We start from the raw sequence: 55,096 nt of genomic DNA on the forward strand, positions 1-55,096 counted from the left end.
GCTGAGCGTGGTGGCGCTGACCAACACCCTGTACGAAGGCATGGATGGCGCCTTCGTCGATGAACTGCGTGACGCCGTCTATGCCGATCTGGAGGCTGCACGATGAGCGGCCATGCCATTGATGCGGCCAGCCCGGCCGGTGAAGCCACGCGCCTGCCGTGGGCGGGGCTGCTGGCGCTGGCCGGCGGCGGCTTCATCACCCTGCTGACCGAAACCCTGCCGGCCGGTGTACTGCGGCCGATGGGCGAGAGCCTGGGCGTGAGTGATGCGGCGGTGGGCCAGCTGGTCAGCGTGTACGCGCTGGGATCGGTGATGGCCGCACTGCCGATGACCGCGTTGACCCAGCGCCTGCCGCGACGCCCCTTGTTGCTGGCCGCCATTGCCGGCTTCGTAGTGGTCAACACGCTGACCGCCGTGAGCAGCAGCTATCCGCTGATCCTTGCCGCGCGTTTCCTGGCCGGTGTGAGTGGTGGCCTGCTGTGGTCGCTGGTGGCCGGCTATGCGGCGCGCATGGTGGTGCCGTCGCTGCAGGGCCGGGCAATCGCGGTGGCGATGGTTGGATCGCCGTTGGCGCTGTCGCTGGGTGTACCGGCGGGCACGTTGCTGGGCCAGCAGATCGGCTGGCGCTGGGCGTTCGCGTTGATGAGCGTGCTGGGGGTCGGCCTGCTGGCGTACGCGCGCTGGGCACTGCCGGCGCTACCGGCGGCCGCGGCCGGTCAGCGCATGTCGTTGGATACGGTGTGGCGCATGCCCGGCGTGCGCAGCGCGCTGGCGGTGATGGTGCTGTACGTGCTGGCGCACAACGTGCTGTACACCTACATCGAACCGCTGGCGGTGGAGGCCGGCGCCGGCCGGTGGCTGGACCGCCTGCTGCTGGCCTTCGGCGTGGCTGCAATCGTTGGTATCGGCATTGCCGGTTGGGGCGTGGACCGTCATCTGCGCACGCTGGTGTGGGCGGCCGTGATCGGTTTCATTCTTCCGGTGTTGGCCCTGCTGTTGTTGCCAGGACAGGCCACACCGCTGCTGCTGGCAACGATCCTGTGGGGTGTGGCGTTCGGGTCGGTTGCGACCCTGTTCCAGACCGCGCTCGCACGCCGTGCCGGTGCTGCCGCCGACCTGGCGCAGTCGATGCTGGTGACCGGTTGGAACCTTGCGATTGCCGGCGGTGGCGTAGCAGGCGGCGTGCTGTTGCAGGCCAGCGGCCCGAGCCAGCTGGGCTGGCTGCCGTTGTTGTTGCTGGCGGTGAGCGTGGCGTGGCTGCTGGCACGGCCGAAGGCCTGGGCGTAGGCGCAGACCAGACGTTACCGAGGTGCCGGCCAGCGGCCGGCACTACCGTGGTCCACGCCATCCACGCATGGCGTGGATCCACCGAGCGCAGCGACCCGCGTTTGCTTTTGATTTTCCTGTTGATTCCGTGGTGGGACGCCGCCGCAATGTGTCTGTGGCCGGGTGGGTGGGCTGCGCAGGGGCGTGAGCCGCATGGATGCGGCGACCGAGCTTACATGGACGTACTTGCAGCGCCCCCTGCGCAGCCCACCCACCCGGCCCACCCCGACGGTTCCGCCGAACGCGACCCACCACGAGGGGCTCCGCCGTTGGCCGTCCTACTCGATCCCCTCACGCTCGATCGGCACGCTGCGCGGATTCTGCATGTGCTCCCGCGCCGCGCCATAGCGCTGCTGCCGCTTGTGATGGAACACCACGAACTCATCCCGCGGCAGCGGCCGCGAGAACAGCCAACCCTGCGCGAACTCGACCTTCCGGGTATGCAGATACGCCAGCTGTGCCTCGGTCTCCACGCCCTCGGCCACCACCCATAGGCCCAGCTCCTTGGCCATGTCGATGATGTGCGGGGTTACCGGGCTGGTGGCGCTCTCGGTGTCGATCGCATCGATGAATGATTTGTCGATCTTCAACGCGTCCAGTGGCAGCTGTTCCAGGTACTGCAGGCTGGAGAAGCCGACGCCGAAATCGTCAATGGCCACGCTGTGCCCGGTCCGACGCGCCTGCGCCAGCATCGTGCGGGCGCGGTCCAGATCCAGGAAGCCGCGCTCGGTGGCCTCCATCCAGATCTGCTGCGGCAGGATGCCGCTGCCGGCCATGTGCTTGGAGATCATCTTCAGCGCACGGCCGCTGCTGATATCTTCGGCGGCCAGGTTGATCGCGATGTGCGCGCTGCGGTCGGCCACCAGGAGTTCACGCATGTCGCGCACCACGTTCTCGATCACCAGATCGGTGACCGCGCCGATCATGCCGGCCTCTTCGGCCAGCGGAATGAACAGGTCCGGCCGCACCTGGGTGCCATCCGGGCGCTGCCAGCGCACCAGCGCTTCGGCGCCGACGCAGATGCCGGTATCCAGCTCGATGATTGGCTGGTAGTGCAGGTACAGCTCGCGGCGGCGGATCGCTGTGGCCAGCTCGCCGCGCAGGGACAGGCGGCGACGCGACAGCCAGATCACCAGGCCGGCACCGGCAGCGGCCAGCAGAACGCCGATCGGCACGAACAGCCACGCCTGCTGGCGGAAGGTCGCGGCAAGCGCGGTACGCGGCATGGTCGCGATCGCCAACCACTCTTCGTTGCGGGCGGTGGCATACAGGGTGTGGTGGTCCAGGCCTTCATCGGGGGCGCGCAGCAGGGTCTCCAGCAATGCCGGATCCATGCCGTCCTGCCTGGCCAGGAGACGCCCATCGGGGCTGGCCAGGGCAAGGCGCACGTTCGGGTCGGCGATGACATCGACGAAGCGGCGCGGATCGACCAGCACGTCGTAGTTGCCGTACAGGAACGACAGGACCTGGCGCCGTCCGCTGGCCTCGGGGCGCACATCCACGGCGATGCCGGCGCCATCACTGGTGACGTGGTCGGCCTTGGGCTGGTTGACGTCGGACAGGAACGGCCCCCACGACGTACAGCGCAGCTTGCCACCCTCGAAGTAGCCCATCTGGTCGACCGACGGCGAGGTCATCACCAGTGTCTGCATGCGCCGGATATGCTCGGGCCCGCAGGCGTCGTGGGCGCCGACCTCGGCCGACTGCAGTGCCGCCAGCGCTTCCTGGTAGGACTGGTCGGCGCGGCGCAGCGCGCGACCGGCGATGTCGCGCAGCCGCTGCTGCTCGACGCTGACTGCACGGTCCCAGGTGGCATAGGCCATCACCGCGATCGGCACGGCCGCGGCCAGCAGCGCCAGCGCGGTGCCACCAATGATCACGCGCAGCCGACTCAAGGCCGGAGCTCCAGCGGGGCGGGCAGGGCAGGGCACATGGTCGGGCCGATCCTTGGGCAGGTGCGGCTATCTGAGCATGACGCCGGGCCGGGCGGAATGGGACGAATCCGGTATTCGGTCACAATGTGATGAAAGCGACCATGATTGACGCAATCGGGTCGTCCAGCGCTGGCGCTCCGGGCCGGGGAGGACTAACGTCGAACGCTTCGCCCGCCCCAGTGCACGCCCATGACCGAGCCCGCAACGCCCCCCGAGCACCTGCGCCGCAGCCTGTCCAACCGCCACCTGCAGCTGATCGCCATCGGCGGTGCCATCGGCACCGGCCTGTTCATGGGCTCGGGCAAGACCATCAGCCTGGCCGGCCCGTCCATCGTCTTCGTCTACCTGATCATCGGCGCGATGCTGTTCTTCGTGATGCGCGCGATGGGCGAGCTGCTGCTGTCCAACCTGCAGTACAAATCCTTCATCGATTTCTCCACCGATCTGCTCGGTCCCTGGGCCGGCTTCTTCTGTGGATGGACGTACTGGTTCTGCTGGATCGTCACCGCCATCGCCGACGTGATCGCGATTGCCGCCTACGCGCAGTTCTGGTTCCCTGGGCTGGATGCCTGGATACCGGCACTGGCCTGCGTGCTGCTGTTGCTGGCACTGAACCTGGTGACGGTGAAGCTGTTCGGCGAGATGGAATTCTGGTTCGCGCTGATCAAGATCGTGGCGATCTGTGCGCTGATCATCACCGGCGCCGGGCTGGTGGCGTGGGGCTTCACCTCGCCCAGTGGCCACACCGCGTCGTTGTCGAACCTGTGGAATGACGGCGGCATGTTCCCGATGGGCCTGGTCGGCTTCTTCGCCGGTTTCCAGATCGCGGTGTTCGCTTTCGTCGGCATCGAGCTGGTGGGGACCACCGCCGCTGAAACCGCAGACCCCGAGCGCAACCTGCCCAAGGCGATCAACTCGATCCCGGTGCGCATCATCATCTTCTACGTGCTGGCGCTGATCGCGATCATGGCGGTCACCCCGTGGCGCCAGGTGGTGCCGGACAAGAGCCCGTTCGTGCAGCTGTTCGTGCTGGCCGGCATTCCCGCCGCGGCCAGCCTGATCAACTTCGTGGTGCTGACCTCGGCCACGTCCTCGGCCAACAGCGGCATCTTCTCCACCAGCCGCATGCTGTACGGTCTGGCCGAAGAGGGCCACGCACCGCGCGGGTTGTCGAAGTTGTCACGCGCCGCAGTGCCCGCCCGTGGCCTGCTGTTCTCGTGCCTGTGCCTGCTCGGCGGCACGTTGCTGATCTACCTGATCCCCAACCTGGTGACCGCCTTCACCCTGGTGACGACGCTGGCCACCGTGCTCTTCATCTTCGTCTGGTCGCTGATCCTGGTGGCCTACATGGCCTACCGCCGCCGCTACCCGGAACGCCACGCCGCCTCGATCTTCAAGATGCCCGGCGGCGTCGCCATGTGCTGGGCCTGCCTGGTGTTCTTCGCCGCCGTGCTGGTGCTGCTGAGCCTGCAGGCCGACACCCGCCAGGCGCTGGTCGCCAGCCCGGTGTGGTTCGTGCTGTTGGGCGTGGGGTACTGGGTGCGTCGGAGGACCGCGAAGTAATCCAGCATTTGCGTTCCATCGATTGATCCAGAGATCTCTCTGGAGTGGGGTCAGAGACCGTTGCGCAGCAACGGGATCCGACCCCCCGCAGGAAATCGGCCGTTGCCGTTGCTGTTGAGGTTGCCGGCCAGTGGCCGGCACTACCACGGGTGCAGGGCGCAGCCCTGCTGGCCCCCATTCACCCAGCATTAGCGGGCGCGGCCGGATGATCCGGCCGCCATGTTCCGTCGCCCTCTCCTGCTTGCGCTGTTGCTGCTGCCCAGCCTGTGGCCCGGGCTGGCCGCCGCGCGCACCGTCTATCGCTGCGTGCAGGGCAACACCGTCAGCCTGGCCACCGCGCCGGAACCCGGTTCACGCTGCACCCCGAAGGAAATCGACGACAACGCCATCCAGACCCCGAATCTGTGGGGCAACATGGGCGTGTTCAGCGGCGTGCTGTACGAGCGCGAGCAGGATGGCGCGCTGGTCTACTCCACCCGCAACCTGCCCGGCTCGCGGGTGTTCCTAAAGTTCACCATGGCCACGCCGCCGGGTGAACCTGCCCACGAAGGCCTGGGCAAGGTGGGCAAGCCGCAGCTGGCGCAGCATGCCAAACAGTTCAAGGCCGCCGCCAAGGCCACCGGCGTGGATGACGCGTGGCTGCGCGCGATCGCCCATGCCGAAAGCAACTTCGATGCACTGGCGGTGTCCAGCAAGGGCGCACAGGGCGTGATGCAGTTGATGCCGGACACCGCGCAGGAGTACGGGGTGAATGATCCGTTCTCGCCGCAGCAGTCGATCGATGGCGGCGCCCGCTACATGCGCGCGTTGCTGCGTCGCTACAACGGTGATCGGCCGCTGGCAGCGGCCGCTTACAACGCCGGCATCGGCGCGGTCACCCGCTACAAGGGCGTGCCGCCCTATGCCGAAACCCTGGCCTACGTGGACAAGGTGATGGCCCTGTACGCACGCTACCGCGAGGCGATGGGCATCCGTACCGAGGTGCCGGCGCGCTAGGCGGGTGGTGCTGCACGCACGTGGTTCTACATGGGAGCTTGCTCAGCGCGAGGTGGAGGTGCTGACCAGTTCGTAGCGTTCGATGCGGCCCAGGCGGGCAACCTCGGCCTGCACGTCGGCGCGCTGCTTCAGCGCACGCCACGCCGCATCGATCTTCACGTCGCCGGGCAGCGACGGATAGGTGCGCATGTCCTGCAGGCTGGCCAGCGTTTCACCGCGTTCAACGGGTGAGCGCAACTGTTCGATCAGCACGGCAGCTGCGCCGTCGAGATTGCCCTCGTCCAGCAGCATCTCGCGCTGGAACAGGCGCGCGTCATCGCCCTGGGCCAGGATCGCTGCACGCGCGGCCTGTTCGGCCTTGGCATCGCCACGTTCACGGGCGGCAACGAACTGCAGCAGTGCCTGGGCCGCCTTGCCGTAACCGGCCAGGCCCGGCATGTCATTCACTGCCGTGGCGGCATCCTGCATGCGGCCCAGCGAACTGAACACGAAGCCGACGTTGAACTGGTGCTCGGCACCATCGGGGCCCAGTGCACCGATGCGTGCGGCCAGCTTGGCTGCCGCCAGCGCATCCTCGTTGCGACCCAGCCGGCGCAGCGCCGTAAGCCGGCTGTTGAGTAGCCATGCCACCCATTCGGCTTCCGCCGCCGAAGGCGCCTCGCCTTCGGCGGCCGCAGCGGCCATGCCATCGGTCAGCGCCAGCACTTCCTCGTTGCGGTCCAGCATCAGCAGCGTGCTGCTGAACTCGGCCATGCGCGCGTCCAGCGCCCGGTCGAGCAGGCCGGAAACCCGCAGTTCGTCGAGGTGCTTCTGTGCAGCCTGCACGGGATCAAAGCGCGGGTTGGCGCGGTCGACATAGGGATCGAAGCGCTTGTCACTGCGCAGCCGGATGATTTCGGCGGGCGCGGAGATGCGGGCCAGGGTCGCGGGGATGGCCTCGCCACGGCCGTTGTCGGCCTGCAGCGTGGCCAGTGCCAGCCACAGTCCGGTGGGTTCCAGGCCGCCGCTCTTCCAGCCGTTGTCGAACAGTGCCTGCAGCAGTTCCATGCGCTGCTGCGGCTGGTCCCGCAGGCGGAACTGCAGGTAGTTGATCGCGTGGTGGTCCACCGGCAACGGCGCATCGGCATGCTTCAGCGCCTGCACCAGGTGCTTGGTGGCAGGCGCCGGTTGGTTCTCGGACAGTTCCACCGAGACCAGGGTCAGCAGGATCTGCGCATCGTCCGGCAGTGCCTCCTGCGCGCGCTGCAGATAGCGGCGAGCCTGGTCCGGCTTCTTCTGCACCATCGCGGTCCAGCCGGCCACCTGCGCGGCGCGGCCGCGATGTTCAGCATCGAAGTCATCCAGCATCGGATCTTCCATCAGCCGTTCCATCGCGATGAGTGCGCCCAGCGTGTTGCCACTGCGTGACTGCTGGATCGCCTCATCCCATCGCGTGGCATAGGCCTGGTGCATCGCATCGGCGGTGACTGACGGCTTCTGTGGTGCCACCGAGATCGAGGCGGAGGCCGGCGTGCTGGCCAGTGCGGCCACCAGCAGGGCGGCGAGGGGGAAGATGCGGGGCATGGAGGATCTCCATCCGTGGGAAGAGCATTGAACCCGCTGTAGCCAGGGAGAACAAGCGCGACGCATGGAACTCTGGTATCCGGCAGTACGTTTGGCCTTGGCGGATCCTGCGTTCAGCGTCTATTGTCGGTGCCTCTTCAGACAGCAGGCAGGCAGCGCAGCACGATGGCACGGTGGCAATGGATGGCGGCAGGCGTAGCGTTGGCGACCGTAGTGGCACTGGCCGCGACCTGGTGGGAGACGCCGCTGCATACGCCGGCAGAACCGGCAGGTCCGGTTCCAACGCCGCTGGCGTGGACCGCGCAGATCGAGCCGCTGGCCGGCGATGGCCACCCGGGTGACCGCGATGGCGCGTCCGCGCAGGCGCGTTTCGCCGATCCGTACGCGTTGCTGCGCAGTGCCGATGGCAGCGTCTATTTCACCGATGCCGGTGACAACAACCGGATCCGTCGTCGACTTCCCGATGGCCGCGTTGAAACGGTGGCCGGGCAGGGCGAGGGGCGTATCGATGGCCCGGCACTGCAGGCCAGTTTCAATACGCCCTCGGGCATCGCCGCCGACGCGCAGGGCAACCTGTATGTGGCCGACACCGGCAACCACGCGATCCGCCGTATCGGCACCGATGGCCAGGTGAACACGCTGGCCGGTGGCGAACAGGGCTACGCCGATGGCCCTGCCGCGCAGGCGCGCTTCGATGCACCGATGGGCATCGCGGTGGACGCGCAGGGCCAGGTCTATGTGGCCGATACCTTCAACGACCGCATCCGGGTGATCGGTACCGACGGCAACGTGCGTACCCTGGCCGGCGGCGAGCGCCCGGGGCTGGCCGATGGCCTGGCGGGCGATGCACGCTTCGATACACCAGTGGCGCTGGCCTTCGATGCGCACGGCGCGCTGCTGGTGGCCGACCTGTTCAACAACGCGGTGCGTCGGGTCGGTGCCGACGGCATGGTCAGCACGCTGCTGGGCGATGGCGGCGTGATCAATGGGCCGCTGTCGCTGGCCACCACGCACGACGGCGTGCTGTACGTGGGTGACCTTGATGGCCGCATCGTGCAGGTAACACCGCAGGGCCACCAGATCGCGCTGGTGGGCAACGGCCGCCTGCCACGCCTGGCCCGCCCCAGTGGGTTGGCGATGGATGCCGATGGCAGCGTGCTGGTCGCCGATTCCGCCAGCTATCGCCTGCACCGCCTGCGCCCGCTGCCGGTGGGTGACCTGCCGGCACCGGCGCTGGTCGGGCCCGCTGCCGATGCAGCATTGCCGGACACCGGTGGGCGCTGGCCATTGGCACCCCAGGATGGCTGGCATGAAGTGGTCGGCACGCTGGGCGAGGTGCGCGGCAACTTCAAGGGCGAGAGCCGCCACCACCTGCACGGCGGTTTCGATGTGCGCGGCGATGTCGGCCAGACCGTGCTGGCGATCGCCGATGGCAAGATCAGCAGCCCGGTAGCGGCGTGGAGCCTGGGTGGGCAGGCCGAGGGCCTGGCCGTGGACCGCCTCAAGTACATCCACATGCGGGTCGGCCGCACACCGCGCGACCAGCCGTTCGATGCGCGCTGGCAGGCGCTGTACGACGAACAGGGCAAGCTGGAGCGGATGCGGGTGCGTCGCGGCACGCGCATCCACGTCGGCGATCGCCTGGGCAGTATCAACAACCAGGCGCACGTGCACCTGGCGGTGGGCACCGGCGGCTTCGAAACCAACGCCGTGGCGCTGGGCTTCCACAACTACGCCGACCACTTCGCACCGCGCATCACCGATGTGGCGCTGCTGGACGACAACGACCAACCGCTGGCGGCCGGCAGCGACGGCGTGGTGATGCTGGCGCGGCAGGGCCGCGGCGTGCAGATCGTGGTCGAGGCCTGGGACCAGGTCGACAACAACCTGCCGCGCCGCCGCCTGGGCATGTACCAGGTGGGCTACCAGATCCTTGATGCTGCCGGGCAGCCGCTGCAGGGCTACGAGCAACCGCGCTGGAACATCGTGTTCAACCGCATGCCGCCGCAGAACGAAGCGGTGCGCGTGGCCTACGCGCCGGACAGCGGCATCACCGTGCATGGCAGCGCGGTGACCCGTTTCCGCTACCTGGCCACCAACACCGTGCGTGACGGCCTGATGGAAACCGGGCGCTGGCAGCCGGCGGCATTGCCACCGGGCGAGTACACCGTGCGCGCCAGCGTGCGCGACTACAGCGGCAACGAAGGCGTGGGCCCGCGCGAGATCAGGGTACGGCTGCTGCCATAGCCGCAGCCGGGGCGCCGCAGCGTTCGCGCTCGGCGTCCATGTCTTCCAGCGGCCGCACCTCGATGCTGCCGAAGCGTGCCCACGGGAAATCGCGGGCGATGCGCATGGCTTCGCCGCGGTCGCGGGCGACGATCAGGTTGAAGCCGGCCAGCAGTTCGCGGGTTTCCGCGAACGGGCCATCCAGTACGCGGCTGTGGCCATCGCGCACGCGCAGGGTCTGCGCGGTGTCGACCGGCTGCAGCTTCTGCGCGGCCAGCAGCGTGCCTTCCGCCTGCAGTTTGTCGGCGTGGGCGAGGCAGTCGCGCATCAGCGCGTTGAATTCTTCGGTGGGCAGGGCCTGCAGCAGGGCAGGCTCGATGTAGATCAGAAGCAGGTACTGCTGCATGGCACGATCCTGGCGGGGGGCGGGGTGTCCATGATGGCGCAGGTTTGCCTGCCGGCATGCTGCAGCGCGAAAGGCCGCCTGCGGCGGGCGATCGGCGAACGGCGGAGCCCCTCCGTGGTGGGTGGGTTGGTCGCTGAAAGCTCGGGTTCTTGGATTTGGCCGGGTGGGGAGGCAGGGCAGGGGGCGCTGCAAGTACGTCCATGTAAGCTCGGTCGCCGCATCCATGCGGCTCACGCCCCTGCCCTGCCTCCCCACCCGGCCTTGGACAGATCTCTGCGGCTGACCCACCACGGGAGATCAACAACAAGAGCAAAAGCGGGTCGCTCCGCTCGCAAAGCCGAGGTCGCCAGCCACCCGCTGTTGCTGTTGCCTCTGCCCTTTTTTCTTGATCTTCCCGTGGTGGTTCGGCCACCGGAATCTGTCTGGGGCCGGGCGGGTGGGGTTGGCGGGGTATCCGCGGCATGGATGCCGCGGCTAAGCCCCCATGGACGGGTTTACGGCGTCCCCGCCAATCCCACCCGCCCGGCCCACCCACAGGAAACCAGCTTTCAGCGACCAACCCACCCACCACGGAGGGGCTCCGCCGTTCGCCGACTCCCGCCGAAGGCGCGCTTTCCACGGAAGAAACAATTTTCAGAGAACGTGTCGATTCCCAACCCCCTGGTTCGTTGTACCCAGTGAAGGGCACGCACCACGCGTCCCCACGGGAGACCGCAATGAAAGTGATGGTGATCGTGAAGGCCAACGCCGACTCCGAAGCCGGCCGCATGCCCAGCGAACAGGAATTGTCCGACATGGGCGCCTTCAACGAACAGCTCGTGGCCGCCGGCATCATGCTGGCCGGTGAAGGCCTGCATGCCACCCAGCGCGGACGTCGCATTCATTTCGGCGGCGGCGCGCCGAAGGTCGAGGCCGGTCCGTTTGGCCCCGCCAGCGAACAGATCGCCGGTTTCTGGCTGTGGGACGTGCGCTCGCTGGACGAGGCCGTTGAATGGGCCAGCCGCGCGCCGTTCAACAGTGGCGGCACGCTGGAGCTGCGCCCGCTGATCTCCGCCGAAGACTTCGGTGAAGCCTTCACCCCGGAATTACAGCAGCAGGAACAGCGTCTGCGTGCACAGTTGGAAGGTTGACCCGGTTCATTTCCCCCGCCGGGCATGGACCGGCGCTACCACCCTGAAACCCACGACGGAGTATTGCCATGAAATTGATTCCCTTCCTCGGCTTCAGCGGCCAGGCCCATGAGGCGATGGCGTTCTATGCAAAGGCACTCGGTGGCCAGGTCACCTCGGAAATGAAATACCGCGACATGCCGCCCTCCGATGGCTCGCCGGGCTGCAACGAGATGCCGCCGGAAACCCTGGACCACGTCGCGCACAGCCAGCTGGAAATCGGTAGCGCCATCGTGATGGCGGCCGACGGTCCCGGCGGTGGCGAGGGTGGCTCGACCACCATCAATGTCGACGTCGACAGCATCGAAGAAGCCGAACGCGTGTTCGCCGCGCTGGCCGACGGTGGCCAGGTGCAGATGCCGATCGCCGAAACGTTCTGGGCGCACCGCTGGGGCATGTTGATCGACCGCTACGGCAAGCCGTGGATGGTCAACTGCATGAAGCAGCCCTGATCCCTCTTCTTTTCATCCACAAGGAGCTTCACCGATGAATGCACCGCAACCGCAGATGATCTTCGTCAATCTTCCGGTGAAGGACCTGGAGAAATCCAAGGCCTTCTTCACCGCGCTGGGCTACAGCTTCAATCCAACTTACACCAACGATGACGCGGCAGGCATGGTCATCAGCGAGAGCATCTACGTGATGCTGCTGACCCAGCCTTTTTTCCAGCAGTTCACCAACAAGCCGATTGCCGATGCGCACACCCACACGGAAGTGATCAACGCACTCTCGGCACCCAGTCGCAAGGCAGTTGACGAGTTGGTGGACAAGGCACTGGCCGCCGGCGGCAGCGAACCGCAGCCGCCGCGCGACCTGGGCTTCATGTACCAGCGCGGCTTCCAGGATCTGGATGGCCATCTCTGGGAAATCGCACACATGGACGGCGAGCCGGGCTGACGGCCGCCGCAGGGAGAATCCTCATGGCTTACGTGGATGCTTACGTGCTGCCGTGCCCCCAGGACAAGGTGGCGGCCTACCGCGGCCTTGCCCGCAAGGCCGGTGCGGTGTGGAAGGACCATGGCGCGCTGCAGTACATGGAATGCGTGGCTGACGATGTGGAACCGGGAAAGAGCACGTCGTTTCCGCGTGCGGTCAAGGCAAAACCGGGCGAAACGGTGATCGTCGCCTTCGTGGTGTTCCGTTCGCGCGCGGCGCGCGACCGTATCAACGCGAAAGTGATGGCGGACCCACGGCTGGCGTCGCTGGGCCCGAAGGACATGCCGTTCGACACCAAACGCATGTTCTGGGGCGGCTTCAAGCCGATAGTTGAAGCGTGAGCTGCGGCGCTTGTGCGGGCCGGGCGTGCGTGCTGTGATCGGCGCATGCTCGAGCCCGCACTGACGCAGCGTCTGGAAACCCTCTGGCGGATGGAGTCGCCGGTGTTGATCGCGCGCCTGACGCGGCTGCTCGGGGGCGATGTCGGCCGCGCCGAGGAGCTGGCCCAGGACACCTGGCTGGCCGCGCTGGAGCGCTGGCCGGAGCAGGGCATCCCGGACAACCCCGGAGCCTGGCTGATGACCACTGCGCGCAACCGTGCCATTGATGTGCTGCGCCAGCACCAGCGGGTGGCGCAGCAGCATGCGCAGTGGGGCGAGGAACTGCATCCGGCGCCGCTGCCGGCGCCCGATGACAGTCAAGCGCTGGAAGATGATCTGGGTGACGACCTGCTGCGGCTGATGTTCGTGGCCTGCCATCCGGTGCTGCCGGCCGATGCACGGGTGGCATTGACCCTGCGCCTGCTGGGTGGCCTGACCACTGTCGAGATCGCGCGCGCCTTCCTGCAGCCCGAGCCGACCATCGCCCAGCGCATCGTGCGCGCCAAGCGCACCTTGGCGCAGAAGCAGGTGCCCTACGAGGTCCCGCGTGCTGACGCGATGCCCGAGCGGCTTGGTTCGGTGCTGGAAGCGATCTACCTGGTGTTCAACGAAGGCTATGCGGCCAGTGCCGGTGACGACTGGATGCGCCCGGCACTGTGCGAGGAGGCGCTGCGGCTCGCGCGCATCCTGGCGCACCGGCTGCCGGTGCCGCCGGTGCTGGGCCTGCTGGCGCTGATGGAGCTGCAGGCCTCGCGTGCCGCGGCACGGACCGATGCGCAGGGCGTGCCGGTACTGCTGGACCAGCAGAACCGCGCGCGCTGGGACTGGCTGCAGATTGAACGCGGGCAGCAGGTGCTGGCGCGCGCGCTGGCCGCCGGTGGCGCTGATGATCCCTATGTACTGCAGGCGCGTATCGCAGCGTGCCATGCAGCGGCGCGCCGCCCCGAGGATACCGACTGGCCGCGCATCGCAGCGCTCTATACGCAGCTGCTGCAGGTGCAGCCCTCGCCGGTTGTTGCATTGAACCGGGCCGTGGCGGTGCTGCGCAGTGACGGTGCCTTCGCGGCGTGGGCGCAGCTGCAGCCGTTGCTGGTGGACGCGCGACTGCGCGAGTACGCGCCGCTGCAGGTGGTGCGCGGGGAGTTACTACAGGCGCTGGGGCGCGACCTGGACGCACGTCACGCTTTTGCGGAAGCCGCCAGACTCAGCCAGAACCAGGCAGAGCGGGGCCTGCTGCGGCAACGGGCCGGCCTGCCTCCCACGGAGTGACCTCGACGAAGGCAGCACTTGTCGGCGGGCCCGCGAGCCGTTATGTTTCGCGCCCAGCGGACGCGTCAGCGTCCACTTTCCATGCGTATTGACCGAGGAGCGGTTGGATGTATTCAAGGACGAAGAGCGCATCGCGCGCTTTTGCGCGCCTGCTTGCCTGTGCCCTGTGCCTGGCCGTATGGCCGATGGCCGTGCAGGCGGCAGACAAATCACAGCAGGCCTATTGGGCCGGTTTTGCCTATACCGCTGATGCCGCTGCCGTGCAGGCGACCACGCCGCATGCGCACGCCGTGCTGGAAAAGCGTGGCTTGATCCCGCTCAACCAGACCCTGGGGCAGGGGCTCAAGCGTCGCCCGCCGGCCAATCTGGAACTGATCGACCAGCCGGTGGCGATGCTCGACGGCACCACCAGTGCGACAGTGCTGGCCGCGGCACTGGACCGCGAACTGGTCTCGGTCGAGCCGATCGGTGACCAGTACAAGGTGCTGGTGGAAGTGGCGCTGCAGGCGCTGTTCTTCGATTTCCGCGAGCGCCAGGTGATCGCGTCCTATCCGCTTACCCTGCAGCGCATCGACGTGCAGGATTACCGGCCGGACAACGACGATATCGACGCGATCGTCGCCGATCTCCTGTATGGCAGCGCCGATACCAGCCTGTCGCAGGTGCTGGCTGCCAGCCTCGCCCAGGCCAGGCTGCCCGATGCCGCCGTGCGTCGCCTGCAGGTCGGTGGCGTAACCCTGTCCGACGCGGTCCGCGCCAAGCTGCCCGACCCGAAGTGGGAAGCCCCGCTGCGCGCCACGCTGGCCCATGAGCTGTCCAAGACGCTGTCGTCCAATACCGGCGTCGGCCTGCTGCCGCCGGCCTCGGGCCAGGCGATCGGTGGTGCGATGGCGGCGCGCTTTGCCGACGGCAAGGTCTACCAGCTGAAGATTCCCGAGCCGGACTACGTCATCAACCTGCAGGTGGATGCGCTGAAGAACGGCGTGATCGAAGAAACGCCGGCGATGAAGACGATGCTGTTCGGCGCGTTCTTCACCGCCAAGGTGACCGAGCCGTTCTCCGGCAAGGTCTATTTCGAACAGCCGCTGCGCAAGGGTGCCACCAAGGTGGTGCCGGTCACGCAGTGGCAGGTCGACCAGTGGTCGGCCAGCTACGAAACCCTGCTGGCCGGCTTCGACGCCTTCGCCGGCGCCGCCGCCAAGCGCGCCGATTCGCGCGGCTGGCTGGACGAACAGAAGCCGGGCGGCCGCCCGTTGCAGCAGCAGACCCAAGCCCTCCAGGAGTTGATCAAGTCATGTCGTTGATGCGTACCATCCTGCTCATCCTCATCGCCCTGGTGGTGGCCTCCCCGGTCGCTGCACAGACCGCCAGTTCACGCGGTACCGGTTCGGCCAGCTACGGCCTGCGCCTGAGTGCCGACACCCGCGCCCAGGCCCTGAACAAGGCCAAGGTCAATGCACTGGAGGCGTACATCGCCGAGACCGGTGCGGCCAAGCTGCGCCTGTTCGAAGCACGTCGCTCCGAGTTCATCGGCGAGATCGACCGCTACGTGCTCAGCGCCGTGCAGCTGTCGGACACCGAAGACAAGAAGGCCAAGACCTACACCGTCACCGTCCGCGCCGAGATCAACACCACACTGCTGCAGACCAAGCTGGATGCCGGCTCGGCCGTGGCCGGTGCCACCGCCGCGCAGCGCTCGCTGCTGACCTTCCTGTTCATGGCGCGCTCGCAGGACACCGTGCAGTCGTTCCAGGACAAGGAATACCGCCGCGTCGACGCCAGCAGCAGCTACAGCGAGAACACCCGTGAAGGCGACAGCTTCCGCGGCAACTCGGTCAGCACCAACGGCAGCATCAACCAGAATGGTTCGATGTCGGTCACCAGCGGTGGCAGCACCACCCAGCGCAGCGACAACATCAGCTGGAAGGTGGCCAACGCCGCCGAAGTGAACACCGCGATGACCGGCGCCTTCAGCGCCGCCGGCTACGAAGTGGTTGAAGCCGAATACGTGGAAGGCGAATCGCGCGGCCTGCTCAGCATCGAGCGTATCCGCAAGGACTTCAGCACCGGCAACGACCTGGCCCCGGCCACCCTGCGCGATACCGCCAACGGCATCCGTGCGGCCAACATCCCGTACATCGCCGTCGGCACCCTCGACGTCGGCATGCGCGACCGCGACCCGGCCAGCGGCAACACCCGCGTGTTCGTCACGGTCACCGGCAAGGTGCTGGACGTGACCGGTCGCTTCCCGCGCACCGTGTCGTCGGTGGGCCCGGTGCAGTTCTCCGGTACCGGCCCGAACGAAACCGTCGCCCGTACCAACGCGCTGCAGCTGGCGGCTGAAAAGGCTGCCCAGCAGATGATCAACGAACTGAACGTCAAGGCAGTTCGTTGATCCGCCACCCCGGTGGGTGCCGAGCTCGCTCGGCATCGCCCTGGGGTTACCGATTTCCCACGTGCCGCTTCGCGGCCGTCTCTCCCAAAAGGACACTCACATGATCCGCAATACCGCTCTTGTCGTGGCCATCGCTGCCGCCACCCTGTCGATGCCGGCCCACGCTGGCCTGGGCAAGCTGAAGGACCTGGCTGGCGCCGCTACCGGCACCTCCAGCAGCAGCGCCTCCAGCGCCGCCGCTCCGGACGAAGCCGCGCAGGAAGCGCTGGTGCGTCGTTTCGTCAGCTCGCAGTCGCACTCGCTGCAGGCCCAGACCTCGTTTGCCCGCGCCTTCGGCCTGGCCGAGCAGGTGCAGCTGCTGGAAGCCGAGCGCCAGGCGCTGTCGTCGGGTTCGGTCAGCGTCGATGCGATGAAGAAGTCGGTGTCGGTCAGTGAAGCTGCGCAGGCGGCGATCAACGAGCGCCAGGCCGCACAGCCGGAACTGAACGCTGAATCCAAGCAGCACTACGCCGAAGGCCTGGTCTCGCTGCTGTCCTCGGCGGCCGAAGCACAGAAGCTGGGCGGCGAAGCCAGCAACTTCACCGCCGGCATGAAGAACCTGGGCGCGACCCAGCTGGCCACCGTCGGCCGCAAGCTGGCAGCAGGTGCATGGGTGGCCAAGGAATCGCCGGGCTTCATCCAGGGCCTGTACGGTTCGACCAAGTCGGCCGTGACCTTCGCCAGGAAGAGCAAGGTGAAGGTGCCGTCCAACGCCGATTCGATGCTCGACACGCTCTGATCCGAGGCGAATCTCCATGCGTATGACCTACCGTTTGATCGGCCTGGGCCTGGCTGCCACGCTGCTTGCAGCCTGTGGCAAGCAGGACACCCCGGCCGCCGCGCCCGCCAAGGACAAGGCAACCAGTGCACTGGCCAGCAATGCGCCAGTGGAAGCAGCGCCCCTGCGTGGCACGCCGGATTTCGGCGGCACCACCCAGGTCGCGCGCGAAGCCGACGGCATCGGCAGCACCCCGGAACTGGCGGTGCTGGCGGCATTGCAGTCGGCGGTGGCGCAGGTCAACGGCGTACGCGTGGCCAGCCAGATGCAGAGCCTGCGTGCAGGCCTGCATGTGGATGTGGATGACGAACACGTCGGCGATATCCGCGCCGACGCGTTCACCCAGCAGATGATCGCCGGCTCGCAGGGCGCGGTGCTGGGCTATGAAATCCTGTCGCAGGATGAAGTGCGGCAGCTGGACGAGGAAACCATCGCCCGCGTGCGCGCCAGCGACGAAGGCTGGAGCTTCAAGGGCTCGGCGTCGGCCAGTGCCTCCGGCGAAGCCTCGGCCAAGAGCGGTTCGGCCTCGGCCAGCGTCAGGGAAAGCTACGACGAGAAGGTCAACGTCGATGCCAAGCGTGGCGCCAGTTCGTTCGATTCCGACGTGACCCATCGCAGCATGCGCAGCTACTGGAAGGTGCGCGTGCGCGCACAGATCGCCCAGTACCGCGCGCCGGACGAGCAGGGCAAGCCGAAGATCGTGGTTGCACTGCCGCGCACCAAGGCCGGAAGCTATGCCGTGGGCGACGGCCGCGTGGACGCGGACGAAGTGGCCGACGCGATCCGCGCGCGCCTGTCCGACACGCTGACCCAGACCCAGCGCTTCATCGTGCTGGACCGCGAGTTCGGCGACGAACTGCAGGCCGAGATCGACCACATCAACAGCGGCAACGTGCGCCTGCAGGACACCGCACGCGTGGGCCAGCAGCTGGCTACCGACCTGATCCTGATCCCGACCATCGAACGCTTCGAGTACCCGCGCAGCGTGCGCAACCTGCGCATGTCCGACCGCCAGGTGACCTCGTACTCCGGTGGCGGCCGCATCACCCTGCGCCTGATCAACGCCACCACCGGCCAGGTGGTGATGTCCGACAGCTTCGACCACCAGCTGGCCTCGACTGGCCCGAGCACCCTGCCGCGCGTGGTCAATGGCCGCAACATGGCCGCGGCGATGATGGAATCGCTGTCCGGCCAGATCGGCACCACCATCGTCACCACGCTGTTCCCGGTGTCGGTGGTTTCGGTGGACGGAGACCAGGTGGTGCTGAGCCAGGGCGGTGACACCGTGCAGGCCGGCCAGCGCTGGCAGGCCGTGCGCCTGGGCGAAGAACTGAAGGACCCGCAGACCGGTCGCTCGCTGGGCCGCAGCGAACACCCGTGCTGCACCATCCGCATCGACCGCGTGGCCGCACAGACCTCGTACGGCACCATCGAAGACGGTGTCGACGCCATGCGCGGCGGCTTCCGTCCGGGCCAGATTGAGTTGCGCCAGAAGCTGGGAAGCAAGCCGGCTGCTGCCGCTGCCGCTGCCGCTGCCGGCGCAACGGCCTCGGCTGCACCGGCCGCCGCCGCGCGCCCGGCGGCCAAGCCGAAGCCCAAGCCCGCTGCCGCCCCGGCCGAAGACCCGAACTGGTAACACGCCAAGGCAGCACACAGATGGGGTCAGAGCCCTTTTCCACCGGGAAAGGGAACTGACCCCTTCTTGTTTCCGTCCGTGTCGACCAAGGTCGACACCTACCACAGCGGCGTGTCGACCAAGGTCGACACCTACCACAGCGGCGTGTCGACCAAGGTCGACACCTACCAACAGCGGCGTGCCGACCAAGGTCGACACCCACCAACAGCAGCGGGAACCTGTCGAAGGCGGGGTGGGTCCGGTTGCGGGGGTGTAAGCGCCATGGATGGCGCGCCCAAGCCTCCAGGGACGGATTCACGGCGTCCCCCGCAACCGGACCCACCCCGCCATCCCACGGAATGCCGCTGTTGCTTCAGCTGTTGCTGTTGCCCCGGCTTCGGCAGGTGCAGGGCGCAGCCCTGCCGAACCCCTTACACTCCAGAAGGATTTCCCTGCTGGAGAGAGCAATGAAACGAGTGGTACTGGGCGTGCTGGCCCTGTCGGTGTCGAGCGCACTGATGGCGGCCACCCCGAAATTCGATGGCGCGCGGATCTCCGCCGACGTCAAGGAACTGGCCTCCGACGCCTACGAAGGCCGCTCCCCGGCCACCGCCGGCGAAGAGAAGACCATCGCCTTCCTCAGCAAGCAGTTCGCCGACGCCGGCCTGCAGCCGGGCGGCGACCTCAAGGACGGCAAGCGCCTGTGGACCCAGGCGGTGCCGCTGCGCAAGGGCGACATCGTCGGCGCACCGCAGCTGGCGCTGCACCAGGGCGGCAAGACCGTTGCGCTGGAACAGGGCAAGCAGATCGCCGTGCGCGCGGCCATGAACGGCGCCAGCAACGTCGACATCAGCAAGGCCCCGCTGGTGTTCCTCGGCTACGGCGTGAAGGCCCCGGAGCGCAACTGGGATGACTTCAAGGGCGTGGACCTGAAGGGCAAGATCGCCGTCGTGCTGATCAATGACCCGGACTTCGAGACCGGCCAGGGTGATTTCGACGGCAAGGGCATGACCTACTACGGCCGTTGGACCTACAAGTACGAAGAAGGCGCCCGCCAGGGCGCGCTGGGCGTGCTGATCGTGCACGAGACCGCACCGGCGTCGTACGGCTGGGCCACCGTGGCCGGTTCCAACACCAACACCATGTTCGATGTGGTGCGCGACAATCCGGCCGACAGCCACCCGCTGCTGGAAGGCTGGATCCAGCGCGACCTGGCCGTGGAGCTGTTCCGCTCGGCCGGGCAGGACTTCGAGGCGCTGAAGAAGAAGGCGCAGCAGCGCGACTTCACCCCGGTGCCGCTGACCGGCGCCAGCCTGGACGCGAAGTACGCGGTGAAGACCGAAGTGATCACCTCGCACAACGTGGCCGCGCGCCTGGAAGGCAGCAGCCACCCGGACGAGACCATCGTCTACAGCGCGCACTGGGACCACATCGGCGTGGGCGAGCCCGACGCACGTGGCGACCGGATCTTCAATGGCGCTCTGGACAACGCCAGTGGCACCGCATCGCTGATCGAACTGGCCCGTGGCTTCGCCAAGGCCAAGCGCCCGCAGCGTTCGCTGCTGTTCCTGGCGGTCACCGCCGAGGAAAAGGGCCTTCTGGGTTCGGAGTACTACGCCACCCATCCGCTGTATCCGCTGGAAAAGACCGTGGCGGTGATCAACATGGATGGCATGGCGCCGTTCGGGCCGTCGCGTGATTTCGGCATCTACGGTGCCGCGCGCTTCGAGCTGCTGGACCAGCTGAAGGACGTGGCCAAGGGCTGGGATATCCGCTACACGCCGGACCCGAAGCCGGAAGCGGGCCTGTTCTTCCGCTCCGATCACTTCCCGTTCGCCAAGCGTGGCGTGCCGGCGCTGTCCTGGTCGGCCGGCCAGGACTGGGTGGACGGTGGCGTGGCCGCAGGCAAGAAGGCCTCCGAGGACTACACCGCCAAGCGCTACCACCAGCAGGGCGACGAGTGGCAGCCGGACTGGGTGTTCGCCGGTGCCGCCCGCGACCTGGAGGTGCTGTACACGCTGGGCAACCAGCTGGCCAACTCGCGCAGCTGGCCAAACTGGAGCAAGGACGAATCGTTCCGCGCCGTGCGTGACGCCAGCGCCGACCAGCGCAAATAAGGCAACGCGCCGGGCTTGCCCGGCGCCTCCCGGGTAGTGCCGGCCGCTGGCCGGCAACCCTGTGATGCATGCGGAGATAATGGTGGGCCGGCCAGCGGCCGGCTCTACCAGAATGGCTTCCATCCCCGCTTTCCGGCCCTTCGTCGCAACCCGCTTGTTTGCCCGGCGGGCCGCCCTATGCTCGGCTCACCCCCTTCCTCCAAGGCGCCGCCGTGTTCGCCAGCCTCTCTCTCCTGCTTCGTCACCTGCTGGCCTGGGCTGCGGCGCTGTTCGTCGCCGGCATGGTCTGGAGCGGCATCTTCAGCGGCATGAACGATGGCCCCGGCTGGATCTTCGGCCTGCTGGCGATGTTCCTGATGATTTCCGCGCTGGGCAGCGCGATTACCCATGTACGCCGCGTCTGGCTGGTCGCCGGCCGGCTGGATTCGACCACGCTCTCCGGCCGCCAGCGCCGCCAGGTGGAACTGCCGATGGATGCCGGCCAGGCATTCTCGGTGGTGGAAGCGGCCATCGCTGAACTGCCGCGCGTTGAAGACGTGGAAAGTTCGGCCGGCAGCCTGCAGGTGCGGGCCTACGTGCGCCGCGTGGATGCCTGGAACGGCCGCCAGCCATCGCGCTGGAACCTGCCGGCACGGCTGGCGATCAAGCGCAACAGCGTGCTGGCGACGGTCACGCCGGGGCAGGGCACCAGTACCGTCACCCTGTTGTTTGAGCCGGATGCCGGCTGGTGGGCCGACCTGCTGGCACTGGATGAGGGCAGCAACTTCGAGAACGCCGAAGCGGTCACCCGCGCGATCAGCCGCCGTGTTGCCGACCAGCGTCGCGACGAGCAGGCCGCGGCTGAGCAGACCCAGGTGGAAAAGGAGCTGTCGGTGGCCCGGTTGAACCTGCTGCACGCGCAGGTGGAACCGCACTTCCTCTACAACACGCTGGCCAACGCGCAGGTGCTGACCCGCACCGACCCGGCACGTGCCGACCAGATGCTGGGCCACCTGATCCAGTACCTGCGCAGCTCGTTGCCACAGGTGGACGAATCGCTGTCCACGCTGGGCGTGGAGCTGGAGCGTACCCGTGCCTACCTGGAGATCCTGCGTATCCGCATGGGCGCACGGCTGGGGGTGGAAGTGCAGGTACCGAACGAACTGCACGGCGTGCAGCTGCCGGCGATGGCGCTGCAGACGCTGGTGGAGAACGCGATCAAGCATGGCCTGGAACCGAAGCCCGGCGGTGGCACGATCTGGATCCTGGCGCGTGGCTTCGATGACCATGTAACGGTGACGGTGGCCGACGATGGCCTCGGCTTCGGCCAGGGCACCAGCGGTACCGGCATCGGCCTGAAGAACCTGCGCGAGCGCCTGCGCCTGACCTGCGGCGAACAGGCCGGCGTGGCGATCGTCGCCAACTTCCCCAGCGGCGTGGCCGCGACCATGACCCTGCCGCAGTCGAGCAAGGAGCGCAGCCATGCCGCTTGAGGCGCTCATTGCCGAAGACGAGGAACTGCTGCGGCAGTCGCTGGTCGAGCAGCTGGGCCGGTTGTGGCCGGACCTGAAGCTGGTGGCCGAGTGCGAGGATGGCGCCAGTGCGCTGGAACAGCTGGCCGAGAAACAGCCGGACATCGCCTTCCTCGATATCCGCATGCCCGGCATCAGTGGCATTGAAGTGGCCCGTTCGCTGTCCGAACTGAGCCCGCGCACCCAGGTGGTGTTCGTTACCGCCTACGACCAGTACGCCATCGACGCGTTCGAGCAGGGTGCGATGGACTACCTGCTGAAGCCGGTCAGCGATGAGCGCCTGCTGGCCACGCGCGAACGCATCCTGTCGCGGCTGCCATCAACGCGCCAGGACGATGCCGTACTCGAACGCCTGCTTCAGCGCCTGGGGCCGTCGCAGAGGGCGGCAGAGCGCCCGCCCTTGGCCTGGATCACCGCCAGCAACGGCCGCGAGACGCAGCTGATCATGCTGGAAGACGTGGCCTATTTCCGTGCTGACAACAAGTACACCACCGTGATGACCGCGGCCGGTGAGAGCCTGCTGCGCACACCGTTGCGCGAGCTGCTGGAAGTGCTCGATCCGCAGCACTTCCGCCAGATCCATCGCTCGACCATCGTCAACATGAAGGCGGTGGCAGCGGTCAGCCGCGACGATACCGGGCGCGGGGTGCTGCGCCTGCGTGGGCGTACGGAGACGCTGGTGGTCAGCCAACCGTTCATGAGCCTGTTCCGCGGCATGTAGCCGCACCCTGGAGGCACCATGCGCCTGTTCCTGTTTGCCTGCGTTGCTGCGCTGTCGTTGGCCGGCTGCGAGAAGTCCAGCGAAACCTCGATCACCCGTACCAATGCCAACGGCGTGGACACGCTGTACAGCAAACGCACCGTGGTCGATGGCGAGGCGCGGTTCCAGTGCATCGCCAGCAGCAGTGGCCACTGCCACTACGTGGTGCTGGACCCTGCATGCAGCAGCGGGGCCGCGTGTGCCACGCCGCCGTTGCGTCGGTTCGCGGTGGCGGTGGGAAAGACCGAGGCGATGCGTCACCTGCCCAGGGGCTTCCACCAATGCGTCAGCCAGGACCCGATAGAACAATGCCACCGTGAGTGATCACGGTGGCATTGTGGGCCCCCCCGCTTCCCTGAAGGATCAGTAGGCAGGTTGCAGTGTCAGGTCGTGGTGGTGCTCGTTCTCACCCACATGGTTCAGGCGGCCGACCAGTTCTGAGTGCTGCTTCATGCGCCCGATCTCGGTCATGATGCGGATGTCCTCATGGCGCAGCTCGCGCTTGGCAGTGACGGCCTGCTTGTAGTCCAGCACTTCCGGGTAGTGCTCGGCCAGGTCCAGTGCCTCGGCCACGTTCTCGACGCTGTCGGCCTTGGAGCTGATGCGGGCGCGGCTGTTGAAGGCCTTCATCCAACGCTCGAAACCGGCGGTGCGGTCGAACATGTTGGCCATGAACCAGATCACGAACAGGATCGAGATCCATGAGCCGAACACCACGACCACGCGGGTGAAGGTGATGTGGTAATCGTCGCGCCACAGGTAGTTGGTGATCAGCCCGAGGATCAGCAGCGAGGCCGCCTGCCAGCCGACGATCGAGGCGATCAGCCATTGGCACTTGGCCTGGGCCAGCACAGCCACTTCATCGCGGATCTGCTGCTCGCTGAGGCTGCGCCAGTGCGCGACCTGTTTTTCGAACGGGCTGCTGTAGAGCTCGTTGTCGCGAAGCAGTAGTCCCAAACCCTTGAACAAAGCAATCATGGCTGGCTCCTTGTGGAACGTGCGTCGATCAGCGTTGGACGGTGTGGCGGGTTCAGTTCTAGCACTTCCAGCGAGCCGTGCAATGGGCGCAATGCCTAGCGGCGTAAGGGTTTTGTCTGAATGGGTGAATGTTGCTGCATCGCAACATCATGGTCGCAGCCTGCGACAGGATGTCGCAGGGTGAAACGTGCTGCGGCTGCACATGAAACCGTGGCTGAGCGCGGAGGCTCGCCGTCGGCGTCGTGATCGCCCAGAATCGGGGCCGACCGCGCAACCTGCGGCCGCTCTTCCGCCTTTCCTGGACCTGTGATGCCGGCTCTGCTGCAGCGACTTTCCCGCCCCGTGACCGCGCCTATCCGGCGCTGGGTACTGGAGGCCTTCCCGCGTGGCCAGAGCGGCATCGATTACGACCACCCGCTGGGAGACCCGGGCTGGTTCGGCCCCGACAGCGTCACCTGGCGCCTGCATGCGGAATTCCCCTCGATGCTGGCCGGTGGCCTGTGTGCGCTGATGCTGCAGACCCTGCACCCGCGCGCGCTGGCCGGCGTCTACGACCACTCCAATTTCCGCCAGGACCTGGTGGGACGCCTGCGCCGCACCACCGCCTTCGTTGCCGGCACCAGCTATGCGCCCCGCGGCGAGGTGGAGGCGCTTGTGGCCAAGGTACGCCGCATCCATGCGCAGATCCGCGGCCAGACCGCGCAGGGGGAGCCCTATGCGGCGGACGATCCGCAGCTGCTGACCTGGGTGCACGTGACCGAAGCCTTCGGTTTCCTGCAGGGCTTCCGTCGTTACGGGCGCGAGGTGCCGGCGCACATCGCCGATCGCTATTACGACGAGTACCGCCGCGTGGCCGAAGCGCTGGGTGCGGTGGATGTACCGCGCAGCGAAGCGAAAGTGGCGGCGTACTTCTGCGCGCGGCAGCCGGAACTGCGCGTCGACGGACGTTCGCGCGAAGTGCTGGAGGTGTTGTCCGGCGTGCGCCTGCCGGTACCGGTGCCGGGCCTGTCGCGCGAAGTGTTCCTCGGCGCCGGTGCGGCGCTGCTGCCGGATTGGGCCGAGGGCATGCTGGAACGCAATGCGCGCCAGCGCGCACAGGCTGCAGCGTCGGCGAAGCTGATGCAGGGCATGGCGCCGCTGTTCCGCCGCGCACTGCCCGATGGCCTCGCCAGCCGCGCCTGCACGCGCGTGGGCGTGCCGGTGGATGTACTGCGCGAGTGGCCCGAACTGCTCCGGTAGCTGCCGACCTTGGTCGGCACGCATTTCGCGCGGTGCCGCAGAAGCGCCAACCAAGGTTGGCCTCTACCAGAGCGGATTCCGCAGTAGGTGGATCTACTGACACCTTGGTTCTGGTAGCTGCCGACCTTGGTCGGCACGCATTTCGCGCAGTGCCGCAGAAGCGCCAACCAAGGTTGGCCTCTACCAGAGCGGATTCCGCAGTAAGTCCACGCCATGCGTGGATGGGCGTTACCCGGTCGACTTCAACCCACGCAACAGCATCTCCAGCGCCGCCGTCGCCTGCTGCAGGCGCGCGTCGCCATCCTCGCCCTCGGCGATCCAGAACGCGGCCTCGGCCAGGCTGCCGTAGATCAGCGACGCCATCGCCTGCGCATCCACCGGCGCCACCGCACCCTCGGCAATCAGCTGCTCGATCAGGCGCTGCATCGAGTTCACGCAGTGCCGCTGCGATTCCGGTGAGGCGCCACCGAGTACCGCGCGCGCATCGCGCAGCACGATGCGCTGGATCTCCGGCTCCAGTGCCATCTCCAGATAGGCGCGGCAACGCTGCACGAAGCCGTCCCAGGCATCATCCGCGCCATCGCTGATCGCCTGCAGGCGCAGGTCGGTCTCGGCATCGAGCTGGGCGACGACAGCCGCCAGCAGACCCTTCTTGTCGCCGAAGTGGTGGTACAGCGCGCCGCGGGTCAGCCCGGCCTGGGCGGTCAGGTCGTCCATCGAGGTGGCGGCATAGCCATGCGCGCTGAACACCCGGCGGGCGGTGGTCAGCAGGGTGGCGCGGGTTTCTTCCATCTCGGCGCGGGTGCGACGAACCATCCGGAGCTCCTTACATACACAGTGCATGATTATTTACATACGGCACGTATGAATGTAGCCTCTTATTCATACGCTCTGTATGTATTGTCGTGGCGCTCGGTGCGCCAGGCAAGTCGCTGCCCTGGAGATCCTGATGGCCACCCCCTATCGCGACCTGTTCGCTGCCCCCGGCACCGCCGGCCTCGCCCTGGCCGGGCTGCTGGCACGCCTTCCTCTACCGATGACCGGTATCGGCATCATCACCCTGCTGTCCCAGCTGCGCGGCAGCTATGCACTGGCCGGTGCGGTGTCGGCCACCTTCGTGCTGACCTACGCGTTGCTGTCGCCGCAGGTATCGCGCTGGGTCGACCGGCGCGGGCAGGGCAGGGTGCTGCCGTGGGCCACCGCGGCCAGTGCGGCGGGGTTGCTGTTGCTGCTTGCGTGCACGCTGCTGGCCGCGCCGGACTGGACGCTGTTCATTGCGGCGATGCTGGCCGGTTGCATGCCCAGCGTGTCGGCGATGGTGCGCGCGCGCTGGACCGCGATCCATCACGGGCGCCCGCAGCTGCAGACCGCGTATTCGCTGGAGACCGTGTTCGACGAGGTGACCTTCATCGCCGGGCCACCGTTGTCCGTCGGGTTGTCGGTGGCAGTATGGCCGCAGGCCGGCGTGCTGGCCGCCGCCCTGCTGCTGGTGCTCGGGGTGACCGCACTGGTTCTGCAACGCGGTACCGAACCACCGCTGCAGCGCTGCGAAGGCGCAACACCCTCGCGCTCGCTGCTGCGGCAAGCGGAGATCCGCCTGCTGGCGTTGCTGATGCTGGCGATGGGTGTGATTGTCGGTACCGTCGACATCACCAGCGTGGCCTTCGCCGAACAGCGCGGGCAGCCACTGGCTGCCAGTTGGGTGCTGTCGGCCTATGCGCTGGGCAGCTGCGCGGCGGGCCTGCTGTTTGGTGCGCAGAAGCTGCAGATCCCGTTGCCGCGCCTGTTGCTGACCGGAGCAGCGGCCACTGCATTGGCCACGCTACCGCTGCTGTGGGTCGGCAGCCTGCCTGCCCTGGCCGTTGCCGTGCTGCTGGCCGGGGTGTTCTTCGCGCCGACGATGATCGTTGCGATGTCGCTGGTCGAACAGTACGTGCCCGAATCGCGCCTGACCGAAGGCATGACCTGGTTGCTGGCCGGATTGAACATCGGCGTGGCGCTGGGCGCGGCACTGTCCGGGCAGGGTGTCGATGCGGGGGGCGTGCGCAGCGGTTTTGCTGTTGCGCTGGTGGCAGGCGGTGGCGTGCTGCTGTTCGCCGTGCTCGCGCAACGTGCACTGCGCCCGTCTGCCTCGACCACATCCCCTGAAGGAATCGTCCCGTGAGCGCTTCATCGCCTGCGCACGCCGCGACTGTGCCTCGTCATCCGTGGTGGTCGGTTTCCGCCGTCGGCCTCGCCACGTTCTCGGTGGTCACCACCGAAATGCTGCCGGTCGGCCTGCTGACCCCGATCGCCGAAGATCTCGGCGCGTCCACCGGCACCGCCGGCCTGATGATCTCGCTGCCGGCCCTGCTGGCGGCAGTGTTCGCACCGCTGGTGGTGATCGCAGCCGGTGGCATTGATCGCCGTCGCATCCTGTGCGCGCTGCTTGCGCTCCTGCTGGTCGCCAACCTCGCGTCGGCGCTGGCACCGGGCATCGGCTGGCTGTTGGCCGCACGGGTGCTGGTGGGGTTCTGCATGGGCGGCATCTGGGCCATCGCCGGCGGTCTGGCTGCGCGCCTGGTGCCGGCTGACCGCATCGGCCTGGCTACCTCGATCATCTTCGGCGGCGTGGCCGCAGCGTCGGTGCTGGGCGTTCCGTTGGGCGCGCTGATCGGGGATGCATTGGGTTGGCGCAGCGCCTTTGCAGCGATGGCGTTGTTCAGTGCGGCGGTGATGCTGCTGCATCTGCGGGTGGTTCCTGCGTTACCTGTAAGTACATCGGTGCGGCTGCGGCAGTTCGTGCAGCAGCTTGGCCAGCGCGACCTGCGGCGTGGCCTGTGGCTGACCGTGCTGCTGGTGTCCGGGCACTTCATCGCCTTCACCTACGTGCGGCCGCTGCTGACGTCCGTCTCGGGCGTGGAGGCGTCGTGGATCGGTGCACTGTTGTTTGCCTACGGCCTGGCCGGCATCGCCGGCAACTTCATTGCCGGGCCGCTGGCAGCGCGCCATCCGCGCGGTACGTTGCTGGCGATCGCATCGGGCCTGCTGCTGACGCCGCTGCTGTTGCTGTGGCTGGGGGGCACGCCGAGCGGTGGCATTGCGGTGCTGCTGCTATGGGGCCTGGCCTATGGCGGCGTATCGGTGGGCCTGATGAGCTGGATGATGAAGGCGCTGCCGCAGGCCGTGGAGATCGCCACCGCGCTGTACGTTGGTGTGTTCAATGTGGGCATCGCGCTCGGGGCGTGGGGCGGTGGCCGGCTGCTGGATGGCATGGGCCTGCATGCGAATCTGTGGGTTGCCGCGGTGTTGGCTGCGAGCGCTCTGCTGATGGTTGCCACCACCCGCAGGTAGATCCACGCCATGCGTGGATTCCTGCCCCGTGCCGACCAAGGTCGGCACCCACCAGAGCCGGGACATGTGCGTGGATTCCTACCCCGTGCCGACCAAGGTCGGCACCCATCAGAGCGGGGTATTTGCCAACCAAGGTTGGCAGCTACCAGGGCGGGGCATGTGCCAACCAAGGTTGGCAGCTACCGGGAAATGAAACGGGCGCCTTTCGGCGCCCGTTCCGGTTACATCACCACACCTTGACCCGCTTGTCCGGGGCCAGGTACAGCTTCTGGCCTTCCTTCACTTCGAACGCCGGGTACCAGGCGTCGATGTTGCGCACGGTGAGTGCGCGGAACTGGCCCGGTGCATGCACATCGGTCAGCAGCGAGTTGCGCAGCGCCTGCTCGCGGCTCTTGCTGCGCCACGCCTGGGCGAAGCCGAGGAAGAAGCGCTGGTCGGGGGTGAAGCCTTCCAGGGTCTGGCCCGGCTTGCCCTGCAGCGACAGCTGGTAGGCATCGTAGGCGGTACCCAGGCCAGCCACGTCGGCGATGTTCTCGCCCAGGGTCAGCTTGCCGTTCACATGCACGCCCGGGAACGGCTCGTAGCTGCTGAACTGTGCGGCCAGCGCATCACCAGCGGCGTTGAACTGCTTCAGGTCTTCAGCGGTCCACCAGTTGTGCAGCTTGCCGGTCTCGTCGAACAGCGCACCGGCGTTGTCGAAGCCGTGGCTGATCTCGTGGCCGATCACTGCGCCGATGGCGCCGTAGTTCACCGCGTCGTCGGCAGCACCGTCGAAGAACGGCGGCTGCAGGATCGCGGCCGGGAACACCAGGCGGTTCTCCAGCGGCACGTTCATCGCGTTGATGGTCTGCGGCAGCATCGCCCACTCGCTGTGGTCGACCGCCTTGCCCAGCTTGGCGATGTTGCGCTGGTACTCGAACAGTTCGGCGCGCTGCGCATTGCCCAGCGCGTCATCACGGCGGATCTCCAGGCCGGTGTAATCACGCCACTTTTCCGGGTAACCCATGCCCACGGTCAGGCCGGCCACCTTGGCCTTGGCGCTGGCCTTGGTCTGCGGCGACATCCACGCGAGCGCGTCGATGCGCTTGGCGAAGGCGGCGATGATGTTCTTCGCCATCTCGTCCGCGCGTTCCTTGGTCTTGGCGTCGAAGTGCTTCTCGACGTAACGCTTGCCGATCGCTTCGCCGATGGCATGGTTGGCGTCGTCCACTGCACGCTTCCAGCGGTCGCTCTGCTGCGGCGTGCCGCTCAGCGTGGTGCCGTGGAAGGCGAAGCGGGCATCGGCGAATTTCTTCGGCAGGTAGGCAGCGGCGCGGTCCAGCGCGTGGAAGGCCAGGTAATCCTTCCAGACATCCAGCGGCTCGGTGGCGACCAGCTTGGACAGGCCGGCCACGGCCTTGGGTTGCCAGACGATGAAGTCCTGCTGCTTGCCCAGCGCAGCCGCGTCGAGGAAGGCGTTCCAGTCCATGCCCGGCGCCTTGGCATTGAAGTCGGCCTGGGTCCAGGGATTGGCACCCTTGGTCACATCATTGGTTTCTTCCTGGGTGGCGTGCGCCTGCGCGATCTTCGTCTCCAGCGCGAGGATGCGCTGCGCCTTGCCCGCCGGATCGGCGACACCGGCCAGCTGCAGCATCTGTGCGATGTAGGCCTGGTACTGCTTGCGCAGCTCGGCCATGCGGCCGGCGCCGAGGTAGAAGTCACGGTCGGGCATGCCCAGGCCGCCCTGCACCAGGTAGGGCGCGTTGCGGTCCGGCTGCAGCAGGTCCACCGACACCCACAGGCCGAACAGGCGGTCGGTGTAGAAGTTGGTCGCATTGAGCAGGTCGACGTCGGCGCGCATCTCGCCGCCCAGGGCTCGGGCCAACCCGGCCTTGTCGGCGATGGTCTCGATCGCCTTCAGCTGCGGCTGCACCGGCGCGATGCCGTGCTGCTCGATGCCGGCTTCGTCCATGTAGGCGGCGTAGTAGTCGCCGATCAGCTTGTCGTCACCGCTGGCCTGGGTGTTGCCGGCGGCGCCTTCGAGGATCGCGCGGGTGTCGGCCAGGGTCTTCTCGGCGATGACGTTGAAGCTGCCGAAACGCGAACGATCGGCCGGGATCTCGGTGTTCTTGACCCAGGTGCCGTTGGCGAAACCAAAGAAATCATCGCCGGCGGCAATGCTACGGTCCATGCCGCTGGCATCGAAGCCGAAGCTGCCCAGCATCGGCTTGGCCGCAGCGGGCGCGGCGTCGGCCGGCGTGGCGGTGCCGGCCGACGGTTCGGCCGGACGGTCGCAGGCGGCCAGGGACAGGCTGGCAACGATGGCCAGTGCCAGGGTGGGACGGCGCAGCTTGGACATGGACTTCTCTTGCAGCGGAAAACACCAAGTCTAATCCGCCCCGGCCCGTCTGGCGGCCCCGCGGCGTGGCCTGCCCTGTGCAGGATCTGGCTGAACGCGCGGAACCGATCTTCACGCCGTCTCCGGTGTGGTGCATGCTGGCCTCAGGAGCCCTGCGCGGACACGGGGAGGTGGCCATGCGGGGGCGGGTCAGGCGTCAAGAATGGCGTCCGCCGGCCGTTGAGGTCGGGGATGTGGAGGATTCGTTCGCGCATGAAGCCAGCCGACTGCACAAGGAAGACCAACCGATGCCCGCGCTGAAACGGGCGTTGGCCCGGCCGCTGCGCGCCATTACCTGGGGCGGGGTGCTGCTGGGCGTGTTGCTGGTGGCCGGCCTGACCACCATGCTGATCAACGACCACCAGCGCCGGCTGGAGGCCGCGCAGCGGCAGAGCCGCGCGCTGGCGGTGGGCAGCGAGCGCCTGCTGGCACTGGAACTGCGCAACCTGGAGCGGGCGATGTCCGGCATCGCCGCCGACGCCGCAGAACTGTTCCGCAGCGTGCCCGCACAGGCCCCGGCGCTGCTGGATGCTTCGATCGATGGCGTGCTGCGCCGCCATGCCGAGCTGCACAGCATCGTCGTGCTCGATCGCCATGGTCGCTCGATCACCGCCGGCAGGGGCGATCTGAACCTGCCGCTGTGGACCGATCCGCAACGCCGTGGCCAGGGCAGCGCGCTGTACATCGGCCCGCCGCAGCGTGCCAGCGACGACGGCTGGGTGGTGCCGCTGGCGCTGCCGATGGCCGGCGACCGCTGGCTGCTGGCACGGCTGCGCTGCGGTGAGCTGCAGCGCATCATCGGTGGCCTCGATGTCGGTCCGAACGGACTGGTCTCGATCAGCGATGCCGAAGGTTACATGCTGGCCCGCGTGCCGGACCCGCATGGTACGGTCGGCCGTCGCTACGACCTGCCGCGCCGCGATCTGCTCGGCAAGCAGGCGGTGGTCGAGCTGGGCAGCCTGCCGGGCGCGGTGGATGGCGTGCCCCGCATCATCACCATCAGCACGCTGGAGCGCAGCCCGCTGGCGGTGCAGGTCGGGTTGGCCGATGAGGACGTGCTGGCACCCTGGTGGCCCTACCTGCAGGCGTCAGTAGCGATCGTGCTGGCCTACGTCGGGGTGCTGCTGGTCCTGCTGTACGCGGTGCGCCGCAGCACCCGCCGCCAGCAGTCGATGGCGGAGGAACTGAAGACCGGGCATGCCGAACTGCGCCTGGCCCACCAGGTCGGGCGCGTCTGCACCTGGTACGTGGACGAGGATGCCGCACTGTTGCGCTGGTCACCGCTGGCGCGTGAAATCTTCGGCGTGCAGACCGATGCGCTGCCGGTGGCCGATTTCTTCGCGCGCGTGCATCGTGATGATGCGGCGCGCCTGCAGCAGGCCTTCGACCAGGCCTTCGCCGGTGGCGCGGTGCTCGACCAGGTGTTCCGCCTGGTACTGCCCGGAGGCGCAGTGCGCTGGGTGGGCGCACGCGGGCAGCGGGTGGAGGTGGCCGACAGCGAGCGCCGCATGATCGGTGCCCTGACCGACCTGAGCGAACGCTACCAGGCCCGCGAGCAGATGAGCGAAGTGGAACGCCGCTTCCGCCTGTTGTTCGACCGCAATCCAGCACCGTTCTGGGTGTTCGATCCGGATACGCTGCGCTTCATCGAGGTCAACGATGCCGCCGTGCGCCAGTACGGCTACAGCCGCGAGGAATTCCTCGCGATGAGCATCCTCGACATCCGCCCGCGTGAAGGCTGGGACGAGGTGAAGGGTGCGATCGCCAAGGCCCGTGTCGGCGAGCTGCAGGATGCCACCGTGCGCCTGCACCGGCGCAAGGACGGCAGTGTGTTCGAAGTGCGCGCACACCTGTCCAGGCTCGATTTCGATGGCCAGCCCGCCTGCCTAGTGCTGGCCGAGGATGTGAGCGAACGGCTGGCCTACGAGCGCGACCTGGCCTACCAGGCGCGGCACAACCCGGCCACCGGCCTGCTCAACGTGCGCGCGCTGACCGAACAGCTGGACGAGCACGATGCGGGCTACACCATTGCGTTCGTGCAGTTGCGCGGCCTGCAGCTGGTGGCCGACACGCTGGGCCGCGAGATCGGCGATGCGGTGCTGCAGTCGATGGCGACCCGGCTTGGTGGCCTGGGCGCGCGCTGCGGCACGCTGGCGTTCCAGCCGGCGGAGGACTTCGTGTTCGCCATCGGTGCCGAGCACGATACCCAGCGCGTGCTGGACGACCTGCTGCAGATCGTGTCGGCGCCGATGCGCGGCAAGGATTCGCTGCACCAGTTCGAGCCGCGCATCGGCGTGGCCGTGCACATTGCCGGCGACGGCCACAGCGCCGAGCAGGTGATCGGCATGGCCGCACAGGCCGCGCATGCCGCGCGCGCCGAAGGCAATGTGGTGGTCTGGTTCGACGCGGCGGTGACCACGCGGTTGGCCGATCGCCTGCGCCTGGCCGGACGCATCCACGCCGCCATCGACAACGAGTTCCAGCTGTATTTCCAGCCGATCCGGCACGCCAGCGATGGCAGTCCGGCCGCGCTGGAGGCCCTGCTGCGCTGGCCGCAGGCCGATGGCAGCTTCATCCCGCCCAACGAGTTCATCCAGCTGTGTGAGGACACCGGGCTGATCCTGGCACTGGGGCGCTGGGTGATCCGTGCGGCGGCGAAGGCGCAGCGCCGGCTGGTCGAGGCCGGTTGGGGCGAGCTGCCGATCGCGGTCAATGTATCGGCGGTGCAGTTCTTCAACAGCGATCTGGTGGCCGAGTTCACCCGCGCGCAGCAGGAGTTCGGCCTGGCCCGCGGCGCGCTGCACGTGGAGCTGACCGAGAGCAGCCTGATGCGCAAGCCGGCGCAGGCGATGCAGACCATGCAACGCCTGCACGAGCAGGGCATCAGCGTGTCGCTGGATGACTTCGGTACCGGCTATTCCAGCATGTCCTACCTGCAGCACCTGCCATTGGACATCCTGAAGATCGACCGCAGCTTCGTCGCCGACGTGGAAACCAATCCGCGCAATGCCTCGATCTGCCGCGCGCTGCTGTCGCTGGGCCACAGCATGGGCCTGACCATCATCGCCGAGGGCGTGGAAACGCCGGGGCAGCTGGACTGGCTGGCTGCGCACGGCTGCGACCAGGTGCAGGGTTACCTGCTGGGGCGGCCGGCGCCGCTGGAACGGATCATCGAGGCGCTGGATGAGGTTGCCGCCTAAGTGGTAGTGCCGGCCGCTGGCCGGCATTCGCCCAGGACCGGGATGTGTCTGATTGCCGGCCAGCGGCCGGCACTACCGGCAAGCGCCAGACTCGGCTACACCCCGGCCTCCACCAGGTGGTCGATGAAACTGCGCACCTTCGGTGCCAGGTGGCTGCGGCTGGTATAGACCGCGAAGATGCCGATCGGCGAGGCCTCCCATTCGGGCAGGATGCGCACCAGGCGGCCATCGGCCAGCGCGTCTTCCAGCAGGAAATCCGGTTGCAGGATCACGCCCATGCCGGCGATTGCTGCTTCGCGCAGCACGTCGCCGTTGTTGGCGTGCAGCAGGCTGCTCACCGCCACCTTCACTTCGCCGCCGGGCCCCTGCAGCGGCCAGTTGTTGCCGGCGGCCCAGTAGCTGTAGCTCAGGCACGCGTGTGCCTGCAGGTCCTGCGGCGTCTGTGGGGTGCCGCGTGCGGCCAGGTAGGACGGCGCGGCGCACAGGCTCACCCGCGATTCGCCCAGACGTCGCGCGATCAACGTCGGCCCCGGCTCGCGGGTGATGCGGATGGCGACGTCGTAGCCTTCCTCGACCATGTCCACCAGCCGGTCGGACAGGGCCAGGTCCAGTTCCACCTGTGGAAAGCGCTCGCGGTAGCTGGCCAGTAGTGGCCCGAGGCGGGCGATGCCCCAGCTGACCGGCGCGTTGATCCGCAGCGTGCCCGAGGGCTCCAGCGCCTGCGCACCGATGCTGGCCTCCAGCGCGTCGAACTCGGCCAGCAGGCGCACGCACTGGGCGTAGTAGGCGGCACCGGCACTGGTCGGGCTGACCCGGCGCGTGGTGCGGTGGAGCAGGCGCGTGGCCAGGCGCTTCTCCAGCGCGGCGACGTGGCGGGTGACGCCGGCGGTGGACAGGTCCAGGGCCTGCGCGGCAGCACTGAAGCCGTTGCGCTCGACCACCGCCACGAACACGCGCATCGCCTCGAGGGTGTCCATTGTTGCGCCTTTTGAAATAAATACGGTCGAAAGATCGTATTTATCGAGCCGTGAAGGCGCAATAACCTGTGGCCACTCCCTTCAAGGTGTTTCCCCCATGCACACCACGACTGCTCCTGTTTCGCCGCTGGCCCCGTATGGCGCCACCCTGCTGCGCCTGGCCCTGGGCGTGCTGTTCCTGGTCCATGCGCTGACCAAGCTGCTGGTGTTCACCCCGGCCGGTACCGCCGCGTTCTTCGAATCGCTGGGCCTGCCCGGCGTGCTCGGTTACCTCACCATCGGCGTCGAGCTGGTGATCACCGCTGCATTGCTGCTGGGCATCTACGCACGTTGGGTGGGCCTGGTCGGCGTGCCGCTGCTGCTGGGCACCATCGTGACCGTGCACGGCGCCAATGGCTTCAGTTTCGCCAACGCTGGCGGCGGCTGGGAATACCCGGCGTTCTGGACGCTGGCGCTGGTGGTGCTGTTCCTGGTCGGCGACGGCAAGTGGACCCTGCGTTCGCGCTGATCGCCGCCTGATCCTGCAACTGGAGAATTCCATGTCCCGCCTGCCTTCGCTGTACATCTCACATGGTTCGCCGATGACTGCCCTGCATCCGGGCCAGGTCGGCGTGCGCCTGGCCGAGCTGGCGCGTGACCTGCCGGCGCCACGTGCCATCGTGATGGCCTCGGCGCACTGGCTGGGCCGGCAGCCGCTGGTCGGCGCACACCCGCAGCCGCCGACCATCCACGACTTCGGTGGCTTCCCGCGCGCGCTGTTCGAACTGCAGTACCCGGCGCCGGGTGATCCAGCGCTGGCCGAAGAGGTGGCCGGCCGCATCGCCGCCGCTGGCCTGCCGGTGGCGCTCGACCCGCAACGTGGCCTCGACCACGGTGCGTGGGTGCCGCTGCGGCTGTTGCGCCCGCAGGCCGACATTCCGGTGGTGCCGGTGTCGATCCAGCCGCTGCTTGGCCCCGAGCACCAGTTCGCGCTGGGCCGCGCGCTGGCACCGCTGCGCGAGCAGGGCGTGCTGCTGGTCGGCTCGGGCAGCATCACCCACAACCTGCACGACTGGGGCGATTACCAGGACGGCAAGGAAGCGCCGTACGTGCGGCCTTTCATCGAATGGGTGGAGCAGCGCCTGGCGGCTGATGATCGCCAGGCCCTGTTGGACTATCGCCGGCAGGCGCCGTTCGCCGAGCGCGCGCATCCCACCGATGAGCACCTGCTGCCGCTGTTCTTCGCAATGGGCGCGGCCGGCGAGAGTGGCTTCGGTGCCCGTCGCATCGATGCCGGCATCGACGCCGGATTCCTTGCCATGGATCTGTACCGCTTCGACGGGGCATGAGCCGGGGCTGACGCGCGGCGGCCGTGGTCGCCGCGGTCGTGGCCGCGTGTGGTAATTTTTTCCGGGTTTCCGGCGCTGGCCACCCGTGCCTCCCCGCGCGCCGCTTCCTGGAAGAAGCATGCATACCATCGAAGTCGTCCTGGCGATGCTGGTGGCCGTTGTCGCCAGCGGCTACCTGGTTCGCGTCCTGCCGTTCTCATTGCCGCTGCCGCTGGTGCAGATCGGCCTGGGTGCGGTGATCGCCGGGGTGTTCAACCGCGGGCACGCGCTGGAGCCGGAAGTGTTCTTCCTGCTGTTCCTGCCGCCGCTGCTGTTCCTCGACGGCTGGCGCATCCCCAAGCAGGGCCTGTTCCGCGATAAAGGCGCGATCCTCGAGCTGGCGTTTGGCCTGGTGGTGTTCACCGTGATCGGTGCCGGCCTGTTGATCCACTGGATGATTCCGGTGATGCCGCTGGCAGTGTGCTTCGCGCTCGCGGCGATCGTGTCGCCGACCGACCCGGTGGCGGTCGGGGCGATCGCCTCCAAGGCGCCGATTCCCAAGCGCCTGATGCACATCCTGGAAGGTGAGTCGCTGCTCAACGATGCGTCCGGCCTGGTCTGCTTCCGCTTCGCGGTGGCGGCGGTGATGACCGGTACCTTCTCGCTGGCCACGGCCTCGCTGACCTTCCTGTGGGTGGCGGTGGCTGGCCTGGCGGTGGGCGTGGCGGTCACCCTCGGTGTTTCCACCTTCCAGCGCTGGCTGTGGCGCCGCTTCGGCGAGGAGCCGGGTGCGGCGATGCTGGTCAACCTGCTGATTCCGTTCGCGGCCTACCTGCTGGCCGAAGAGATCAATGCCTCGGGCATCCTGGCTGCGGTCGCGGCCGGCATCTCGATGAGCTACGTGGAAATGACCGGCCGCGTCTCCGGCAGCATGCGCGTGCAGCGTGCCGGGGTCTGGAACATGCTGCAGTTCAGCTTCAACGGCATCATGTTCGTGCTGCTGGGCGAGCAGCTGCCGGGCATTGTCGAACGTGCCACCACCACCATGAACGAGAGCGGCCACCAGAGCGCGTGGTGGTTGCTGGTCTACGTGCTGGTGATCAATGCCACGTTGATCACGCTGCGCCTGCTGTGGGTATGGTTGTCGCTGCGCTGGAACCTGCTGCGCGCGCGGCGGCGCGGGCTGGAGCGTGGCGAGGCACCGAACTGGCGCATCGTGGTGGCCACCTCGGTGGCCGGCGTGCGCGGTGCGATCACCCTGGCCGGCGTGCTGACGCTGCCGTTGTTCCTGCCTGATGGCAGTCCGTTCCCGGCGCGCGACCTGGTGATCTTCCTGGCAGCGGCGGTGATCCTGTTCTCGCTGGTCGGCGCCAGCGTGGCGCTGCCGCAGCTGCTGAAGGGCCTGCAGCTGCCGGCCGATTCGGGTGAACGCAAGGAAGAAGACCTCGCACGCAGGCTGTCATCGAAGGCCGCGCTGGCGGGGGTGGAGCGCATGCGCCAGCAGATGGTGATGAACCAGAACACCGAGAACGTGCAGTTGTACAACGATGCCGCCTCGCGGGTGAGCCTGCTGTACCAGCGGCACCTGGAGAAGGACAGCGACGGGCCCGACGTGGACCCGGAGAAGGTGCGGCGCATGGAACTGGGTTACCGCCAGCTGCGCAGCGCCGGCCTCAATGCCGAGCGCGAGGAGCTGTTCCGGCTGACCCGGCGCGGGGTGATCTCCGATGAGATCTCGCGACGCCTGATCCGCAACCTGGACCTGCTGGAATCGCGCAAGCGCGAATGACGCCGAATGTAGAGTCGAGCCATGCTCGACTGCTCTTGCCCCAGGCGTCATGAACCCGGAACGGAAAGCAGTCGAGCATGGCTCGACTCTACACAAGCCGGTTATTCCGGCTTCGTTTCCAGGAAATACGCCTCGACCTTGCCCTTGACCTTGATCGTCATCGGGTTGCCGCGGCGGTCGCGGGCCTTGCCGGCCTGCACGCGGATCCAGCCTTCGCTGACCGAGTATTCCTCGACGTTGTCGCGCTCGACGTCGTTGAAACGCACGCCAACGCCGCGCTCCAGCGCCTGTGCATCATGGAAGGGGCTGGCCGGGTTGATCGCCAGGTGGTCGGGAGGGGTATCGCTCATCGCTTCATTCACAGTGACGGCCACCAAGGCCGGCTTCAGCGGCACAGGATAAACCGTAGAATGCCGGCCTGCCCCAGAGGAAGTTCCGCCATGCCCGACAACAGCGACTATTTCGACTTCGAGGAAGACATCCACGACTTCGACGAAGACGGCTTCGAGGCGCGGGTCTGGAACCTGCTGGTGCTGATCAACCCGGGCGACGAGGAACTGGCCCTGCAGCAGTTCAACCGCTGGCGCGAGCATCTGGCCGAGGACGGGCAGCCGCTGGAAGCGGACAGCGACTGGCTGCCGGCGCTGTTCACGGCCATTGCCTGGCAGTCCGGTTTCGAGGTGGAACGAGATGACCTGGAATCGCTGCAGTCGGCGGTGAACGAGCTGTCGGCGCGCTTCAACCTGCAGCTGGACTGGGGCGGCGACCTGGACGACGAGGACTTCGCCGAAGACCTGGACGGCGTGCAGCTGATGTCCACCGCCTTCGACCGCCTGCGCGAGCACAATTACACGCTGTGGAGCGTGGATGCCGGCAGCGACGGCTTCACCGGCGTGATGGCGCTGACCCGCGACGACGACGCGATGCTGGCGTTGTGCTCGCTGCTGAACGTGGAAATCCGGCTGGGCAGCGACCCGTTCTGAGATTGATCGGTAGCGCCGGGCCATGCCCGGCGCTCCCATCTACGGCCGGTACTGCGCCCTGGCGTTGGCGATCACCGCTTTGACCAGCGCGCGGTCGGTGTGCCTTGAGATCGCCTGCGCGCCGAGCGCGATCGCCTGCGTACGCAGCTCGGCGGTGACGTCGTAGTGGGCGCCGCTGGCCTTGTTCTGGAAGGCCCGCGGGGGAATGCCGAGCTGCGCCGCCATCGCGTGCAGCTCGGCCAGGGTGTCGGCCATCAGGTGCGCCCAGCGCTGTCCACGCCAGGGATGCACCGCGTCATCGACGTAGACCGTCACCGCCGCGGCCGGTTCAGGCCTGCGGCTTGCTGTCGCTGTCAGCGGCCGGAGCGGCCTCGGCAGCGGCTTCTTCGGCCACGTCGCCCTCGGCGGCTTCGCCTTCCTCGCCCTCAGCAGCGTCGACGCCTTCGAACTCGGCGACCAGCTTGTCCAGGTACTCGTCAGCGGTCTGCTCGGATTCGGCGGCCAGGGTGTCCAGCAGCTTCTGCAGCAGTTCGGAGTACTCCAGGTTGACCTTGCGGCCTTCCTTCTCCTGCACGTTGGCCAGGTGCTTGAGCATGGCCAGCATCGGCACCGGGTTCTCGGCATTGCCCATGGTCTGGCCGCCGATGGCCAGCAGCCACTCACGGCCCTGCAGGCCGATGGCCGCAACCACCTGGCCGTCTTCGTTGGTCAGCACGGCATGGTTCTGCACCTGCTGCTGCGCGTTCAGGCGGAGGAACGGGCGCTTGGCCTGCTGCTTCTTGCGCTTGTCGCGCTTGGCCTTGGAGTTCTGGGACATGGGGTGGGGTCACCTGGAAACGGAAAGACCGCCATTGTAGCGGGTGCGCCGGGTCATGCCCCTGGTGGGTGCGGACCCTGGTCCGCACGCTTTTCCCGGATGTGCGGACCAAGGTCCGCACCTACCGTTTACTTTGCCGGCCCCTGCGCGGCCTGCACGTCCGGGTCGGCGGCGGGGGCCGACAGCCCCACCTGCGGGCCGGCACCGGCCAGGGCGGCTGCTTCGGCGGCCTGGGTCATCACCACGATGCTGATGCGGCGGTTGATCGGGTTCTGCGGGTCGGCCTTGTCGAACAGCACCGACGAAGACAGGCCGACCACGCGGGTGATCTTGCTGTCCTCCAGGCCGCCGTCCACCAGTGCGCGCCGTGCGGCGTTGGCACGATCGGCGCTTAGTTCCCAGTTGCCGTAGCCGCGCGCGGCCGAATAGGCGGTGATGTCGGTGTGGCCGGTCAGGCTGATCCGGTTCGGCACGTGGTTCAGGTAATTGGCCAGCTCGTGCAGGATCTGCTGCGTGTACGGCTTCAGCGTGGCGCTGCCGAGGTCGAACATCGGCCGGTTCTGCTTGTCCACGATCTGGATGCGCAGGCCTTCCGGAGTCAGATCCAGCAGCAGCTGGTCCTTGAACGGCTCCAGTGCCTGGCTCTTGCTGATCGCTTCCTGCAGTTCCTTCATCAGCGCTTCCAGCTGCTGCTTGTCGCGCTGCTGCTGGTCCACCGGCTGCGGCACGGCTTCCTTCTGGTTCTGGAAGGGATCGTTGCTGCTGCCCCGCGAGATGTCGGTGGCACCACCGAGCTTGATCATCGAGGTGCTGGCGCCACCCGGGCCGGCCATGCCGGGCGCCGGCGTGGCGTTCTGCCCGCTCAGCGGGCTGGGGTTGCGGAAGTACTCGGAAATGGCCGCACGGTCGTTCTTGTTGGTGGTGGCCATCAGCCACAACACCAGGAAGAACGCCATCATCGCGGTCACGAAGTCGGCATAGGCCACCTTCCACGAACCGCCATGATGGGCGGCGTGGCCGGCCTTCTTGACCCGGCGGACGATGACGGTGGGCTTGGTCTCGGCCATGGCTTACTTGACCGTCTTCAGGTGCTGCTCGAAATCGGAGAAGGCCGGGCGCACGTTCGACGGCAGCGTCTTGCGGGCGAATTCCAGCGCGATCTTCGGGTTGTAGCCACGCAGGCAGGCCAGCAGCGCGGTCTTCACCGATTCGTAGATGCGGCTGTCCTGCTCGGCGCGCGCTTCCATGGCGGCTGCCATCGGGCCGACGAAGCCATAGCCCAGCAGGATGCCCAGGAAGGTACCGACCAGCGCGCCGGCCACATGGCCGCCGACCTCGACGATATCCCCGCCGATCGAACCCATGGTGATGACGATGCCGAGCACCGCCGCGACGATGCCGAAACCGGGCAGTCCGTCGGCGACCTTGGTCAGCACCTGCGACGGCGCCATGGCCTCGGCGTGGTGCTTTTCCAGCTCCAGTTCCAGCAGCGGCTCCAGCTCGTGTGGCTCGATGTTGCTGCCGATCATCAGGCGCAGGCAGTCGGTGATGAAGTCGATCAGGTGGTGGTCGGCCTGCACCTTGGGGTAGTTGCCGAACAGCGCGCTTTCGGCCGGGCGCTCGACGTGGTCTTCCAGCGCCATGAAGCCTTCGCGGCGGGCCTTGTTGAGCAGTTCGTAGAGCAGGCTGAGCACATCGATGTAGTCCTGCTGCTTGTAGCGCGGGCCCTTGAACACGCCGACCATGGCCTGCAGGGTCTGCTTGACCGTCTTGGCCGGGGTGCCGACCAGGAAGGCGCCGAGCGCGGCGCCGCCGATGATGACCAGCTCGTAGGGCTGCCAGAGGGCACCCAGGCGGCCGTGGGCGCCGAGATAGCCCCCGATCACGCTGACGATGACGACCAGGAATCCAACGATGATGAGCATGGGGCGACGCAAGGAGAGGGGATATCTCCTTGTCGGCCCGTCGCCCGGATTTCTGAAGAGGGAATTCTGTGAAATCGGTCAGCGGGGTGTTTCAGCCCGCCACGCCGCTTTCGGCGCCGCCACGCTGCAACGGGTCGGGCCAGGGCTCGCCATTACCGGTGAACGAAAGTGAGACGGAGTTCAGGCAGTGGCGCTCGTAGGTGGGCGGCGGGCCGTCCGGGAAAACGTGACCCAGGTGGCTGCCGCAGCGCGCGCAGGTGATCTCGGTGCGGACCATGCCGTGGCTGGTATCGCGGATCTCGCGCACGTGCGCCGGGTCGAACGGGGCGAAGAAGCTCGGCCAACCGGTGCCGGAATCGAACTTGGTGCTGGAGCGGAACAGCGGCAGCGCGCACAGCCGGCAGCAGTAAACGCCCTCGCGCTTGTTGTCGAGGAACACGCCGCAGAACGGCGCCTCGGTACCGTGCTGCAGCAGCACGCGGCGCTCTTCACTGCTGAGGCCAGCGATCAGTGCCTCGGTCTGGGTGGCGGTGGGGGGCGTCAGGTCGAAGGCAGTCATGGCGGCGCTCCGTGGGGTTGATGGCCTGGGGATGGCGGAAAACGTGGGGGTGCCGGCGCGCGCTTGCAAGTGTGATGGCCGTTCATGGCCGGCACACAGGTGCAGGCGCAAGGTAAATGTGATCCACGCCGGAGCGTGACATGAAACCGACCCTTTCCCTGCTGTTGATGGCCCTGTTGCCCCTGGTCGCGCAGGCCCAGGTACCGACGTCGTCGAGCCCGACCGCCACCCGCAGTGCCACCACCGTGGCACCGCAGCCGGTGATGCCGCCGCCGCAGGCCGCTCGCCCGCAGCCGCAGGTCCTGCCGTCGCCGCAGCCGGCGCAGCCGATCAGGTCCACCGGCCCCGCCCAGATCGCGCCCCCGGGCGCCGAAGCCGGCCGACAAGGTGTACGACAGCAATGGCCGCATCGTCCCCGGGGTGCGGCCGGCCGGTCCGAACCGCGTGTTCGATTCGCGTACCGGCCGCTATTACGACAGCGTGCCGGCCGGCGATGGCCAGCAGATCAAGCGCTGATCTCGGGTGCCAGCCAAGGTTGGCAGCTACCGCACGCTGTCCGGCCTGAACGCACGAAAACAACCTGCTGCAGATCACTGCTTTTTCGCCTGCGATTAACCGTTCCGGGACCAACGTGACCGTGCGCCGGCATTCCGCCGCCGCATGTCCTTCGTCCACTGGATCGCGATCATGAAAAACCAGCAGAACCGTCATCCCGGCAAGGAACCGCAGGGCCGCAACCTGCAGCAACAGCAGCAACAGCAACAGATGGACCCGCAGCAGCCGCACAAGGGCGGCAAGCAGCAGGAACAGCGCTCGCAGAAGCATCCGCAGCAGCGCTGACGGACCCGGGGGTCAGAGCCCGCTGCACGGGATCTGGCCCCACTACCGTTCCGGACTCAATCCGGAATCGGCAGGCTCAGCGTTTCCTTCACTTCTTCCATCACGATGTAGCTCTTCGACTCTCGTACATGCGGCAGTGTCAGCAAGGTGCTGCCGAGCAGCTTGCGGTAGGAGGCCATTTCGCTGATCCGCGCCTTCAGCAGGTAATCGAAGTCGCCCGAGACCAGATGGCACTCCAGCACGTTGGGCAGCTTCAGGGCGGCGCGCCGGAACTCCTCGAAGATGTCGCCGGACTTGTAGGCCAGGCTGATCTCCACGAACACCAGCAGGCTGGCTTTCACCGCCGCCGGGTCGAGGTGGGCGTGGTAACCGGTGATCACCCCTTCGCGCTCGAGCCGGCGCACGCGCTCGGTGCATGGGGTGGTGGACAGGCCGACCCGCTCGCCCAGTTCGGTGAAGGAGATACGGCCCTCGGCCTGCAGGATGCGCAGGATCTTGCGGTCGATCTTGTCCAGTTCGCGGGTACGGGTGGCCATGGCCGTCAACCTTGGGGAATGAATTGCAGGAGAACATCCTGCCGTTTGATTGCAAATCAGGCAAATCAACTGGGAATGGCTGTCTATACTTCCCCAATTATGGTCCCGGCACGCTCCAGTGCAGGGAATGATCGGGTTGGAGAAGTCCCATGCGAGTCCTAGTTCTCGGCAGCGGCGTGATCGGCACCACCAGTGCCTGGTACCTGCGACAGGCCGGGTTTGAAGTCACGGTCATCGACCGCCAACCCGGCCCGGCGCTGGAAACCAGCTTCGCCAATGCCGGCCAGCTGTCGTTCGGCTACACCTCGCCATGGGCCGCCCCGGGCGTGCCGAAGAAGGCCATCGGTTGGCTGTTCGAGAAGCATGCGCCGCTGGCGATCAAGCCGGGTATGGACCTGGCCCAGTACCGCTGGCTGTGGCAGATGCTGCGCAACTGCACCCACGAGCGCTACGCGATCAACAAGGCGCGCATGGTGCGCATGTCCGAGTACAGCCGCGACTGCCTGAACGAGCTGCGCGCGCAGATCGGCATCGAGTTCGAAGGCCGCGATCTGGGCACCACCCAGCTGTTCCGCACCCAGCAGCAGCTGGATGCCTCGGCGCAGGACATCGAGATCCTGGCCCAGTACGGCGTGCCGTACGAGGTACTGGACCGCGCCGGCATCATCCAGGCCGAACCGGCCCTGGCCCATGTCGACGGCCTGGTCGGCGCGCTGCGCCTGCCGCGTGACCAGACCGGCGACTGCCAGCTGTTCACCCGCCGCCTGGCGCAGATGTGCGTGGATGCCGGTGTCGAGTTCCGTTTCGACCAGGACATCACCGGCCTGGAGTTCGATGGCGACCGCATCACCGGCGTACGCATCGATGGCAAGCTGGAAACCGCCGACCGCTTCGTGGTCGCGCTCGGCAGCTATTCGCCGGCGCTGGTCGCATCGCTGGGCATGCGCCTGCCGGTGTATCCGCTGAAGGGCTACTCGCTGACGCTGCCGATCACCGACCCGGCGATGGCGCCGACCTCGACCATCCTCGATGAGAGCTACAAGGTGGCGGTGACCCGCTTCGACGACCGCATCCGCGTCGGTGGCATGGCCGAAGTGGCCGGCTTCGACCTGTCGCTGTCGCAGCGCCGTCGCGAGACCCTGGAGCTGGTGGTCAGCGATCTCTACCCGAAGGGCGGCGACCTGTCGCGCGCGCAGTTCTGGACCGGCCTGCGCCCGGCCACGCCGGACGGTACGCCGGTGATCGGCGCCACGCCATTCCGCAACCTGTACCTCAACACCGGCCACGGCACGCTGGGCTGGACCATGGCCTGCGGCTCGGGCCGCTACCTGGCCGACCTGATGAGCGCGCGCCAGCCGCAGATCAGCACCGAAGGCCTGGATATTTTCCGCTACGGCCAGTACGGTCACGCGCCGCAACAAGAGAACCGCACATGCGTCCTGCCCGCGCGCTGATCGATCTGGGCGCCCTGCGCAGCAACTACCGGCTCGCCCGTGAACTGGGCGGTGGCAAGGCCCTGGCGATCATCAAGGCCGATGCCTATGGCCACGGCGCAGTGCGCTGTGCGCAGGCACTGGAAGGCGAGGCCGATGGTTTCGGCGTGGCCACCATCGAAGAGGCGCTGGAACTGCGCCAGGCCGGCATCCGTGCGCCGATCCTGCTGCTGGAAGGCATCTTCGAGCCCAGCGACATGGCGCTGGTGGCCGAGCATGATTTCTGGTTCGCCGTCGGTTCGCCGTGGCAACTGGAAGCCGTCGCTGCCTTCGACAGTCCGCGTCCGTTAACGGTGTGGCTGAAGCTGGACAGCGGCATGCATCGCCTCGGCCTGGACGTGGACAGCTTCCGCGCGGCGCATGCACGCCTGTTGGCGCTGCCGCAGGTCGAACGCATCGTGCTGATGACCCACCTGGCACGCGCCGACGAGTTGGACAGCGAACGCACCCACGAGCAGGCCGCGACGTTCGCGCGGGCCATCGACGGCCTCGATGGCGAGACCAGTGTGTGCAACTCGCCGGCGCTGCTGGGCTGGCCGGATGTGCGCAGCGACTGGGTGCGCCCGGGCCTGATGCTGTACGGCGCCAACCCGCTGCCGGACAACACCGCGCTGACCGAGCGCCTGCGCCCGGTGATGACGATGCAGTCGAAGGTGATCGCCGAGCGCTGGATCGAGGCCGGTGAACCGGTGGGCTATGGCGCGCGCTTCGTGGCCAAGGCACGCACCCGCGTGGGCGTGGTCGCGCTCGGCTATGCCGACGGTTATCCGCAGTTCGCCCCGAATGGCACCCCGGTGCTGATCGATGGTCAGCCCGGTGCCCTGATCGGGCGCGTGTCGATGGACATGCTGACCGTGGACCTGACCGCGCACGCGCAGGCCGGCATCGGCAGCGTGGTGGAACTGTGGGGCAGTGCACCGACGCTGTCCGAACTGGCGCCGCGCTGCGGCGTGAGTGCGTACCAGCTGCCCTGCGCGGTCAAGCGCGTGGCGAAGGTCTATCAGGACTGACCGAACGCTGGCCGTGCACGGCTCTGGTAGCGGCCGACCTTGGTCGGCGCTGTGAATGCGTGTCGACCAAGGTCGACACCTACCGACGGGCCTAACACGCAGTGGCCGCCGGGCGCGGTTCTGGTAGCGGCCGACCTTGGTCGGCGCTTTGAATGCGTGTCGACCAAGGTCGACACCTACCGGTGAGTCGCGCCGCCCCGGATCATCGCGCGGCGGTGGCTTGGCTGGCCAGCTGCCGCTTCACCCAGTCATCGATCAGGCGCTTCTCGTAGCGCAGCGGATCACTGTCGCTCTTCAGCCCCAGGTTGTGCAGGTAGCCGGTATCGCTGAGGCGCGCATCGCCCTCGCTGACGATACGGCCGCTGGCGTCCTTCAACGTGTACTGCAGGCTGATCCGCGGCGGGTAGATGTCACGCATGATCCGGATGTCGCGGCCACGCGGGCCATGCCACGGCTCGTAGTCACCGGCGCGCTTGATGTCGACCAGGGTCACATCGAGGGTCTGCCCAGGCTGCAGCGGCTTGGCGGCGGTGGTCTGCAGGTAGCGTGCCAGCTGCTGTACCCAGTCGCCACGCTCGGCCTCGAAGCGGTTGGTGCTCTGGCGGATCTCGGTGAATTTGGCCGGGTCCTCCCATTTCACGCTGACCGGGCCATCGGCCTGCAACGCACGTGGCGCGTCCGCATCGGTCACGGTGCGCGGTGCAGCGTTGGCGCCGCCCGCCACCAGGGCGCCTGCCAGCAGGGCAATCGCGAGTGAGCGTTTCATGACGGTCTCCTGCGTCCCCGCGATGGGAACGATGTTGATCACAGATCGAGTGTGATCCTGCGGCCGGGCCGCCGCAATGGCAGATTGCGTCATGCGCAAGAGTGGTTGCCGCCAATTCATCGTCGTCAACCATGACTGACGGCGCTTGACGCTGTGAATACGCCCTTTGGAAGATGCTGTGCCTCCAACCTGGCCTGCACTGACGCCCTTGTCCACACTGCCGCCCCTCGTGGAGCGCCCACCGATGATGGTGCCGGCGCCCGAACCCGACCTGCATCATGGCGTGCTTGAGCGCATCAACGCCGGTTTCTGCGTGATCCAGGTGCTGTTCGAGGGCGATCGTGCGGTCGACTATCGTTTCATCGAGGTCAACGACGCCTTCGAGCGCCACACCGGCCTGAAGGATGCGCGTGGCCAGCGCATGACGGCGCTGGAACCGGGCCACGAGGAAGACTGGTTCCGTATCTACGGCGAAGTTGCCCGCAGTGGCCGGCCGGCACAGTTCGAGATGGAAGCGCGTGCGCTGGGCCGCTCGTTCGCGGTGGATGCGGTGCGCGTGGGCCGCCCGGGTGAGGACAAGGTCGGCATCCTGTTCTTCGACATCACCGCGCGCAAGCAGATGGAAGTGGAGCTGGGCGAAAGCGAAGCCCGCTTCAGTGCGCTGGCCGACGGTCTGCCGATGCCGGTGTGGGTGCTCGACGAGCGCGGCCATGCCCGTTTCGTCAACAGCGCTTTCAGTGAGTTCTTCGGCGGCGACGAGACGCGCGTGCCGGAAGACGTCTGGCGTGGCCTGGTGCACCCGGACGATGCGTCGGTGTTCGAGTACGAACTGCAGGAAGCGCTGAAGGCACAGCGGTCGATGCATGCGCTGGTGCGGGCCCGACGCGCCGATGGCGACTGGCGTTGGTTGGAGATGAACGCGCGTCCGCGCTTCTCGCGGATGGGCCGCTTCATCGGCCTGGCCGGCAGCAGCCCGGACGTGACCGAACGCCGCGAGATCGAACTGGCCCGTGAGGAGCTGCTGCAGTCCGAGCGTGCCGCGCGCAGCGCCGCGGAGAACATGGCGCGGCTGAAGGACGAGTTCCTGGCCACGCTGTCGCATGAACTGCGTACGCCACTGACCACCATCCTCGGTTGGAGCGAACTGCTGCTGCAGCGCGTGGACAACACCAGCCCGCTGTACAAGGGCCTGAACGTGATCGCCAACAGCGCCGGTGCGCAGAAGCGGCTGATCTCGGACATGCTCGACCTCAGCAGCATGCTGCTGGGCAAGGTGCAGCTGGAGGTGGAGATACTGGATCTGCGCGACCTGCTGGGCGAAGCCATCGGCGCGCAGGAGCTGGTCGCCGAAGGCAAGGCGCTGGACGTGAGCCTGCAGCTGCCGGAGCAGCCCAGCCTGGTGCTGGGCGATGCCACGCGCCTGCAGCAGGTGTTGTGGAACCTGCTGTCGAATGCGATCAAGTTCACCCCGGCCGAAGGCCGCATCGATCTGCAGCTGCAGGCCGACGGCAACCACTGGGTGATCACCGTGCGCGACACCGGCGACGGCATCGCGCCCGAATTCCTCAATCATCTGTTCAGCCGCTTCCGCCAGGCCGATGGCACCACCACCCGACGCCATGGCGGCCTCGGCCTGGGCCTGGCCATCGTGCAGCAGCTGGTTGAACTGCATGGCGGTACCGTCACCGCTGCCAGCGAGGGCCATGGCCACGGCGCCACCTTCACCGTGCGCTTGCCGCAGCACATTCCCGATGCCGAACGGCGGCCGCTGCGCGAAGTGATCAGCGGACCGATCCTGGAGCCGGTGATCGTCGAGCCGTATCCGCTGCGTGGCATGCACGTGCTGGCGGTGGAAGACCAGCCGGAAGTGCTGGAGTACCTGCGGCGCATGCTGGAAGAGCAGGGCGCAAGCGTGTCGGCAGCCAGCTCGGCCGGTGAAGCGCTGGCGCTGCTGGCCGATACCGGGCACCTGCAGTACCACGTGATGCTGACCGACATCGGCATGCCGGGCATGGATGGCTATGGCCTGGTGCGCACGCTGCGCGAGGACATGGGCGTGGATGCGATGACCCTGCCGGCGGTTGCCGTGACCGCGCTGGCACGTGCCGATGACCGGCGCCGGGCGCTGGCGTCGGGCTTCCAGGAACACGTGGCCAAGCCGTACTCGGTGGCGCAGCTGGTGGCTGCGGTACGCAAAGTGCAGGTGCCACGCGCGGACAGCGCGCTGCACTGAGCATTCACGGCCGATCGGCGACCCTGTACGCAGGAGGTCGCCGATGTCCCGTACAGCTCCCCGCATCCACACCGATCCGACGCAGATTGCGCGCCTGGAAGCCCTGCTGCCGCAGCTGGAAGGCGAAACGCAGGTGGAACTGACCCTGCACGATGGTCGCCGCCTGCTCGGCACCGTCGCCGTGAAACCGACAGTGCAGCAGTACCGCAACGAGGCCGGCGACGAAGGCAGCAACGGCCAGCTGCGCCTGGATGACTACGACACGCCGGTGCAGCAGCACCATGTGTGGCTGGACGAGATCGCCAGCATCCGCAGGTTGCCGCCCAGGGTCTGACGGCAACCTGCCAACCCCATCCACGCATGGCGTGGATCTACTGGAAAGGGCCACGCATGGATGTGCGTGACCTCGTCATCGGCCAGGCCTCATGCCGTCCACGCACAGCGTGGATTTTCCAGAGGTTGCAGTAGAGCCACGCCATGCGTGGCTGTTGGGATCAATGCTCGAACAACGTAGGCGTCGCCTCGAACCGGCGCGCATAGGCGCGTTCTTCCGCCACCCTCGCCACCTCGTCGTCGGCCAGGTCCGGTGCGCCGTACACCGCATAGGCCACGCTTCCGTCGGCACCATGGCCGACCTGGTGCAGCCGGTAGCGCGAGTGGCCACCGCCGGTGTCCTCGGGGTAATGCACGGGCGGATGGCTGCCTTCCAGGTCCATTTCACTGTTGTCGACCACGCCACCGACGAACAAGGCTCGCATGCAGGTTCTCCTGGGTTTCCGGGGGGAGCCTCTACCCTGAACGTTTCAATGTTGCTGGCAGATCAAGGCCCCGTTCGGGTTTCGCAAAGCGGCCGCCGGGGCCGGCCCGGCCAAGCCGGTACAATGGACGGCCCTCACGCTTGAAGTACCCGCGCCGATGGCCTCCAGCGACGACGCCCCCCTGCAGACCCTGTTCCTGCCGTTCTCCCAAGGCGCCCTGCGCTGGCCGGAGGGCCCGGTGGCCTTCCTGCGTGCCCGCGACGGCTGGCCGCTGCGCGAAGTGGCCGGCAACCGCGAAGTGCATTGCGAGCAGAGCTTTGCCCCGTTCGCGCAGCCGCTGCAGCAGGCCGCCGGCTGGACCGTCAGCGGCCAGCTGGATGATGTGGCCGGCAAGGGCCGCTACCCGCTGGTGCTGGTGCTGCCGCCGCGCCAGCGCGAGGAGGCCCGTGCCCTGTTCGCGCGCGCGCTGGCGCTGGTCGCCGACGGCGGCCGCATCGTCGCCTGCCAGTCCAACAACGAAGGCGCACGTTCGGGCGAGGGCGACCTCAAGCAACTGACCGGCCTCGGCGGCAGCCTGACCAAGAACCACTGTCGCGTGTACTGGACCGCCCCGATGCAGGGCCAGCACGACGCCGACCTGGCCAAGCGCTGGTCGGCACTGGATGCGGTGCGGCCGATCGTCGGCGGCCGTTTCCTCAGCCGCCCGGGCGTGTTCGCCTGGGATCGCATCGACCCGGCGTCGGCGCTGTTGGCCGAGCACCTGCCGGCCGACCTGGCCGGGCGTGCCGCCGACCTCGGCGCGGGCTATGGCTATCTGTCGCGCGAGCTGCTGGAGCGCTGCCCGAAGATCACCGCGCTGGATCTGTACGAAGCCGAGCAGCGTGCGCTGGCCCTTGCCGAACTGAACCTGGCGCCGCCGCCGCGCGCGCTGCCGCTGCGCTTCCTGTGGCAGGACGTCACCGCCGGCATCGAGCCGGGCTACGACGTCATCATCAGCAACCCGCCGTTCCACACGCCCTCGCGCGCCGATCGCCCGGACATCGGCCAGCGCTTCATCGCCGTGGCCGCGCAGGCGCTGCGCCCGGGCGGACGCCTGTACGTGGTGGCCAACCGCCACCTGCCGTACGAGTACACGCTCAACGAGAGCTTTGGCGCGGTGCGCGTGATCGCCGAGCGTGATGGCTTCAAGCTGGTGGAAGCGGTGAAGGGGAAGGGCAAGTGAAGCTGGTCAAGCTTATCGCCAACCTGGGCTATGGCAGCCGCAAGCAGGTGCAGTGGATGTTCCGCGAAGGCCGCGTCACCGACGCCGACGGCGAGGTACTGTATGCCGACGACCAGGTGCCGCACGAGGCGATCCGGGTCGACGGCGAGCCGCTGGACCCGCCGGTGGGGCTGTCGATCGCGCTGCACAAGCCGGCCGGCTACACCTGTTCGACCAAGGACACCGGCCGCCTGATCTACGACCTGCTGCCGCCGCGCTTCCGCGACCGCGATCCGGTGCTGTCCACCGTGGGCCGCCTCGACCGCGAGACCAGCGGCCTGCTGCTGCTGACCGACGATGGCGGCCTGCTGCACCGGATCATCTCGCCGAAGTCGAAGCTGCCCAAGGTCTACGAAGTGGAACTGAGCGACGACCTGCGCGGCGACGAAGTGGCGTTGTTCGCCAGCGGTACGCTGATGCTGGAGTCCGAGAAGACCCCCCTGCTGCCGGCTGAACTGGAAGTGCTGGATGCGCGCCGCGCACGCCTGGTGCTGCATGAAGGCCGCTACCATCAGGTACGCCGCATGTTCGCCGCCACCGGCAACCACGTGCAGGCCCTGCACCGCAGCCGTGTCGGCGGGCTGGACCTGCAGGGACTGGACGAGGGGCAATGGCGGCAGCTCACCTCCACCGATCTGGATACGCTGTTCGCTCCATGACCACCATCGCTGCGCTGCCGTTCCTGCCCGACGCCGTCATCTTTGACATGGACGGCCTGATGATCGACAGCGAGCGGGTCTCGCTGGCCTGCTGGAGCGAGGCGGCCGACGAATTCGGGCTGGGCCTGGACGAGACCGTGTTCCTGCGCATGGTCGGCCTCGGTGACCGTGACACGCACGCGCTGCTGCGTGCGCAGGGTATCGAGGACAGCGTGATCGAAGCGGTGGCCGCACGCTGCCATGAGCTGTACGAAGCACGCACACAGACCGGCCTGCCGCTGCGTCCGGGCATTCTGGAGCTGCTGGAGCTGCTGAAAGCGCACGCGGTACCGCGCGCGGTGGCAACCACCACGCGGCAGCCGCGGGCCAACCGCAAGCTGGCCGCTGCCGGCCTGCTGCCGTATTTCGATGCCGTGATCACCAGTGGTGATGTGGCGCGGCCGAAGCCGGCGCCGGATATCTACCTGCTGGCCGCGCAGCGGCTGGGCCAGGTGCCCGAGCGCTGCCTGGCGCTGGAAGACTCACCGGCCGGCACGCGTGCAGCGCTGGCGGCAGGCATGACCGTGATCCAGGTGCCGGACCTGGTGCATCCGGATGAAGAGCTGCGCGCGCTGGGCCACCGCATCGTCGGCTCGCTGGTGGACGCGCACGCGCTGCTGCTGCCGCTGCTGCCGAGGTAACGGTGGGCGCCCGACCGTGGGTCGGCACACCCAATGCCCCGGTAGGTGCCAACCTTGGTTGGCACGCCCAAACGCCCTGGTAGGTGCCGACCGTTGGTCGGCACGCCTTCCCATCACACCCGGCCGAACACCAGCGCAGCGTTGGTGCCACCGAAACCGAAGCTGTTGGACATCACGGTATCCAGCTTCTGCTCGCGGCTCTCGCGCAGGATCGGGAAGCTTTCCACCTTCGGGTCCAGTTCGCCGATGTTGGCCGAACCGGCAACGAAGCCATCGCGCATCATCAGCAGGCAGTAGATGGCCTCGTGCACGCTGGCCGCCCCCAGCGAATGGCCGGACAGCGCCTTGGTCGAGGACAGCGGCGGCACCGCATCGCCGAACACTTCGCGGATCGCGTTGAGCTCGGTGACGTCGCCCAGCGGCGTGGAAGTGCCGTGGGTGTTGAGGTAGTCCAGCGGACGATCGACGCCCTGCAGCGCCATCTTCATGCAGCGCACCGCGCCTTCACCGGACGGCGCGACCATGTCGGCGCCATCGGACGTCACGCCATAGCCGATCAGCTCGGCATGGATGCGCGCACCGCGCGCAACGGCGTGGTCGTAGTCCTCCAGCACCAGCATGCCGCCGCCACCGGCGATGACGAAGCCGTCGCGGTCCTTGTCGTACGGACGCGAGGCGCTGGCCGGGGTCTCGTTGAAGCTGGTCGACAGCGCACCCATCGCATCGAACATCACGCTCATCGACCAGTGCAGGTCTTCACCGCCACCGGCGAACATGATGTCCTGCGCGCCATGGCGGATCATGTCCGCGGCGGCGCCGATGCAGTGCGCCGACGTCGCGCAGGCGGCCGACAGCGAATAGCTGACGCCCTTGATCTGGTAGGCGGTGGCCAGGCAGGCCGAGACCGTCGAGCACATCGTGCGCGGCACCATGTACGGGCCGACCTTGCGCACACCACGTTCGCGCAGCAGGTCGACTGCGCCGATCTGCCATTCGCTGGAGCCGCCGCCGGAACCGGCGATCAGGCCCGTGCGCAGGTTGCTGACCTGCTCGGGGCTGAGCCCGGCATCGGCGATCGCATCGCGCATGGACAGGTAGGCGAAGGCTGCCGCATCGCTCATGAAGCGCTTCTGCTTGCGGTCGATCAGCGCCTCCAGGTCGAGGTCGACGCGACCGCCGACCTGGCTGCGCAGGCCCGCTTCGGCGTGGTCGGCCAGGGCGGTGATGCCCGAGCGCCCTTCGCGCAGCGCAGCCGAAACGGTATCCAGATCATTGCCGAGGCAGGACGTGATGCCCATGCCGGTGATGACGACGCGACGCATCAGAAGCTCCCGGTTTCAGTGAACAGGCCGACGCGCAGGTCGCGCGCGCTGTAGATTTCGCGGTCATCCACGTACATGCGGGCGTCCGACTGGGCCATCACCAGCTTGCGGTTGATGACACGGCTGATGTCGATCTCGTAGCGCACCAGCTTGGCCTCCGGCAGTACCTGGCCGGTGAACTTCACCTCGCCGCAGCCCAGTGCGCGGCCCTTGCCGGGGGCGCCCAGCCAGGTCAGGAAGAAGCCGGTCAGCTGCCACATGGCGTCCAGGCCGAGGCAGCCGGGCATCACCGGGTCGCCGATGAAGTGGCAGCCGAAGAACCACAGGTCCGGGCGGATATCCAGTTCGGCGCGTACCATGCCCTTGCCATGCGGTCCGCCGTCCTCGCGGATGTCGGTGATGCGGTCGAACATCAGCATCGGATCGTTGGGCAAACGGCCGGCGGCGGTGCCGAACAGTTCACCGCGTGCGCTGGCCAGCAGCTGTTCGCGGTTGAACGCGTGGAGACGGGTCATGAAGCACAATCCTGGAAGCGGGGAAACAGGGAAACAAGCGCTCGAGGATGCCCGTGGAAACTGCGCCGATCAAACATTTCAACCGTACGCAACCGTAGTGTTTTCAATGGAATACGCGCATCCTGTTGATGTGCAACGACCATACTTCGGCGTGTGGCCCGTTCGGCACGCCCCCGCCCTTTCCGCCTGACATGACCCGACTGCGCAAGATCATCCACGTCGACATGGACGCGTTCTACGCGTCGGTGGAGCAGCGCGACGATCCGTCACTGCGCGGCAAGCCGGTGGTTGTGGCATGGCGCGGCGCGCGCTCGGTGGTGTGCGCGGCCTCGTACGAGGCGCGCGTGTTCGGCGTGCGTTCGGCGATGCCTGCCGTGCGTGCCGAGCGCCTATGCCCGGACGCGATCTTCGTGCCGCCGGACTTCGCACGTTACAAGGCGGTGTCACAGCAGGTACGCGCGATCTTCCTGCGCCATACCGACCTGGTCGAGCCGCTGTCGCTGGACGAGGCCTACCTGGACGTGACCGAGCCGAAGAGTGGCATCGAACTGGCCAC

53 protein-coding genes and 1 pseudogene (2 of these 54 only partly in view) are annotated in these 55,096 nt (G+C 67.5%); 36 read left to right on the top strand and 18 right to left on the bottom strand.

Annotated features, from left to right (window positions below):
- Both ACZK13_RS02045 and ACZK13_RS02050 read left to right on the top strand, forming a co-directional pair.
- A protein-coding gene (locus ACZK13_RS02045) for a serine hydrolase domain-containing protein (RefSeq protein WP_253145598.1) crosses the window boundary here: on the top strand, positions 1-106 show its 3' portion. Its footprint begins 1,073 nt before the window's first position; the window shows 106 of its 1,179 coding nt (coding positions 1,074-1,179); its start codon lies off the left edge, out of view; the stop codon is at positions 104-106.
- Positions 103-1,287 carry an MFS transporter gene (locus ACZK13_RS02050; protein WP_253145600.1) on the top strand — a complete coding sequence of 395 codons (1,185 nt, stop codon included), beginning with the start codon at positions 103-105 and terminating at the stop codon, positions 1,285-1,287. Before ACZK13_RS02045 ends, ACZK13_RS02050 begins: the two co-directional genes overlap by 4 nt.
- A gap of 317 nt (positions 1,288-1,604) precedes the next feature.
- Here ACZK13_RS02050 and ACZK13_RS02055 read toward each other — a convergent pair whose 3' ends face one another.
- Positions 1,605-3,221, bottom strand: a complete 1,617-nt coding sequence (locus ACZK13_RS02055; RefSeq protein WP_121504779.1) for an EAL domain-containing protein — start codon at positions 3,219-3,221, stop codon at positions 1,605-1,607.
- Between the two features lie 228 nt (positions 3,222-3,449).
- On the opposite strand from ACZK13_RS02055, the gene cycA reads away from it, so the two are divergent.
- Positions 3,450-4,823, top strand: a complete 1,374-nt coding sequence (gene cycA / locus ACZK13_RS02060) for a D-serine/D-alanine/glycine transporter (RefSeq protein WP_049399140.1) — start codon at positions 3,450-3,452, stop codon at positions 4,821-4,823.
- Between the two features lie 219 nt (positions 4,824-5,042).
- A complete protein-coding gene (locus tag ACZK13_RS02065) occupies positions 5,043-5,819 on the top strand; it encodes a lytic transglycosylase domain-containing protein (protein WP_125892404.1) in 777 nt (258 codons plus the stop codon).
- Positions 5,820-5,861: 42 nt separating this feature from the next.
- Here the strand turns inward: ACZK13_RS02065 and ACZK13_RS02070 are convergent, their stop codons facing one another.
- On the bottom strand, positions 5,862-7,382 hold the full coding sequence (locus ACZK13_RS02070; protein WP_121504780.1) for a tetratricopeptide repeat protein: 1,521 nt from the start codon (positions 7,380-7,382) through the stop codon (positions 5,862-5,864).
- Between the two features lie 165 nt (positions 7,383-7,547).
- Here ACZK13_RS02070 and ACZK13_RS02075 point away from each other — a divergent pair, with 165 nt between their 5' ends.
- Positions 7,548-9,629 (top strand): gluconolaconase, encoded by a 2,082-nt coding sequence (locus ACZK13_RS02075; RefSeq protein WP_253143374.1) that lies wholly within the window; start codon positions 7,548-7,550, stop codon positions 9,627-9,629.
- Here ACZK13_RS02075 and ACZK13_RS02080 read toward each other — a convergent pair.
- Complete coding sequence (locus ACZK13_RS02080) at positions 9,607-10,014, bottom strand: YciI family protein (RefSeq protein ID WP_253143375.1); 408 nt, start codon at positions 10,012-10,014, stop codon at positions 9,607-9,609. The genes ACZK13_RS02075 and ACZK13_RS02080 overlap by 23 nt on opposite strands.
- A 716-nt stretch (positions 10,015-10,730) precedes the next feature.
- Here ACZK13_RS02080 and ACZK13_RS02085 point away from each other — a divergent pair.
- The 13 genes from ACZK13_RS02085 (at position 10,731) to ACZK13_RS02145 (ending at position 23,307) form a co-directional block, all read left to right on the top strand.
- The gene (locus tag ACZK13_RS02085) at positions 10,731-11,144 is read left to right on the top strand and encodes a YciI family protein (protein WP_180837545.1); all 414 of its coding nucleotides are present in this window, start codon (positions 10,731-10,733) and stop codon (positions 11,142-11,144) included.
- A 68-nt stretch (positions 11,145-11,212) separates the two neighbouring features.
- Positions 11,213-11,635 (top strand): VOC family protein, encoded by a 423-nt coding sequence (locus ACZK13_RS02090; protein WP_012509913.1) that lies wholly within the window; start codon positions 11,213-11,215, stop codon positions 11,633-11,635.
- Positions 11,636-11,669: 34 nt separating this feature from the next.
- A complete protein-coding gene (locus ACZK13_RS02095; protein ID WP_004139958.1) occupies positions 11,670-12,080 on the top strand; it encodes a VOC family protein in 411 nt (136 codons plus the stop codon).
- 23 nt (positions 12,081-12,103) lie between these two features.
- On the top strand, positions 12,104-12,460 hold the full coding sequence (locus ACZK13_RS02100) for a DUF1428 domain-containing protein (protein ID WP_004139960.1): 357 nt from the start codon (positions 12,104-12,106) through the stop codon (positions 12,458-12,460).
- Between the two features lie 45 nt (positions 12,461-12,505).
- On the top strand, positions 12,506-13,768 hold the full coding sequence (locus ACZK13_RS02105; protein ID WP_478482234.1) for an RNA polymerase sigma factor: 1,263 nt from the start codon (positions 12,506-12,508) through the stop codon (positions 13,766-13,768).
- Positions 13,769-13,875: 107 nt separating this feature from the next.
- A complete protein-coding gene (locus tag ACZK13_RS02110; protein WP_049398325.1) occupies positions 13,876-15,072 on the top strand; it encodes a hypothetical protein in 1,197 nt (398 codons plus the stop codon).
- A complete protein-coding gene (locus ACZK13_RS02115; protein ID WP_049398326.1) occupies positions 15,063-16,163 on the top strand; it encodes a hypothetical protein in 1,101 nt (366 codons plus the stop codon). Before ACZK13_RS02110 ends, ACZK13_RS02115 begins: the two co-directional genes overlap by 10 nt.
- A gap of 100 nt (positions 16,164-16,263) precedes the next feature.
- A complete protein-coding gene (locus ACZK13_RS02120) occupies positions 16,264-16,941 on the top strand; it encodes a hypothetical protein (RefSeq protein WP_154262149.1) in 678 nt (225 codons plus the stop codon).
- Between the two features lie 16 nt (positions 16,942-16,957).
- Positions 16,958-18,616, top strand: coding sequence for a CsgG/HfaB family protein (locus ACZK13_RS02125; protein WP_478482236.1), 1,659 nt, complete (start codon positions 16,958-16,960; stop codon positions 18,614-18,616).
- A 446-nt stretch (positions 18,617-19,062) separates the two neighbouring features.
- Positions 19,063-20,712: a M28 family metallopeptidase gene (locus ACZK13_RS02130; RefSeq protein WP_125892416.1), complete on the top strand. Its 1,650-nt coding sequence runs from the start codon at positions 19,063-19,065 to the stop codon at positions 20,710-20,712.
- 212 nt (positions 20,713-20,924) lie between these two features.
- Complete coding sequence (locus ACZK13_RS02135; protein ID WP_010484138.1) at positions 20,925-22,184, top strand: sensor histidine kinase; 1,260 nt, start codon at positions 20,925-20,927, stop codon at positions 22,182-22,184.
- On the top strand, positions 22,174-22,944 hold the full coding sequence (locus ACZK13_RS02140) for a LytR/AlgR family response regulator transcription factor (RefSeq protein WP_032128763.1): 771 nt from the start codon (positions 22,174-22,176) through the stop codon (positions 22,942-22,944). Before ACZK13_RS02135 ends, ACZK13_RS02140 begins: the two co-directional genes overlap by 11 nt.
- 18 nt (positions 22,945-22,962) lie before the next feature.
- Positions 22,963-23,307: a hypothetical protein gene (locus ACZK13_RS02145; RefSeq protein WP_253143378.1), complete on the top strand. Its 345-nt coding sequence runs from the start codon at positions 22,963-22,965 to the stop codon at positions 23,305-23,307.
- 39 nt (positions 23,308-23,346) lie between these two features.
- On the opposite strand, the gene ACZK13_RS02150 is transcribed toward ACZK13_RS02145, so the two are convergent.
- A complete protein-coding gene (locus ACZK13_RS02150) occupies positions 23,347-23,961 on the bottom strand; it encodes a hypothetical protein (RefSeq protein WP_032128761.1) in 615 nt (204 codons plus the stop codon).
- A gap of 309 nt (positions 23,962-24,270) precedes the next feature.
- Between ACZK13_RS02150 and ACZK13_RS02155 the strand changes: the two genes are divergently transcribed.
- Positions 24,271-25,200 (top strand): oxygenase MpaB family protein, encoded by a 930-nt coding sequence (locus tag ACZK13_RS02155; RefSeq protein ID WP_478482238.1) that lies wholly within the window; start codon positions 24,271-24,273, stop codon positions 25,198-25,200.
- Between the two features lie 228 nt (positions 25,201-25,428).
- Here ACZK13_RS02155 and ACZK13_RS02160 read toward each other — a convergent pair whose 3' ends face one another.
- On the bottom strand, positions 25,429-26,016 hold the full coding sequence (locus tag ACZK13_RS02160) for a TetR/AcrR family transcriptional regulator (RefSeq protein WP_253143380.1): 588 nt from the start codon (positions 26,014-26,016) through the stop codon (positions 25,429-25,431).
- 133 nt (positions 26,017-26,149) lie between these two features.
- Between ACZK13_RS02160 and ACZK13_RS02165 the strand changes: the two genes are divergently transcribed.
- Both ACZK13_RS02165 and ACZK13_RS02170 read left to right on the top strand, forming a co-directional pair.
- On the top strand, positions 26,150-27,364 hold the full coding sequence (locus ACZK13_RS02165) for an MFS transporter (protein WP_180837551.1): 1,215 nt from the start codon (positions 26,150-26,152) through the stop codon (positions 27,362-27,364).
- A complete protein-coding gene (locus ACZK13_RS02170) occupies positions 27,361-28,533 on the top strand; it encodes an MFS transporter (RefSeq protein WP_180837552.1) in 1,173 nt (390 codons plus the stop codon). The genes ACZK13_RS02165 and ACZK13_RS02170 overlap by 4 nt, the downstream gene beginning before the upstream one ends.
- A 226-nt stretch (positions 28,534-28,759) precedes the next feature.
- On the opposite strand, the gene ACZK13_RS02175 is transcribed toward ACZK13_RS02170, so the two are convergent.
- Positions 28,760-30,871 (bottom strand): M13 family metallopeptidase, encoded by a 2,112-nt coding sequence (locus tag ACZK13_RS02175; RefSeq protein ID WP_253143381.1) that lies wholly within the window; start codon positions 30,869-30,871, stop codon positions 28,760-28,762.
- A 176-nt stretch (positions 30,872-31,047) separates the two neighbouring features.
- Here ACZK13_RS02175 and ACZK13_RS02180 point away from each other — a divergent pair, with 176 nt between their 5' ends.
- Positions 31,048-34,110 (top strand): bifunctional diguanylate cyclase/phosphodiesterase, encoded by a 3,063-nt coding sequence (locus ACZK13_RS02180; protein WP_253143438.1) that lies wholly within the window; start codon positions 31,048-31,050, stop codon positions 34,108-34,110.
- A gap of 95 nt (positions 34,111-34,205) precedes the next feature.
- Here the strand turns inward: ACZK13_RS02180 and ACZK13_RS02185 are convergent, their stop codons facing one another.
- On the bottom strand, positions 34,206-35,087 hold the full coding sequence (locus ACZK13_RS02185) for a LysR family transcriptional regulator (protein ID WP_253143382.1): 882 nt from the start codon (positions 35,085-35,087) through the stop codon (positions 34,206-34,208).
- A 97-nt stretch (positions 35,088-35,184) separates the two neighbouring features.
- Here ACZK13_RS02185 and ACZK13_RS02190 point away from each other — a divergent pair, with 97 nt between their 5' ends.
- The 3 genes from ACZK13_RS02190 to ACZK13_RS02200 all read left to right on the top strand — a co-directional run bounded on the left by ACZK13_RS02190 (position 35,185) and on the right by ACZK13_RS02200 (position 38,183).
- On the top strand, positions 35,185-35,595 hold the full coding sequence (locus tag ACZK13_RS02190) for a DoxX family protein (protein WP_253143383.1): 411 nt from the start codon (positions 35,185-35,187) through the stop codon (positions 35,593-35,595).
- Between the two features lie 31 nt (positions 35,596-35,626).
- Complete coding sequence (locus ACZK13_RS02195; protein ID WP_046983084.1) at positions 35,627-36,415, top strand: dioxygenase family protein; 789 nt, start codon at positions 35,627-35,629, stop codon at positions 36,413-36,415.
- Positions 36,416-36,533: 118 nt separating this feature from the next.
- Positions 36,534-38,183 (top strand): Na+/H+ antiporter, encoded by a 1,650-nt coding sequence (locus tag ACZK13_RS02200; RefSeq protein WP_253143384.1) that lies wholly within the window; start codon positions 36,534-36,536, stop codon positions 38,181-38,183.
- A 101-nt stretch (positions 38,184-38,284) separates the two neighbouring features.
- Here ACZK13_RS02200 and ACZK13_RS02205 read toward each other — a convergent pair whose 3' ends face one another.
- Complete coding sequence (locus ACZK13_RS02205; protein ID WP_012509930.1) at positions 38,285-38,533, bottom strand: DUF3297 family protein; 249 nt, start codon at positions 38,531-38,533, stop codon at positions 38,285-38,287.
- Positions 38,534-38,623: 90 nt separating this feature from the next.
- Here ACZK13_RS02205 and ACZK13_RS02210 point away from each other — a divergent pair, with 90 nt between their 5' ends.
- Complete coding sequence (locus ACZK13_RS02210) at positions 38,624-39,166, top strand: DUF6630 family protein (RefSeq protein ID WP_005407911.1); 543 nt, start codon at positions 38,624-38,626, stop codon at positions 39,164-39,166.
- 39 nt (positions 39,167-39,205) lie between these two features.
- Here ACZK13_RS02210 and ACZK13_RS02215 read toward each other — a convergent pair whose 3' ends face one another.
- From ACZK13_RS02215 to msrB, 5 genes are all read right to left on the bottom strand, one after another.
- On the bottom strand, positions 39,206-39,481 hold the full coding sequence (locus ACZK13_RS02215; RefSeq protein ID WP_049398338.1) for a DUF4031 domain-containing protein: 276 nt from the start codon (positions 39,479-39,481) through the stop codon (positions 39,206-39,208).
- Between the two features lie 13 nt (positions 39,482-39,494).
- Positions 39,495-39,983: a hypothetical protein gene (locus ACZK13_RS02220; protein WP_005407913.1), complete on the bottom strand. Its 489-nt coding sequence runs from the start codon at positions 39,981-39,983 to the stop codon at positions 39,495-39,497.
- A gap of 128 nt (positions 39,984-40,111) precedes the next feature.
- Complete coding sequence (gene motB / locus ACZK13_RS02225) at positions 40,112-41,050, bottom strand: flagellar motor protein MotB (protein WP_049398339.1); 939 nt, start codon at positions 41,048-41,050, stop codon at positions 40,112-40,114.
- A gap of 3 nt (positions 41,051-41,053) precedes the next feature.
- Positions 41,054-41,908 (bottom strand): flagellar motor stator protein MotA, encoded by an 855-nt coding sequence (gene motA, locus ACZK13_RS02230; protein ID WP_032128746.1) that lies wholly within the window; start codon positions 41,906-41,908, stop codon positions 41,054-41,056.
- Positions 41,909-41,999: 91 nt separating this feature from the next.
- The gene (msrB, locus tag ACZK13_RS02235; protein WP_005415117.1) at positions 42,000-42,467 is read right to left on the bottom strand and encodes a peptide-methionine (R)-S-oxide reductase MsrB; all 468 of its coding nucleotides are present in this window, start codon (positions 42,465-42,467) and stop codon (positions 42,000-42,002) included.
- Positions 42,468-42,607: 140 nt separating this feature from the next.
- Between msrB and ACZK13_RS02240 the strand changes: the two are divergent.
- A pseudogene (locus ACZK13_RS02240) lies at positions 42,608-42,983 on the top strand (classical arabinogalactan protein 4).
- Between the two features lie 144 nt (positions 42,984-43,127).
- A complete protein-coding gene (locus tag ACZK13_RS02245) occupies positions 43,128-43,307 on the top strand; it encodes a lana protein (protein WP_253143386.1) in 180 nt (59 codons plus the stop codon).
- A gap of 56 nt (positions 43,308-43,363) precedes the next feature.
- Here ACZK13_RS02245 and ACZK13_RS02250 read toward each other — a convergent pair whose 3' ends face one another.
- Positions 43,364-43,843 (bottom strand): winged helix-turn-helix transcriptional regulator, encoded by a 480-nt coding sequence (locus tag ACZK13_RS02250; RefSeq protein WP_005407919.1) that lies wholly within the window; start codon positions 43,841-43,843, stop codon positions 43,364-43,366.
- Between the two features lie 149 nt (positions 43,844-43,992).
- On the opposite strand from ACZK13_RS02250, the gene ACZK13_RS02255 reads away from it, so the two are divergent.
- Together ACZK13_RS02255 and alr are read left to right on the top strand one after the other, a co-directional pair.
- A complete protein-coding gene (locus ACZK13_RS02255) occupies positions 43,993-45,297 on the top strand; it encodes a D-amino acid dehydrogenase (protein ID WP_032128742.1) in 1,305 nt (434 codons plus the stop codon).
- On the top strand, positions 45,276-46,346 hold the full coding sequence (gene alr / locus ACZK13_RS02260; RefSeq protein ID WP_253143387.1) for an alanine racemase: 1,071 nt from the start codon (positions 45,276-45,278) through the stop codon (positions 46,344-46,346). The genes ACZK13_RS02255 and alr overlap by 22 nt, the downstream gene beginning before the upstream one ends.
- Before the next feature lie 202 nt (positions 46,347-46,548).
- On the opposite strand, the gene ACZK13_RS02265 is transcribed toward alr, so the two are convergent.
- On the bottom strand, positions 46,549-47,112 hold the full coding sequence (locus ACZK13_RS02265; protein ID WP_010484117.1) for a DUF3016 domain-containing protein: 564 nt from the start codon (positions 47,110-47,112) through the stop codon (positions 46,549-46,551).
- 244 nt (positions 47,113-47,356) lie between these two features.
- Here ACZK13_RS02265 and ACZK13_RS02270 point away from each other — a divergent pair, with 244 nt between their 5' ends.
- Both ACZK13_RS02270 and ACZK13_RS02275 read left to right on the top strand, forming a co-directional pair.
- The gene (locus tag ACZK13_RS02270; RefSeq protein ID WP_049424820.1) at positions 47,357-49,345 is read left to right on the top strand and encodes a hybrid sensor histidine kinase/response regulator; all 1,989 of its coding nucleotides are present in this window, start codon (positions 47,357-47,359) and stop codon (positions 49,343-49,345) included.
- Positions 49,346-49,388: 43 nt separating this feature from the next.
- The gene (locus ACZK13_RS02275; protein WP_180837557.1) at positions 49,389-49,679 is read left to right on the top strand and encodes a DUF3247 family protein; all 291 of its coding nucleotides are present in this window, start codon (positions 49,389-49,391) and stop codon (positions 49,677-49,679) included.
- 160 nt (positions 49,680-49,839) lie between these two features.
- On the opposite strand, the gene ACZK13_RS02280 is transcribed toward ACZK13_RS02275, so the two are convergent.
- The gene (locus ACZK13_RS02280; RefSeq protein ID WP_005407925.1) at positions 49,840-50,103 is read right to left on the bottom strand and encodes a hypothetical protein; all 264 of its coding nucleotides are present in this window, start codon (positions 50,101-50,103) and stop codon (positions 49,840-49,842) included.
- A 157-nt stretch (positions 50,104-50,260) separates the two neighbouring features.
- Here ACZK13_RS02280 and ACZK13_RS02285 point away from each other — a divergent pair, with 157 nt between their 5' ends.
- The 3 genes from ACZK13_RS02285 to ACZK13_RS02295 are packed head-to-tail and all read left to right on the top strand — an operon-like array spanning position 50,261 to position 52,703.
- A complete protein-coding gene (locus tag ACZK13_RS02285; RefSeq protein WP_032128737.1) occupies positions 50,261-51,325 on the top strand; it encodes a class I SAM-dependent methyltransferase in 1,065 nt (354 codons plus the stop codon).
- Positions 51,322-52,023 carry a pseudouridine synthase gene (locus ACZK13_RS02290; RefSeq protein WP_005407927.1) on the top strand — a complete coding sequence of 234 codons (702 nt, stop codon included), beginning with the start codon at positions 51,322-51,324 and terminating at the stop codon, positions 52,021-52,023. The genes ACZK13_RS02285 and ACZK13_RS02290 overlap by 4 nt, the downstream gene beginning before the upstream one ends.
- Entirely contained in the window at positions 52,020-52,703 is a 684-nt protein-coding gene (locus tag ACZK13_RS02295; RefSeq protein WP_049398344.1) for an HAD family hydrolase, read from the top strand. The genes ACZK13_RS02290 and ACZK13_RS02295 overlap by 4 nt, the downstream gene beginning before the upstream one ends.
- Positions 52,704-52,816: 113 nt before the next feature.
- Here ACZK13_RS02295 and fabB read toward each other — a convergent pair whose 3' ends face one another.
- Both fabB and fabA read right to left on the bottom strand, forming a co-directional pair.
- The gene (gene fabB / locus ACZK13_RS02300) at positions 52,817-54,025 is read right to left on the bottom strand and encodes a beta-ketoacyl-ACP synthase I (protein WP_049408278.1); all 1,209 of its coding nucleotides are present in this window, start codon (positions 54,023-54,025) and stop codon (positions 52,817-52,819) included.
- Positions 54,025-54,540 carry a 3-hydroxyacyl-[acyl-carrier-protein] dehydratase FabA gene (fabA, locus tag ACZK13_RS02305; RefSeq protein WP_005407930.1) on the bottom strand — a complete coding sequence of 172 codons (516 nt, stop codon included), beginning with the start codon at positions 54,538-54,540 and terminating at the stop codon, positions 54,025-54,027. The genes fabB and fabA overlap by 1 nt, the downstream gene beginning before the upstream one ends.
- Before the next feature lie 191 nt (positions 54,541-54,731).
- Here fabA and dinB point away from each other — a divergent pair, with 191 nt between their 5' ends.
- Positions 54,732-55,096 carry the beginning of a DNA polymerase IV gene (gene dinB, locus ACZK13_RS02310; RefSeq protein ID WP_180837558.1) on the top strand. Its footprint extends 730 nt past the window's final position, so 365 of the gene's 1,095 nt are visible here — the first part of the coding sequence; the start codon lies at positions 54,732-54,734; its stop codon lies off the right edge, out of view.

Source organism: Stenotrophomonas sp. 99219_Sma, from assembly GCF_056480785.1.

Excerpts from the sequence above, each read along its gene's own strand:
- ACZK13_RS02295 (WP_049398344.1), top strand. The coding sequence starts at position 52,020 with ATGACCACCATCGCTGCGCTGCCGTTCCTGCCCGACGCCGTCATCTTT.
- ACZK13_RS02125 (WP_478482236.1), top strand. The coding sequence starts at position 16,958 with ATGCGTATGACCTACCGTTTGATCGGCCTGGGCCTGGCTGCCACGCTG.
- ACZK13_RS02110 (WP_049398325.1), top strand. The coding sequence starts at position 13,876 with ATGTATTCAAGGACGAAGAGCGCATCGCGCGCTTTTGCGCGCCTGCTT.
- ACZK13_RS02130 (WP_125892416.1), top strand. The coding sequence starts at position 19,063 with ATGAAACGAGTGGTACTGGGCGTGCTGGCCCTGTCGGTGTCGAGCGCA.
- ACZK13_RS02265 (WP_010484117.1), bottom strand. The coding sequence starts at position 47,112 with ATGAAACGCTCACTCGCGATTGCCCTGCTGGCAGGCGCCCTGGTGGCG.
- ACZK13_RS02195 (WP_046983084.1), top strand. The coding sequence starts at position 35,627 with ATGTCCCGCCTGCCTTCGCTGTACATCTCACATGGTTCGCCGATGACT.
- ACZK13_RS02210 (WP_005407911.1), top strand. The coding sequence starts at position 38,624 with ATGCCCGACAACAGCGACTATTTCGACTTCGAGGAAGACATCCACGAC.
- ACZK13_RS02065 (WP_125892404.1), top strand. The coding sequence starts at position 5,043 with ATGTTCCGTCGCCCTCTCCTGCTTGCGCTGTTGCTGCTGCCCAGCCTG.
- ACZK13_RS02150 (WP_032128761.1), bottom strand. The coding sequence starts at position 23,961 with ATGATTGCTTTGTTCAAGGGTTTGGGACTACTGCTTCGCGACAACGAG.
- ACZK13_RS02140 (WP_032128763.1), top strand. The coding sequence starts at position 22,174 with ATGCCGCTTGAGGCGCTCATTGCCGAAGACGAGGAACTGCTGCGGCAG.
- ACZK13_RS02160 (WP_253143380.1), bottom strand. The coding sequence starts at position 26,016 with ATGGTTCGTCGCACCCGCGCCGAGATGGAAGAAACCCGCGCCACCCTG.
- fabA (WP_005407930.1), bottom strand. The coding sequence starts at position 54,540 with ATGACCCGTCTCCACGCGTTCAACCGCGAACAGCTGCTGGCCAGCGCA.
- ACZK13_RS02185 (WP_253143382.1), bottom strand. The coding sequence starts at position 35,087 with ATGGACACCCTCGAGGCGATGCGCGTGTTCGTGGCGGTGGTCGAGCGC.
- ACZK13_RS02095 (WP_004139958.1), top strand. The coding sequence starts at position 11,670 with ATGAATGCACCGCAACCGCAGATGATCTTCGTCAATCTTCCGGTGAAG.
- alr (WP_253143387.1), top strand. The coding sequence starts at position 45,276 with ATGCGTCCTGCCCGCGCGCTGATCGATCTGGGCGCCCTGCGCAGCAAC.
- ACZK13_RS02105 (WP_478482234.1), top strand. The coding sequence starts at position 12,506 with ATGCTCGAGCCCGCACTGACGCAGCGTCTGGAAACCCTCTGGCGGATG.
- ACZK13_RS02190 (WP_253143383.1), top strand. The coding sequence starts at position 35,185 with ATGCACACCACGACTGCTCCTGTTTCGCCGCTGGCCCCGTATGGCGCC.
- ACZK13_RS02275 (WP_180837557.1), top strand. The coding sequence starts at position 49,389 with ATGTCCCGTACAGCTCCCCGCATCCACACCGATCCGACGCAGATTGCG.
- ACZK13_RS02115 (WP_049398326.1), top strand. The coding sequence starts at position 15,063 with ATGTCGTTGATGCGTACCATCCTGCTCATCCTCATCGCCCTGGTGGTG.
- ACZK13_RS02205 (WP_012509930.1), bottom strand. The coding sequence starts at position 38,533 with ATGAGCGATACCCCTCCCGACCACCTGGCGATCAACCCGGCCAGCCCC.
- ACZK13_RS02070 (WP_121504780.1), bottom strand. The coding sequence starts at position 7,382 with ATGCCCCGCATCTTCCCCCTCGCCGCCCTGCTGGTGGCCGCACTGGCC.
- ACZK13_RS02220 (WP_005407913.1), bottom strand. The coding sequence starts at position 39,983 with ATGTCCCAGAACTCCAAGGCCAAGCGCGACAAGCGCAAGAAGCAGCAG.
- ACZK13_RS02285 (WP_032128737.1), top strand. The coding sequence starts at position 50,261 with ATGGCCTCCAGCGACGACGCCCCCCTGCAGACCCTGTTCCTGCCGTTC.
- msrB (WP_005415117.1), bottom strand. The coding sequence starts at position 42,467 with ATGACTGCCTTCGACCTGACGCCCCCCACCGCCACCCAGACCGAGGCA.
- ACZK13_RS02165 (WP_180837551.1), top strand. The coding sequence starts at position 26,150 with ATGGCCACCCCCTATCGCGACCTGTTCGCTGCCCCCGGCACCGCCGGC.
- ACZK13_RS02270 (WP_049424820.1), top strand. The coding sequence starts at position 47,357 with ATGATGGTGCCGGCGCCCGAACCCGACCTGCATCATGGCGTGCTTGAG.
- ACZK13_RS02280 (WP_005407925.1), bottom strand. The coding sequence starts at position 50,103 with ATGCGAGCCTTGTTCGTCGGTGGCGTGGTCGACAACAGTGAAATGGAC.
- fabB (WP_049408278.1), bottom strand. The coding sequence starts at position 54,025 with ATGCGTCGCGTCGTCATCACCGGCATGGGCATCACGTCCTGCCTCGGC.
- ACZK13_RS02200 (WP_253143384.1), top strand. The coding sequence starts at position 36,534 with ATGCATACCATCGAAGTCGTCCTGGCGATGCTGGTGGCCGTTGTCGCC.
- ACZK13_RS02175 (WP_253143381.1), bottom strand. The coding sequence starts at position 30,871 with ATGTCCAAGCTGCGCCGTCCCACCCTGGCACTGGCCATCGTTGCCAGC.
- ACZK13_RS02155 (WP_478482238.1), top strand. The coding sequence starts at position 24,271 with ATGCCGGCTCTGCTGCAGCGACTTTCCCGCCCCGTGACCGCGCCTATC.
- motA (WP_032128746.1), bottom strand. The coding sequence starts at position 41,908 with ATGCTCATCATCGTTGGATTCCTGGTCGTCATCGTCAGCGTGATCGGG.
- ACZK13_RS02255 (WP_032128742.1), top strand. The coding sequence starts at position 43,993 with ATGCGAGTCCTAGTTCTCGGCAGCGGCGTGATCGGCACCACCAGTGCC.
- ACZK13_RS02245 (WP_253143386.1), top strand. The coding sequence starts at position 43,128 with ATGTCCTTCGTCCACTGGATCGCGATCATGAAAAACCAGCAGAACCGT.
- ACZK13_RS02120 (WP_154262149.1), top strand. The coding sequence starts at position 16,264 with ATGATCCGCAATACCGCTCTTGTCGTGGCCATCGCTGCCGCCACCCTG.
- ACZK13_RS02145 (WP_253143378.1), top strand. The coding sequence starts at position 22,963 with ATGCGCCTGTTCCTGTTTGCCTGCGTTGCTGCGCTGTCGTTGGCCGGC.
- ACZK13_RS02080 (WP_253143375.1), bottom strand. The coding sequence starts at position 10,014 with ATGCAGCAGTACCTGCTTCTGATCTACATCGAGCCTGCCCTGCTGCAG.
- ACZK13_RS02250 (WP_005407919.1), bottom strand. The coding sequence starts at position 43,843 with ATGGCCACCCGTACCCGCGAACTGGACAAGATCGACCGCAAGATCCTG.
- ACZK13_RS02085 (WP_180837545.1), top strand. The coding sequence starts at position 10,731 with ATGAAAGTGATGGTGATCGTGAAGGCCAACGCCGACTCCGAAGCCGGC.
- cycA (WP_049399140.1), top strand. The coding sequence starts at position 3,450 with ATGACCGAGCCCGCAACGCCCCCCGAGCACCTGCGCCGCAGCCTGTCC.
- ACZK13_RS02050 (WP_253145600.1), top strand. The coding sequence starts at position 103 with ATGAGCGGCCATGCCATTGATGCGGCCAGCCCGGCCGGTGAAGCCACG.
- ACZK13_RS02180 (WP_253143438.1), top strand. The coding sequence starts at position 31,048 with ATGCGGGGGCGGGTCAGGCGTCAAGAATGGCGTCCGCCGGCCGTTGAG.
- ACZK13_RS02090 (WP_012509913.1), top strand. The coding sequence starts at position 11,213 with ATGAAATTGATTCCCTTCCTCGGCTTCAGCGGCCAGGCCCATGAGGCG.
- ACZK13_RS02075 (WP_253143374.1), top strand. The coding sequence starts at position 7,548 with ATGGCACGGTGGCAATGGATGGCGGCAGGCGTAGCGTTGGCGACCGTA.
- motB (WP_049398339.1), bottom strand. The coding sequence starts at position 41,050 with ATGGCCGAGACCAAGCCCACCGTCATCGTCCGCCGGGTCAAGAAGGCC.
- ACZK13_RS02100 (WP_004139960.1), top strand. The coding sequence starts at position 12,104 with ATGGCTTACGTGGATGCTTACGTGCTGCCGTGCCCCCAGGACAAGGTG.